Below are 55,492 nucleotides of genomic sequence, written 5' to 3' on the forward strand. Positions count from 1 at the left end.
GACGCGGAACACGGACCTGGTGAAGTCGATGTGCGGGTTGAGTTCGTCGGCGTGCAGCGACGGCGCGAGCTGGTTGTGCCGCAGCTGCAGCAGGACCTTGGTCAGTCCGGCGATGCCGGCGGCGCTCTCGGCGTGGCCGATGTTCGACTTCACCGACCCGATCGGCACCGACCCGGGCGCGGCCCCGCCGAAGACCCGGGCCAGGCCGGTGACCTCGATCGGGTCGCCGAGTGCCGTGCCGGTGCCGTGCGCTTCCACGTAGCCCACCGACAGGGGCTCCACGCCCGCCGCGGACCAGGCCCGGCGCACCACCGCGGTCTGTGCGGCGGGGTCCGGGACCGTGTAACCGTTCGTCTTCCCGCCGTGCCCGACGGCGGATGCCTTGATGACGCCCCAGATCTGGTCGCCGTCGGCGAGTGCCGCGGCGAGGGGCTTGAGCAGCACGGCGCCGACGCCCTCGGCGGGGACGAAGCCGTCGCCGCCGGCGCCGAAGCTGACGCAGCGGCCGCCGCTGGACAGGAAGTTCCCCTGCTCCAGCATCAGGTACTTGTTCGGGTGGATGCTGACGTTGACGCCGCCGGCCAGGGCCATGCTGGCCTCGCCGCGGCGCAGGCTCTCGCACGCGAGGTGGATCGCGGTCAGCGACGACGAACACATGGTGTCGACCGCGACGCTGGGGCCTTCGAAGCCGCACACGTACGAGACCCGGTTCGCGATCGACGCCGCGCTACCGGCCATCGCCACCCGCCGCCCGCGCACCTGTTCCTGGGCGCCGTACAGCTGGTATTCCTGGTACATCGCACCGACGAACACGCCGACCGGCCCGGTGTTCGCGGCTCGCGCGCGGGTGTAGCCGGCGTCCTCGAGGGTCTGGTAGGCGCACTGCAGGAACAGCCGCTCCTGCGGGTCGAGCAGCTCGGCGTCCGCCGGGGAGATGTTGAAGAACAGCGGGTCGAACTCGTCGACGCCGTCGAGGAAGCCGCCCCATCGGGGCGTGTCGCCGCCGAAGGCGCGGTGGTCCCAGCGTTCGGCCGGGATCTCGGTGACGCTGTCGCGCCCGTCGCGCAGGTTGCGCCAGAACTCGGTCAGGTCGTCCGCCTGCGGGTACTTGCCGGCGACGCCGATGATCGCGATGTCGCCGGACGTGTGCGCGGGCGAGCCAGAGTCGGCCGGCCGGGCTGCGGCAGTGGCGGGGGCGCGGGCCGCGGCGGGTTGGGTCGCCGCGAAGTGTTCGGCGAGGGAGTGCAGGTTGCGGTGTTCGAACAGCAGCGAGGTCGTGACGTCGTCGAACGTGTCGCGTAGGGCGGCGGCGAGTTGGACGACGACGATCGAGTCGATGCCGTAGGTCTCGAACGGCATCTGAGGGTCGATGTCGGCCGGTTCCAGGCGCAGCACCTCGGCGAACAGGTCGCGGAGCCGCGCTTCCAAGGGTTCGACCGGCGCCGCGGTGGTCGGCGGCGGCGTCGGCGCGGCGGGGGCCACCTGGCTGCTGCCTTCGGCCGGGGGTTTGGCTTCCAGCGCGACGATGCCGTCGCTTTCGGCGAGGATGATGTGCTGCTGCGGGTCGCGCGCCTCGTCGAGGGGGAACGCGATGCCGGTGAAGCCGACGTCGGTGAGGACGCGCCGCCACGCGGTGGTGCCGAGGGCGGGGCTGCCCGTCAGACGCAGCGCCGGGTCCTCCGACAGCCACCATCCGGGCAGCAGCCCGAACGTCACGTGCGCCCACAACTGGTTACGGGTCAACTCGTTCAGCAGCAGCAGCCCACCCGGGCGCAGCAACGCCTTCACATGCCGCATCGTGCGATGCATCCGCGACGTCGCATGCAACACATTCGCCGCCACCACCACATCGAACCCACCAACCGGCACGCCCTGCCCCACCGGCGACCGTTCAATGTCCAACAACCCCAGCCGCAGATACGGCGCCATCGCCGAGTACACCGTCTCCGCATGCGACAGGAACGCCGGCGACACATCCGTGTACCAGTACTCCGCGACCCGATCCCGCCATGGCACCAGGCGGTCGAAAATCATCGAGCTGGTGCCGCCGGTCCCGGCGCCGACTTCAAGGATCCGCAGGCCGCCTCCGGGCCGGGCGCGCACGAACTCTTCCAGCGCGTCGGCCAGGACGCCGTTGTAGAAGTCGGCGAGGGCGTTGCCCTGGTACAGGCCCTGAACGAGGTCCATCGACGAGTTCGGGAACATCACCTCGGTTGCCAGCCGGCGACCCGATAGCACGTCCGGCAACGCCCGCAGCACGGTGTCGACGAGGACGGTCTGTGCGCGCAGGTTCGGCTCGGCGCGCCAGGTTTCGCCGGCCGTCTCCCAGCGGGCCCACGCGCCGGCCGGGGGCGGCTCAAGCACTGTCCAGGTCGCGCCGTCGTGGCGGAGGTAGCCGTGTCCGGCGAGGGTGCGCAGGGTCTCGTCGAGCCAGGCGGGCAGGTGCTGGGGCAGGCGGGCGGTGATCGCCGCGGGGTCGATCGTGGGGCCGTCGAACCATCCGGTGGCCCGCAGTTGCGTCCACAGCAGCGCCGTCAGCAGTCCGTCGACGGTGTCGCCGGGGCCGCCGGTCAGGTCGACGATCTCGGCGACCGTGCTCGCGGCGAGGAGGGCGGCGGGTTCGACCGTGGCGGCGTGCCGGTCGTCGAGGAGGTTCCGCAGGCGTGTCGCGGCGGCCGCGTCCCAGCCGTATTCGTCGAGGTCGACGCCGGTCTCGATGGTGGCGGCGTCGACGCCGAGCACCTCGGCGACGAGCCCGCGCAGCGCGTCGGCATCGAGCCTGGACGCGCCGGGCATCGTCCAGTCGGCGGGCAGTGGGGCGTTGGCGTGGCGGGCGGTCACGAGGTCGCGGACGGGGGCCGCCGGGGTCGGTGCCGCGCCGAGGGCGATTTCGGGCAGCGGCACGACCGTCTCACCCGCCAGGTCCACCACGTCCCGCACCCGCAGATACCCCAGCCGGTCCACGGGCGCCGCGACCAATGCCTCCAGCGCCGCCATACCATCGGCGCCCTCGATGGAGCCGAGGCCGACGCGGCCCATCCGCTGCTGGAACCCCTCCCCAGCGACCGCACCGACGCTGCCCCACCAACCCCAATACATCACCTTCACCACACAGTCACGACCCACCGCCCATGACCGGGCGAACGCATCCTGGAACACACACCCAGCCACATAATTCGACTGACCCGGCGCCCGCAGGAACGCATTCAACGACGAGAACATCAACACCAGTTCCAGAGACGCCGCAGCCCCGAACACATCCAGCAGCCACACCGTCCCGGCAGCCTTCGCGTCATACGTCCGCCGGAACTCCCGCGCATCCATGCCCAGCAGGCCACGATCCGCCAACTCCAACGCCGAATGCACCACCCCATGCACCACGCCGAACGTTTCCATCACCTGCCGGTACGCCGCCTCCACAGCAGCACGGTCCGTCACATCCGCACGCACATACACCGGACGCGGACCAACCCGGCCCACCCGGTCCAGCAACCCCTCGATCTCCGCATCGAGGTTGCGGCGACCCAGCCACACGAGTCGCGCTCCGTACACGCGAGCGACGTACTCCGAGAACGCCACACCGACGCCACCGGCACCGCCGACGACCACGTACACGCCACCGCGCCGGAACCCACCACCGGTCGCTGCCGGGACCGCCGCCGGCAGCCAACGGCACCGATACCAGCCACCATCCCGGAACGCCCAACCCCGCCAACCCGCCGACACTCCAGCCAACACCACGTCGCTAGGCCACGCCGCCGTGTCCGTGGGCAGGTCCAGCAGGCGCACCTGCCAATGCGGGAACTCCTGCGCCAACGAACCCACCAGGCCATGGACGCCTGCATGGGCGGGCAACAGTTCCTCACCGAACACCGACACACAGCCGACGGTCACCACGGTCAAACCAACCGCCCGGTCGCCGACGCCACGGTCCAGCAGGTCCTTCACCACACCGAACAGACCCAGAACACCAGACTCCTGCGCCGCCACCACATCCGACGACGACGGCTGCGCAAGCCACACCACATGACCCACCGCACCATCCGGCACGCCCACGACCCCGCCGAACGCCGCCACCAGACGGTCCCGCAACGGACCCGCCTCACCAACCACCACCACCGGGCCGGACACCGGCTCGCCGGTCAGCTCGGCCGACGGCACCAGCTCCCAACTCGGTGCCACGAAGACGCCGTCGCCGGACGGGACCGGCGTGGCGGGTTCGTGCCTTGTGGGGGCGAGCCGGCGGCCGATCAGCCCGCGGAGGCGGGCGGCGACGGTGCCGTCCTCGTCGCACACGACCACGTCGAACGCGTTGGTGTCGCGGGACGTCACGCTGGTCCAGACCCACGGCCGGGCGGGGCAGGGCGTGAACGCCTCGACGGCGTCGACGGCGAACGGGACAAGCACACCTTCGTCGTTGCTGGTGCCGTGGGTCAGCGGCACCACGGACTGGAGGGCGGCGTCGAGGATGCTGGGGTGCAGCCAGGCGTCGCCGGCCGGTGCGCCGTCGGGGCGGCGCAGCCGGGCGAGGACCTGGCCGGTGCCCAGGTGGAGTTCCTGCAGCGCCCGCAGCCGTGGGCCGTGTTCGATGCCGGCGTCGCGGAGGGTGGTGTAGCAGTCTTCGGCCGGGATGGTGCGCGCACCGCATTCGCGGCGCAGCCGGTCCAGGTCGAGGGGCGCGGCCGGGGCGCTGGTGAGGATCTCCGCGTCGCCCTGGCAGTGCACGGCGGCGCGGTCGCCGAGCCGGGGCGGTCCACTGTGGATGGTGAACCGGACCCGGTCACCCTTGCCCGGGGCGAAGGTGACGTGCAGCTCCTGGGGGTTGCCGTCCCAGCGCAGCGGCTGCGGCCAGGCCACGTTGGTCAGCCGGATGGCGTGCTCGGGTGCATCCAGCGCGCGGCCGGCGGCGGCCCGGGCCAGTTCGAGGGTGACGACGCCGGGCAGGACGCTGACGCCGCCGACGACGTGGTCGGCGAGGAAGTACTCGGTGCCGGTGAGCGTGGTGGTGTACCGGTGGGTCCGCAGCGTCGACGTGTTGCGCTGCGCGAGGGGCTGCGGCGCGGGCGGGCGGCGGTCCGCCTGCGGCAGCAGCTGCGGTTGTTCGCCCACCCAGTAGCGGCGCCGGGCGAGGACGGAGGCGGGCAGCGGCACCCGGCGGAACGCGCCGGCGGTGAACAGCGGCGCGAAGTCGACGTCTTCGCCGTGGACGTACGCGGTGGCCAGGGGTACGCCGGCGCCGTTCGGCCGGCCGATGAACCCTGGTGCCCGCTCGCCGTCCAGCCAGCGGTTGAGCAGTTCGGCGAGTTCGGTGGCGTCCTGTGCGGTACAGGCGAGGCGGTGTCCACGGTGGTGCCGCCGCCCGACCGCGAGGGTGTGGCTGACGTCGGCGAACCGGACCTGCCCGGCCTGCGGGCTGACGCACCAGCCGGCGAGGCGCCGGACCTGCTCCACCAGCTGGTCGCGGGTCGGCGCCGACACGACGACCGGCCACACGCCACCCACCTCGGGCAGCGGCGCCGGCGCCGGCACCCCGTCGGTCACCACGACGTGGGCGTTGGTGCCGCTGAACCCGAACGCGCTGACCGCCGCCACCCGGCGACCGTTGACGCCGACCGGCCACGGGCGCACGTCGGTGTTCACGTAGAACGGGCTGCCGTCCAGCGCGATCCCCGGGTTCGGCCCCGCGAAGTGCAGCACCGGCGGGATCTGCCCGTGCCGCATCCCCCACAGCAGCTTCAGCAGCCCGGCGACGCCGGCCGCCGCGGCGGTGTGGCCCACGTTCGTCTTCACGGTGCCGAGCGCGCACCGGGCCGGCGCGTCCGAGTCGGCGCCGAAGACCCGCGACAGGGCGGCGAACTCGACCGGGTCGCCGAGGGCGGTGCCAGTGCCGTGCGCCTCCACGACCTGCACCTCGCTGGGGCGGACGCCGGATTCGGCGTACACGGACCGCAGCAGTGCCTCCTGCGCGCCGACGCTCGGGGCGGTGATGCCGTTGGACGCGCCGTCCTGGTTCAGTCCCGTGCCCTGGACGACTCCGTAGATCACGTCGCCGTCGGCGATCGCGTCGGACAGCCGCTTCAGCACGACGACGCCGACGCCCTCGCCCGGCACGAACCCGTCGGCGCCGGCCGAGAACGCCGCGCACCGTCCCTGTGGGGACAGCATGCCGGCGGCGCCCGCCGACAGGTAGAACTCCGGGGTGCTCAGCACGAAGACCCCGCCGGCGACGGCGACGTCGACCTCCCCGGAGCGCAGCGCCTGCACGCCCAGGTGCACACCCACCAGCGACGACGAGCACGCCGTGTCCACGGCGACCGCGGGCCCGCGCAGGTCCAGCAGGTAGGAGATCCGCGACGCCAGGATCGATCCGGCGCGCCCCGCCATGCCCTGCGGTGCCACCGCCCTGTCCTCCTGCAGCAGGTGGTAGTCGCCGCCGGTGCAGCCGACGAAGACCCCGGCCCGCGCACCCGCCACACCCGAACCCACCAGACCCGCCTGCTCCAGGGCTAGAAAACACTCCTCCAGAAACAACCGCTGCTGCGGATCCATCAGACCCGCCTCAAGCCCAGACACGTTGAAGAACAACGCATCGAACTCATCAAACCCCGGCACGAAACTCCCCCGCCGGCACTCCACCCCCGCCGGCAGATCCCAACGATCCACCGGACCCACGAGATCCTCACCCGCCACCAACCGCGACCAGAACTCGTCCACCGACCGCGACCCAGCAAACCGACCCGACACACCCACCACAGCCACCGGCTCACCAACACCCACCGGCACCGGGGCCACAACGGCCGCCACAACCGGCTCCACCACCGGCTCCGGCACGCTCAACGAACCACCGACCGCCACCAGGTGCGCCGCCAGCCGGTCGAGGGAACCGTGCTCGAACAGCACCGTCGTCGGCAGCTCGACACCGAACAGGTCACCGACCCGGCGCACGAACTCGATGCCGAGGATCGAGTCCAGGCCGTAGTCCCGCATCGCCATGGTGCCGTTCAACGAGTCCGGCGCGGTGCGCAGGACCCGCGCGAGCTCGTCCCGCAGCACGGCCCGCGCCCGGGCACGCAGGTCGGCGGGCGGCGCGGCCGGCACCGGCGCCGCAGGCCGCGCGGCCTGCACCAGCACCGCGGCTGCGGGTGCCGGGGTTGGTGCTGCGGCGAGGACGGCCGCGGGAGCCGGCGTGGCGGCGTTCTCCGCGACCACGATCTGGCCGCCGGCCCCGTGCAGGTGCTCGACCGGGAAGAACACCGAGCCGAACCCGGCCTCCTCCAGCAGCGACTGCCACGCCTCCGGGGCGAGGCCCGGGCTGCCCGGGATCCGCACCTCCGGGTCCTCGTGCAGCCACCACCCCTCGAGCAGGCCGAAGGCGATGTGCAGCGACAGCGCGTTGCCGGCGAGCTCGTTGAGCAGCACCAGGCCGCGCGGCCGCAGCAGCGACTTGACGTGCCGGATCGTGCGGCGCATCTGCCGGGTGGCGTGCAGGACGTTGGTGGCCAGGACGACGTCGTAGCGGCCCGCCGCGAAGCCCTGGCCGGCCGGTGGCTCCTCGATGTCGAGCAGCCGCGGCGCGAGGTACGGCACGGTCGGCCCGAACTCCTCCTCGGCGGCGAACAGGAACGCCTTGGACAGGTCGGTGAACGCGTACTCGTCGATCGAGTCCCGGTACGGCTCCAGCGCGCGGAAGGCGAGCCGGCTGGTCGACCCGGTGCCGGCGCCGACCTCGAGGAGACGGATGCGCGCCGACGGGTCCTCGGCGAGACGCTGCCGCACGTAGGCGGCGACCGCCTCGGCCATCACCTGGTTGAGCAGATCGGCCAGCGGGTTGCCCTGGTACACCGGCCGGACGAGGTCGTAGGAGCCGTTCGGGAACAGGACGTCGGTGGTGAGTTTCCGGCCGCCCAGCACCTCGGGCAGCGCCCGCATCATCTTCTCGGCGATGACCAGGCGGGGCCGCAGGCTGAGGTCCCGGAACAGGTCGTCCTTCGTGGCCTCCCACTCCCGCCACGCGTCCTGCGCCGGCTCGGGGGTGCCGAGCACGGTGCAGCGGCCGGTGGACCGCTCGAACCGGACCATGCCGAACCGGTCCAGGATGTCCAGCGACGCGTCCAGCCACCGTTCGACGTGCCGGGGCAGCCGCTGCTCGGCCTTCAGCGCGGTGACGTCGGTGGTGCCGGACTCGGCGAGCCAGCCGACCGAGCGCAGCTGGGCCCAGAGCAGGCGGGCGAGGAGGGAGTCCATGTATGTCATTCCGTTCCGTCGATCGAGCTGTTCCGGAACGCCGCGGCCAGGTGCTGCTGGACGGCGCCGAGGTACGAGGGGGCGGGCGCCGGCTCGGGCCGGGCGGCGCCGAGGTCGGCGAGGTGCTGCTGGACGGCACCCGCGTACGAGGGCGTGGCCGCCGCGGCGCCGGTGCCGGCCGGGACCCACTGCCGGTGCTGGGCGAACGGGTACGTCGGCAGGCTCATCCGGCTCGGCCGGGTGTCGCCGTACATGGCGGCCCAGTCGACGTCGAGCCCGCGGACCCACCACCGCAGCAGCTTGTCGCGGTCGCGGCGCTGCGCCCACCGCCGGGTGGCGGCGAGCAGGTCCTCGTCGCCGGCGATCAACGCGACCGCGTCCCGGTGCTGGTCGACCTCGGCGTGATACAGCCCGGGGACGTCGGTGCCGTCGCCGTCGAGGTACACCTCGAGCGCGCCGGACAGCCCACGCACCGTGGTGACGGCGACGGCCAGCCGGCAGTCCATGGCGTCGCGGCCAACCTGCAACGTGTAGGCGAGCGAGGCCAGGTCGGCGTCGGTGCACTCGCCGTCGCGGACGAACTCGAGGAGCTGCCGGGCCTGCTGGCGCAGGCGTTCCGGGGTCCGGGCGGACAGCACGACGAGCGCGGGCTCCCGGTCCGTCACCGGCGCCGGCGCGGGCCGCTCGGCCGGCACGTACTCCTCCAGGACCGCGTGCGCGTTCACGCCGCCGATCCCGAACGAGCTGACCCCGGCCCGGCGCGGCTGCGCGAGGCCGTCCGCGTCCAGCGGGGCCGGCCACGGGCGGGTCTCCTCGACCACGTAGAAGGGGCTGCCGTCGAGGTCGATGTACGGGTTCGGCGGCTGGGTGTGCAGGCTCGCCACGAGTGTGCGCCGGCGCAGCTGCATCAGCACCTTGATGACCCCGGCGACGCCGGCCGCCAGCTCCAGGTGGCCGATGGCGCTCTTGATGGAACCGAGCCCGCAGTGCGGCTGGGCCGCCGGCGCCCGCCCGGTGTCGGCGTACAGCTGCTCGAACGCCGACCGCAGGCCGTTGATCTCGATCGGGTCGCCGAGTTTGGTGCCGGTGCCGTGCGCCTCGATGTAGCCGACCGTGCTGGGGTCGACCCCGGCCCGGCGGTACGCGCGGACCAGCAGGTCGGCCTGTGCCCGGGGGTTCGGCGCGGTCAGTGACTGGGCGCGGCCGCCGTGGTTGACCGCGGTGCCCCGGATGAGGCCGTAGATCTGGTCCCCGTCGCGTTCGGCCCGGTCCAGGGGCTTGAGCACGAGCATGCCGGATCCCTCGCCGCGGACGAACCCGTCCGCCCTGGCCGAGAACGTGCGGCAGCGGCCCTCCGGCGACAGCAGCCCGGCCTTCGCCAGGCTGGTGTGCGTGGTCGGCTCGACGAGCACGTTGACGCCGCCGGCGATGGCCAGGTCGCACTCGCCCTGCTGCAGGGCGGCGACCGCCCGGTGGATGGCGACCAGCGAGCTGGAGCACGCGGTCTCCACCGGTTCGCTGGGGCCGTGCAGGTCGAGGTGGTAGCTGAACCGGTTGGGGCCCAGCGACGGGGTCCGGCCGATCGCGGTGTGCGCCTCGACGGTGTCGTCGCCGCCGCGGTATCCGTAGCCGCTGTCGAAGGTGGCCACGAACAGGCCGGTGTCGCTGCCCGCGAGGCTTGCCGGGGCGTAGCCGGCGTCCTCGAGGGCCTTCCAGGCGTAGGTCATCAGGAGCCGCTGCTGCGGGTCCATCTGCTGCGCCTCGTACGGGGAGATGCCGAAGAACGCGGCGTCGAACTCCTCGATGTCGTCGATGAGCCCGGCCCAGGGGAATTCGGTGGCCGCGCCGGCGCGGGCTCCCCAACGGGCGTCGAGGCCGGCGCCGACCGCGTCGGTGCCGGCGAGCAGGTTGGCCCACAGTGCCGCCACGTCGGGCGCCTTGGGGAACGTGCCGGACATGCCGATGACCGCGATGGGCTCGCCGGTGCCGGCCGGCTGCGCCGGGCGCGTCCGGGCGGGCGCACCCGCGACCGACACGGCCGACACCACCGACGTGGCCGACCGCACCGGCGCCACCGGCGCCACCGGCGCCACCGGCGCTACCGGCGCCACCGGCGCTACCGGCGCTTTTGGCGTTACCGGGGCGGCCGGCGCCCAGCGGGCCGCGAACACGTCGGCGTAGGTGTCGGTGAGGTACCCGCACAGCCGGCCGAGCGTGATGTGCTCGAAGAGGATCGGCGGGGTCAGGTCGAGGCCGTAAGTGTCGTTGAGCCGGTTGGTGAACGCGGTCAGCGTGATCGAGTCGAACCCGTGGACGTGCAGGTCGGCTTCGGGGTCCAGCTCGTCCGGGGAGACCCGCAGGAAGCGGGCGGCCAGCGCCGTGACCTCCCGGAGCAGCCGAGCGACCAGGTCGGCGGTGAGCACCGGGACGGCCGGGACCGGTTCGGCCGAGACCGGTTCGGCCGGCAGCGGCGTGGCGGATCCGGTGGGTGCGGTCGGTTCGGGGGCCGGCAGCAGGGTGCGGATGCGCGCGATGTCGCCGGACGCGGCCAGGATCTGCGTGGCGTCGCCGGCGACGGCGAGGTGCAGCGCGCGCAGGCCGGCCGCGGTCGCCATGGGCGTGAATCCGGTGGTGCGGCGCATCGCGGCCAGGGTCTCGTCGGCCACACGCATGCCGCCGCCGGCCCACACCGGCCAGTCGATGGCGACGCTGCGGCCGTGCCGCTCGCCGCGGGCGACGAGGGCCGCCCGGTGCTCGGCGAACCGGTCGAGGAACGCGTTGGCGGCGGCGTACCCGGCCCGGCCGAGGATGCCGAGCGGACCGGTGATCGAGCCGAACAGGACGAAGAAGTCCAGCGGCAGGTCGCGGGTTGCCTCGTCCAGGTGCACCGTCCCGGCGACCTTCGGCGCCAGCACCGCGCGCAGGTGCTCGTCGGTCGTGCCGGCAAGCAGGCCGTCGTGCACGACGCCGGCCGCGTGGACCACGCCGGTGAGCCGGCCGTGGGCGGCCAGCACGTCGCGGACCAGTGCCCGGACCGCCGCCGGGTCGGTGACGTCGGCCCGGCGGTACTCGACGCGGATGCCCGGGTGCGGGGCCGCCGGGTGCCCGTCCGGTTCGCCTTCCGCGGACCGCCCGGCGAGGACGACCGTGGCGGCGCCGAGGCGTTCGGCGATGTCGGCCAGGAGGACCCGGCCGAGCCCTCCGCCGCCGCCGGTGATCAGGTAGACGCCGTGTTCGCGCCAGATCGGGGGTGCCGCGGCGTCCGGCACCGGCTCCCAGCGTTCGGTCTGCAGGCCGTGCGCCGATGCCCGCACATGCGTGGCCGGCAGCAGCCGGGCGGCCTGCGCGAGCCACGCCGCCACGGTCCGCGCGTCGGCGCCGGCGTCGACCTCGACGAGTTGCGCGCGGATGCCGGGGTGTTCGTGCGCGGCGCTGAGCAGCAGCCCGAGCAGCCCGCCGAGGAGCCGTTCCGGGCCGTCGCCGGGGACGGCCAGCTGGACGAGCACGGGCGCGCCGCCGCGGGGCAGGTCGCGCAGCCGCGCGGCCATCCGGGTCGCGCCGTCCTCGACGGTGGCGACCGGCAGGTGCCCGCCGTCCAGGTCCGGGACCGACGGGGCGGCGAACACCAGCCGGGTGGCGGGCGGCTCGCTCGTGCCGGTGCCGGCCGGCGACCAGGTGGGCCGCAGCAGCACCGCGTCGGCGGCGACCTCGACGTCGGGTTCGGGGCCGGGTTCGACACCGGTGATCCAGTACCGTTCGCCCGCGAACGGGTACGTGGGCAGCGACACCCGCCGGTGGCCGGCCCCGGCGTGCAGCCCGGCCCAGTCGACGTCGCCGCCGTCCTGGTACCGCGCGGCGAGGGCATGCAGCTCCGCGGCGGGGGTGCCGTCGCCGGCCCGCGTCACCGGGCGGGTGCCGCGCAGCGCGTCGGCGAGCTCGGCCGCGGTGGTGGCCACGACCGCGGTCCGGTGCGCGAAGTGGGTGCGCCCGACCGCGAGGGTGTACGCGACGTCGGCGAGGGGCGCGTCGGGCCCGGCGGTCTCCAGCCAGGCGAGCAGGTCGGCCACCCGCCGCCGTAGCGCCTCCGGGTCGCGGGCCGACAGCGGGAACAGCTGGGGGTCGCCGGTGCCGGTCGCCGGCGGCCGCGGCGGGGCCTCCTCCAGCACCACGTGCGCGTTGGTGCCGCTGAACCCGAACGCGCTGACCCCGGCGCGCCGGGGGTGGCCGGCCGGGCGCGGCCAGTCCCGCAGCCGGGTGTTCACGTAGAACGGCGAGTCGTCGAGGTTCAGGTGCCGGTTGAGTTCCCGTACGTGTGGGGAGGCGGGCAGCTTGCCCTGCCGCATCGACAGCAGCGCCTTGAACACGCCGGCGATCCCGGCGGTCATGATGGTGTGCCCGAAGTTGCCCTTGTGGGAGCCGAGGGCGCAGTACCCGGTGCGGTCGGTGTACCGGCGGAACGCCTCGCGCAGCGCGTTGACCTCGATGGGGTCGCCGAGTTTGGTGCCGGTGCCGTGCGCCTCGAGGTACCCGACGGTGCCCGGGTCGACGTCGGCGTCCGCGTACGCCTCGTGCAGCAGGCCCTGCTGGGAGCGGGCGCTGGGCGCGGTGATGCCCTTGGTGCGGCCGTCCTGGTTGATCGCGGAGCCGCGGATCACCCCGTGGATGTGGTCGCCGTCGGCGAGGGCCGCGCGGAGGCTCTTCAGCACGACCGCGCCGACTCCTTCGCCGATGGCGATGCCGTTGGCGTCGTCGTCGAAGGTCTTGCAGGCGCCGTCGGGTGAGAGCATGTTCGTCTGCGACGTCAGCACGTAGAACTCGGGCGAGTCGAGGACGAACACGCCGCCGGCGAGGGCCACGTCCGACTCGCCGCGGCGGATGCTCTGCACCGCGAGGTGCATCGCCACCAGCGCGGATGAGCACGCCGTGTCGACGGTGAGGGTCGGGCCCTTGAGGTTGAGGAAGTACGAGATCCGGGCGCCGAGGATCGCCATGTCGGTGCCCAGGAACACCTGCGAGTTGAGCGCGCCGGCGCGGACCGCCTGATCCTTGTAGCCGGAGCCGCGGGCGCCGACGTAGACGCCGACCCGTTCGCCGCTGAGGCTGTCGGGGGCGTAGCCGGCGTCCTCGAACGCGCGGTACGACTCCTCCAGGAAGAGTCGCTGCTGCGGGTCGAGGTACTCGGCCTCGGCCGGGGAGATGCCGAAGAAGCGGGGGTCGAAGACGTCGACGTCGTCGAGCAGGCCGCCCCACTTGCTGATCGACCGGTCGGTGCGCCGGGGGTCGCGGTCGTAGTAGTCGGCCTCGTTCCAGCCGGGCCGCTGGATCTCGCGGACGCTGCTGGCGCCTTCCTCGAGCAGCTGCCAGAACCGGCCGAGGTCGGGTGCGCCCGCGAACCGGCCGGACATGCCGATGACGGCCACGTCCGCGTCCCGCACGGCGGCAACCGGCCCGGCTGCGACGGGCGCCGCGGCGACCGGCCCGGGCGCGGCGGGCGACGGCTCGTCGGCGCCGACGCGGTCGCCGTACTGCTCGCGGATGAGGGCGGCGAGCTCGGCGACGTCGAGGCAGTCGTACATCACCTCGACGCCGAGCGTCAGGTGCAGCTCCTCGTTGAGCAGCTCCACCACCGCCACCGAACCGAGCGAGTTCACGCCCAGGTCGATGAAGCCGGCGTCGAGGTCCGGCGCGGGGCCGGTCTCGGCGTCGCTACTGCGCAGGACGGTGGCCAGGACCCGCTTGATACGGCTTTCCAGATCCATCCGTGTCCCCGTTCTCCTGGTGCGTGGTGGTCTTCTCGCCCGACGCGAGGTACAGCTGCCGCAAAATCGAGTGGTTGGGGTCGGCCATCATGTCCCGCCAGCTCACCGAGATGCGGGCGAGCGCCTTGCTGGACAGGAAGCCGTCCCGGACGAGCTTGGTGGGGATGCCGACGCCCTCGGAGCCCAGGAAGATCTCGGTGCCGATGATGGCGCTGTGCGCGCTGAGCACCTCGAAGCCGACCCGGGACAGCCCGCCGGCGGCGAGCACCATCGGCAGTTCCCGGCCGATCCTGGGGTTGCCGCCCTCGGCGACGCGGGCGGCGCAGTACGCCTCGTAGAGCTCGCCGAGCGAGTCGACCGGGGGCGAGGTCATGATGTGCATCTCGAAGTCGTTGTCGACGAAGGCGGCCCGGGCGCCGGGCCGCAGGATCCGCGCGACCTCCCGGACCGCGACGACCGGGTCGGGCAGGTGCTCCAGCACCAGCCGGGTCAGCGCGAAGTCGAACGTGTCGGCCGGCAGTTCGGTGTCCTCGATGGAGCCGACCCGGAAGGAGATCCTGCCGTCGTACCGCTCGGCGAGGCGGTCCCGGGCCACGTCGAGCAGCAGCGGGTCGAGGTCGACCGCGGTGATCGTGATGCCCGGGTACGTCTCGAGCAGCTTGCCGGTGGTGAACCCGGGCCCGCAGCCGAGCTCGACGACGTTCATGCCGTCGCGCAGCCCGCTGCCGGCGTAGTGCCGGACCTCGCTGTCCCAGAACAGGTCGACCTGCGCCCGCAGCCGATCGATCTCCTTGTCGACGTTGGTGGCGATCGTCGTGACCTTGTAGGAAACCTGTGTCGTCATCCCTGCCCTCGCATCGTGGTCAGGGCGGGGCGGTCGCGGAGGAAGCCGAGGACCGCCGCGGCCACCTCCCGCCAGTCGGGCTCCAGCATCATCAGGTGGCTCATCCCGGCGAACATCACCGGCTCGGTGGCGTACGCCTTCGCGGTGGCCCGCACGGACGGCGGGGAGACGATCCGGTCGGTCTGCCCGCCCAGCACCAGCACCGGCACGCCGGGGACGGGGCGGGCCCGAACGACCCGGCCGGTGAGCGCGTAGCCGGCCTTGTCCGACTCGGGCTGCAGCCGGGCCGCGTAGGCGCCGCGCTCGGCCTCCGGGAGCCGGTTCGACAGGTACAGGCCGATCGGGAACGTGTCGGCCTTGCCGGTGTTGAAGTCGCGCATCCGCTCGACGTCGGCGGCGTGGCTGACCACCAGCCGGGTCGTGTCGGCGCCCAGGCCGGTCGGTGGCACCGCGGCGAGCAGCACCAGGGCCGCGATCGTCTCCGGGTGGTCACGCAGGATCAGCTGCCCGATGGCGCCGCCCATCGAGTGGCCGACGAGCACGGGCGGGGCGGGCAGCCGGGCCATGACGTCGCGGACGTCGGCGACGTAGTCGGCGAGCGTGAACGACGACAGCTGGTCGGCGCCGTCGCTGCCGCCGTGCCCGCGCAGGCTGAGCGCGTACGCCTCGTGGCCCTCGGCCGCGAAGTACGGCAGGAAGTGCTCCTGCCAGCACCAGGCCGCGAGGTTGGAGCCGTGCACGAACAGCAGCGGCGGCAGGTCGCCCGGTCCGGTGGCGGCGACGTGCAGCAGTTCGAGGTTCATCGCGCCACCAGCTGGGGCGGCGCCGCCGCGGCCGCGACGAGGCCGCCGGGGACCGAGGCGGTGGGGAACGGGGCGGTGGCGCCGAACCAGCCGGCGAAGCGCCGCTCGATCAGCTCGGCGGCGGCCTGCATCAGCCGCCGGCCCAGCTCGTCGGCGTGGCGGTGCCGCCAGTGCTCCAGCTCGGTCCCGCGCAGCCACTCGTTCAGGCCGCCCATCGCCGGTCCACAGTGGATCTGGTAGTCGATGCGCAGGTCCGGGTCGCCGTCGAGGGCGGCCATCGTGGAGCGGGCCAGGTACCAGCGGAAGATGAGCGACATCCGGTACTTCGGGTTGCGCTCGGCCCGTTCGATCTCGCGGGCCGGCTGGTATGCCTTGACGTCGGTCCACACGTCCTCGAGCGGGCGCCGGAAGTACTTCTCCGCCAGCATCGTGCGGGTCTTCGCGTCGATGTCGTCCAGGGCCTCGAAGTGCCGGTACAGCTGGTAGAGGCGGTTGGCCCGGCCGGGGAAGAACACGCCGCGCTGCAGCACCTGGACCTGGGCGCCGATCTCGAACATGTCGCCGGCCGGGGCGTAGGCGGTGTCGTGCACGCCGGCCTGCTCCAGCAGGTCTTTGACCGGGTCGCTGGTGCCGGCCTCGACGGTGCACTGGTTGATCGAGCCGGTGAGGACGAAGTCGGCGCCGAGCATGAACGCGACCGCGACCGCCGCCGGGGTGCCCAGGCCACCGGCCGCGCCGACCCGGACCCGGTGCCGGTAGCCGTGCTCGGCGGCGAGCCGGTCGCGCAGGTCGATGATGGCCGGCAGCAGCACCGCCAGGACGCCGCGGTCGGTGTGGCCGCCGGAGTCGGCCTCGACGCACAGGTCCTCGGCGAGCGGGATCTCGCGGACCAGCGCGGCCTCGTCGGCGGTGATGGCACCGGCGGCGGCGAGCCGCGCGACGATCTCCGCGGGGGCCGGGCTCAGGAACGGCCGGGCGACCTCGGGCCGCGAGAGCTTCGCGATGATCCGGTTGGTGGCGGTGACGGTGCCGCCGGGGCCGCGGCGCAGCCCCTTCGCCCGGTAGCGAACGAGGGCCGCGGTGATGCTCATGAACGCGGACGCCTCGATGACCCGGACACCGCGGGCCAGGCAGACGTCGACGACGGCTTCCTCGGCGCCGGGGTCGGCCGGGCTGTGCACCAGGTTCACGCCGTACGGTGCGCCGGCCGGCAGTCCCTGCTGGATCTTCCGGACGGCCTCGTCGACGTCGGCGCGGCCGAGCATCGCGGTGCCGAAGAACGCCAGCAGGCCGGCGCGGCCCATGCGGATGACGAGGTCGGTCGAGGAGATGCCGCGGTACATGCCGCCGGCCACGTACGCGTGGCTGAGGTTGTAGTCCCGCCGGAAGTCCGCGCTGCCGAGGCTCTGCGCGGTGAGGCTGGCGCGCATCTTGGCGCTCCCGCCGTTGGCGGGCTCCGACCGGAACTGCGCGGGCACGGACACGGGCGCAGACACGGGCACCGGCACGGGCACGGACGCCGCGGTCACAGGCGGAGTCCGCTGCGCCGGGATCCGCGGTACGGCCACCGGGGCTGGCGCGGAAACGAGGGCCGGGGCGGGTTCCGGGTCGAGCACCAGCGGCTCGGCCTCGGCCCGGATCTTGGCCACCAGCCCGGCGAGCACCTTGCCCGGGCCGACCTCGGTGAACTCGGTGACGCCGACGGCGAGCAGGTAGCGGATCGTGTCGTTCCAGCGGACCTGCCCGGTGACCTGCTCCTCGAGCGTGGCCGCGGTCTCGCCGGGCCGGCCGGGCCGCGCGGTGACGTTGGCGATGACCGGGATCTGCGGCGGCCGGAACTCGGCCCGGCGCAGGTCCGCGGCGAACTCCTGCCGCGTCGGGCGCATGAGCCGGGAATGGAAGGCGCCGCTGACGTTGAGCGGGATGTAGTGCTTGGCCCCGGCGGCCTCGAACACCTTCTGCGCCGCGCGGACGACCTCGCGTGGCCCGGCCACGACCACCTGCCGGGGCGAGTTGTGGTTGGCCACGTCGAGGTCCGTGAGCCCCTCGCGGGTCAGCACGTCCCGGACCTCCTCGACGGTGAGGCCGATGACGCCGGCCATCCCGCCCTCGGCGGCCCGGCTCATCAGCAGGCCGCGCCGCTGGACCAGGCGCAGCCCGGTCTCGAAGTCGAAGGTGCCGGCGGCGAAGTGGGCGTTGTACTCGCCGAGGCTGTGCCCGGCCACGTAGTCGGGCCGCACGCCGGTGTCGCGGACGCGGGCCAGGTAGGTCAGCGCGTTGACGACGAAGAGGGCCGGCTGCGTGAACTCGGTGCGGGTCAGCCGCCGGTCAGGATCCGTGAGGCACAGCTCGCGGATCGAGTAGCCGAGGACCCGGTCGGCGGTCGCCACCAGCTCCGGGAAGTCGTCGAACAGGGCAGCGCCCATGCCTTTGTGCTGGGATCCCTGTCCAGGGAAGAGAAAGGCGTGCATGTCACCTCTATCGTCAGCCGCGGCCGGGGTCGCCCGCCGCGGGCGGAGGGCCGCCACCTCGGTCAGGAGGTGGCGGTCCCGCTGGAACGCGGAAAGGATCGGGTAGCAGCGCGCGCCCGGGCCGAGCACGCGGCTGGTGAAGCCGGCGAGCGTGCCGCCCGGCCCGACGTCGACGAACGCGAGGTCCTCCGCGCCGGCCCGCGCCACGAGCTGCCGCACGGCGCCGGGGAACTGGATCGGCCGGCGCACGACGTCCCAGAAGTACTGCGCGTCGAACCGCTCCCGGAAGCCCGGGTGCACAGCCGAGACGAACGGGACCCGCGGGGCCTGGAAGTCCAGCCCCCGGTAGATGTCGATGAACCCGGCCGCGAAGCCGTCCAGGTGCGAGGAGTGGAAGGCGTGCGGCACCGGGAGGAACTCTGCGGCGACGCCGGCCGACTGCACGTCGCGCCGGATGCGTTCCAGGGCCTCGGTGGCGCCGGCCACCACGAAGTGGGCGTCGTAGCTGACCGCGGCCAGTTCGCTGCCCGCCCACCGCTGCGGGTCGGCACCGAACATGGCCGGGTCGCCCAGCACGGCCAGCATCCGGCCGGGCGGGCAGTGCGCCTCGGCGAGCCGGGCCTGCGCGACGACGCTGCGCAGCAGCTCCTCGGCCGGCAGGACGCCGGCCACGGCGGCCGCGGCGAACTCGCCGAGGCTGGCGCCGAGCACGTAGTCCGGTTCGATGCCGCGGTCGGCGAGCAGCCGGCAGACCGCGAGCTCAATCATGAAGATCGCCGGGTGGCTGTGCCGCAGCCGGTCGAACGGGTCGGCGATGCTCCGGCCGTCGTCGTACATCCGCGCGATCACCGACTCGCCGGTCAGGTCCAGCACGACGGCGTCGAGGTCGCGCAGTGCCCGCGCGAACACCGGCTCGTGCTCGAACAGCTCCCGGCCCATCTGGTGGTACTGGGAACCCTGCCCGGAGAACAGGAAGACCGTAGTCGTCATGCCCGGACCCGATCGATGTGCGCGGCGAGGTCGGCGACGGTGGACATCCCGTACAGCAGGTACAGGTCCATGTCGATCGAGTAGCGGCGGCGGACCTCGGCGGCCAGCTCGACGCCGAGCAGCGAGTGCCCGCCCAGCTCGAAGAAGCTGTCGTCGGCGCCGACCGTGGACACGCCCAGCATCTGCGTGAACAGTTCGGCGACGTCGTGCTCCAGCGGGTTGCGCGGCGTGACGAACGGCGTGTCGAGCTGCGGGCGCGGATGCGCCGCCGGCGGTTCGACCGGCCCGGTGGCGCGCAACGCCGTCGACTCGACCCACTTCTGGTAGCGGCGGGCGAGGTCGGTCGCGGAGATCTCCACCTCGACCTCACCGGCGACGGCGAACGCGCGCTCGAAGCAGCGCACGCCCTCCTCGCTGGTCAGCACCGACGGTTCGACCCGGCTGAACAGCGACGGCGGCAGGAACCGGCTGATGCCGACCCATTCCACGGTCCAGGAGTCCCAGCACTGCACCGACCACGTCGGGCCGCCGCGGCGCGCCCGCATCGCCGTGTACGCCTTCGCGAACCCGCCCACGGTGGCGATGTGGAAGAACCCGTCGCCGCCGAGCACCGACCCGAGCGAGTTGGTCATGATGCGGAAGTCCAGCGGCCGGTCGCCGAACATCCGGTCGAGCAGCACCAGGGTGTGCCCGACGGCGTCGAAGTTGAGCCACCAGTCGTCGACGCTGACGGCGCGCATCGTGCTGATGCGCTTGGCGTTGGAGGCGCCCGGGGCGTGCACGACCCCGGCCACCGGACCGGCCGCGGCCTCCGCGTCGGCCAGCAGCCGGGCGTTGGCGTCGTGGTCGGTGCCGAGCGCCCCGACGAACACGGCCCCTTCGGCGACGAGCGCCTCGGCGGCCCGGATCCGGACGCTGACCGGGTCGTCGTCGCCCTGCTCGGCCAGCCACTGCGGCCACTGCGCCGGCTCCGGGAAGCCCGGCTCCTCCACGATCAGCAGCCGGCCGCCGGCACCGCGGACGATGTGCTCGGAGATCTGGTGGCCGATGCCCTCCAGCGCGCCGAGCACCAGGTACACCCGGTCCTTCACCAGCTCCGCGGCCCGGGGCGCGGCCGCCTCGACCCGCACCGGCGTGTACGAGCGGACGTACCGGCGCCCGCCGCGGTAGGCGCACAGCATCTCCGTTGCCGACCCGTCGAGCTCGGCCAGGACCCGGCCGGCCTGCGCGGCAACGTCCTCGCCGGCCCGGCCGAGGTCGACGCTGCGGGCCGAGACCGCGCCGTAGGACTGCTGGAACACCAGGCAGGCGCCGGCGGTGGTGCTGGCGTCGACCGCGTGCGGCTCGCCGCCGGTCACGTCCCACACGCCGGCGGTGACGGCGGTCAGGCGCACCGGATGGTCGGCGGCGTGCTCGGTCAGCGCCTCCGCGATCCACAGGATCGGGAACAGCGCCCGGCTCTGGGCGGCCTCGAACGCGTCGCGGTCGAAGCCGTCGCCCTGCCCGGCGGCGGCGTCCAGCGGCCAGCAGAACAGGATGTCGGCGGGTGCCTCGCCGGTCTCCAGCAGCGCCTGGAACAGGTCGTGGTAGCCCTCGCCGTCGGCGGGGTCGACGGTGAACGTCGCGTCGTCGACCCGCTCGTAGCCGGCCCCGGCGGTGACCACGACGACCCGCTCGCCGCGCGCCCGCAGCAGGTCGGCCACGGCCGCGCCGAGCCCGGTGTCGTCGGCCAGGATCAGGCGCCGGCGGTCGGTGCGGACGGCGGCGTCGAACGGCAGCGGCGCGGGTTTCCACACCGGCAGCGAGAACCAGTCGGCCATGTCCGGCAGCTTGCTGAAGTAGCCGTCGTCGGTTTTGGCGTCGTACCAGTACCGCTGCCGCTCGAAGGGGTAGGTCGGCAACGCGACCCGGGTGTGCCCGCTCTTGCCCCAGATCGCCGCCCAGTCCGGGTGTTCGCCGCCCAGCCAGCGGGTCAGCTCCGTGGCGCCGTGGGTGTCCTCGGCCGGTGCGGACGCGCCCGGGGCCAGCAGCCCGTCCGGGTCGCGGTCGCGCAGGATGCGGGCGGCGTCCGCGGTGTTCGCGGCGACCACGGCGTGGCGGTGCGGGAAGTGCCGGCGGCCGCACTGCAGCGTGTAGGCGACGTCGGCGAGGTCCAGGTCCGGGTGGGCGGCGAGGTGGTCGGCGAGCCGCTCGGTGGCGGCGGCGAGGGCGGTGGCCGTGCGCGCCGACAGCGGCAGCACGTGCCGCGGCGCGGCGGCGGTCTCCGGCTCCCGGGACGGCGCCGGCGGCTCCTCGATGACGACGTGGCAGTTCGTGCCGCCGATGCCCATCGAGCTGACCCCGGCCCGGCGCGGGCGCCCGTCGCCGGCCCAGTCCGCGAGCTGCGTCTGCACCCGGAACGGGCTCGCCGCGAAGTCGATGCGCGGGTTGGGCGTGTCGTGGTTGAGGCTGGCCGGGATCCGGCCGTGCCGCACGGCGAGCACCGCCTTCATGAACCCGGCGATGCCGGCGGCGGCGTTGAGGTGCCCGATGTTCGTCTTCACCGAGCCGATCGCGCAGTAGCCGGTCCGGTCGGTGCCGCTGCGGAACGCCTGCGTCAGCGCCGTGATCTCGACCGGGTCGCCGAGCGACGTGCCGGTGCCGTGCGCCTCCACGTAGCCGATCTCGTCCGGTGACACGCCGGCCTCGGCGAGCGCCTCGACGATCACCCGGCTCTGGCCGTCGACGCCGGGCGCGGTGTAGCCGACCTTCTGGGCACCGTCGTTGTTGACCGCCGAACCCTTGACCGTGGCCAGGATCCGGTCGCCGTCGGCGATGGCGGTGCTGAGCCGCTTGAGCACGACCACGCCGGCGCCGTCGCCCCACACGGTGCCGCGGGCCTCGGCGTCGAACGCGCGGCAGTGGCCGTCCGGGGACTGGATGCCGTCCTTCATGTAGCGGTACCCACGGCCGTTGGGCAGGATGATCGAGACGCCGCCGACGAGTGCCATGTCGCTCTCGCCGAGCAGCAGGCTCTGCCGGGCCAGGTGGATGGCGACCAGCGACGTCGAGCAGGCGGTGTTGACGTTGATGCTCGGGCCGGTCAGGTTCAGCTTGTACGACACCCGCGACGGCAGGAAGTCCTTGTCGTTGCCGATCATCATCTGCTCGACGCTGGTGGTCTGCCAGAAGGCGGCGTTGCGGGCGAGGACCTCCAGCAGGTAGGTGTTCATCCCGCCGCCGGCGAACACGCCGATGTCACCGTCGAAGGCGCCCGGGTCGTAGCCCGCGTCCTCCAGCGCCGACCAGCAGACCTCGAGGAACAGCCGGTGCTGCGGGTCGGTGGCCCGGGCCTCGTTCGGGTTGATGCCGAAGAACTCCGCGTCGAACGACTCGACGTCATCGAGGGTGGACGCGGCCTTCACGTAGTCCGGGTCGCGCAGCGTCTCCGGCGGCACGCCCCGCGCCAGCAGCTCCTCGTCGCTGAGCGGGCGCACGGACTCCACGCCGTCGCACAGGTTCGCCCAGAACTGTTCGGGCGTGCCGGCGCCGGGGAAGGCGCAGGCCATCCCGATGACGGCGACGTCCAGATCGGTGGCGTTATCGGTGGTGGTCTGACCGGTCACGTCGGACACTTCCTCACTGCGCATCAGGCCGGCACCGCCATCCGCGCGAGCGCCGCCCGCCGGGCCAGGCCCTTGCGCCGGCTCCGTTCGTACGAGGGGCCGGTGCTCGCCGGGCTCAGGTGGCGGACCAACGCGTCGATGGTCGGGTTCTGGAACAGCTCAACGCTCTGCACGTCGCGGCCCAGGGCGGCCCGCAGCTTCAGGGTCAGGTTCACCAGCAGCACGGAGTGGCCGCCGAGGTCGAAGAAGTTGTCGGCGGGGTCGATGTCGTCCACGCCGAGCGCCTCCTGGAACGCGGCGGTGACCACGGCCCTGACGTCCGCCTCGGTCGCCGCCGGTGCCGGTTCGAGTGACGGTGACGGTGACGGTGCTGCCTGCGGCACCGGGCCCAGCACGACGGTGGCGTCGTCGCACGCGGCGGCGAGGCGGTCGGCGTAGCGGCCGGCGAAGCCGTCGACCGTCGCCGGGTCGAACAGCTCCGGGTTGTACAGCAGCAGCATCGTGTACGCCTCGCCGGTGCGCACCAGCTCCAGGGTCAGGTCGAACATGCCCTGCTGGTGCAGCCCCAGGATCGGCTCCAGCGGCAGCAGGTCGGCGTCGGCCACGTCGCCGTCCGGGCGCAGCGCCCGCCGCGGGTCCTCGAGCCAGTTCTGGAAGACGAACGTGACCCGCACGTCCGCGGCCGCGCCGAGGCCGAGCTCCGACACGGGGTATTCGCCGTGGTCAAACGCCTCGTACACCGCCGTGCGCACGTCCGCGGTCAGCGCCGCGAAGGTCTGCCCGGCGCCCGCCCGGACCCGGATCGGCACCTGGTTCATGAAGTAGCCGATCAGCCCCTCGAAACGGCGCTCCGGCCGCCCCTGCAACGGCGTGCCGATGAGTAGCTCGTCCTGCCCGGACCAGTGCCGCAGCTCCGCGGCGAACGCGCCGAGCATGACCACGAACGGGGACGCGCCGGTGGCCAGGGCCAGGTCCGCGATCCGGCCGGTGAGCTCGGCCGGCAGCTGCCGTTCGAGCACGGCGCCGGAGAACCGGGTTGCCTCGCCCCGCGGCCGGTCGGTCGGCAGCCGCAGCGCCGGCGGCGGATCGGCCAGCCGGTCCCGCCAGTAGCCGGCGTCGCGCCCGCCGCGCTCCCCGGCCAGGTAGCCGCGTTCCCACGCGACGAAGTCGGCGTACGACGCCTCCAGCGCGGGCAGCGGCAGCTCCCGGCCCGACCGGGCGGCGAGGTACAGGACGGTCAGCTCACGCATGAACACCATCAGCGACGTGCCGTCGAAGACGAGGTGGTGGGTGACGGTCAGCAGGATGTGGTCGTCGTCGGCGCGGGTCAGCAGGTGCGCGCGCAGCAGCGGCCCGCGCTCCAGGTCGAACGGCGCGTCGGTGCGGTCCCGCAGCATCGCCGCGATCTGGCCGTTGCCGCGGTACCGCGCGTCGAGCAGCTCCAAGGCCGGCGGTGCGCCGTCTGCGCGCTGGACCGGTTCGGCGCCCTCGACGGTGAACGTGGCCCGCAGCGCGGGATGCCGGTCGGCGAGGCGCAGCAGCGCGGTCCGCAACGCCTCGGGGTCGACGGGCCCGCGGATGCGGAACGCGTGCGGCAGGTGGTAGGCGGTGCTGTGCGGAGCCAGCTGCTGGACCGCCCACAGCACGCCCTGCCCGGCGGAGAGCGGGCCGGCCTGCGCCGGGTCGGCCGCCGCGGGGACGGCCGGCACGGCCGGGGTCGCGCCCGCGTCGATCATCCCGGTGACGAGGCCGATCACGGCGCGCAGCGTGCCGCCCTCGAAGATGTCTCGGGCGGAGAGGTCGGCGCCGTACACGTCGCGGACGTGCCGGCTCAGCGCCACCGCGTTGATGGAGTCGAAGCCGTGGGCGAGCAGCGGCGCGTCCGGGTCGATGCGGTCGGCCGGCAGCGCGAGGAGCCCGGCGACCGAGGCGGTCAGCGCGCCCGGCACGTCGTCCACGTCGCCCACCGGCGCGTCGACCACGACTGCGGCCGCGACCGGCGCGGCCGGAAGTTCGGGTGTGCCGGGGCCGGGTGCCCAGTACCGTTCGCGGGCGAACGGGTACGTGGGCAGCGGGACCCGGCGGTACCGGTCACCGGCGAACAGCCCGGCGTAGTCCAGCTCGTACCCCTGGACGAACAGCTCACCGACGGCTTGCAGATGCTCGGCCAGCTCGCTGCCCTCACGGTCCCGGCTGTCGCGGACGCACTGCTCACCGAAGCGGCGCAGCATCGCCCGCTCGGGCTCGTCGGCGGCCACGTGCCCGGTCAGCACGCCGGCCGGCCGCTCGCCCCGCACGTAGCCGCGCAGCGCCCCGGCCAGCTCGGCCGGGTCGCCGGCGACGCAGGCCAGCCGGTGCCGCAGCCGGCGACGCCCAGTGAGCAGCGTGAACGCCGCGTCGCCGAGGTCGAGGCCGGGCTGGTCGGCGCAGTGCGCGGCGAGCCGCTCGGCCTGCTCCCGCAGCTGCTCCGGGCTGCGGGCGCTGAGCACGATCAGGTGCGCGGACCGGGGCCGGTGCCGGTCGGTGACCGGGGGCGCCTCCTCGATCACCAGGTGGGCGTTGGTGCCGCTGAGCCCGAACGAGCTGACCGCGCCGCGGCGGGGCGCGCCGCCGTCGGGCGCCGGCCAGTCCACCGTCTTGGTGTTGAGGTAGAACGGGCTCTGCGTGAAGTCGATCTGCGGGTTGGGCCGGTCGAAGTTCAGCGACGGCGGGATCTGGTGGTGGCGCAGCGCCAGCAGCACCCGCAGCGCCCCGGCGACGCCGGCGGCGGACGTGGTGTGCCCGACGTTGGTCTTGATCGAGCCAAGCGCACAGTAGCCGCGGGCGTCGGTGTGCGCGGCGAACGCGCGCGACAGCGCCTGGAACTCGATGGGGTCGCCCAGCGGCGTGGCGCTGCCGTGGGCCTCGACCATTCCGATGCCGGCCGGGTCGATGCCGAACCTGTCGTACACGTGCCGTTCGAGCCGCTCCTGGGACCGGGCGCTCGGGGCGGTGATGCCGTTGGTCGCGCCGTCCTGGTTGGTGCCCCAGCCGCGGATCACCCCGTGGATGTGGTCGCCGTCGGCGAGCGCGTCGGCGAGGCGCTTGAGGACCAGGACCCCGACGCCCTCGCCGGGCACGAACCCGTTGGCGCGGCTGTCGAACGAGTAGCAGGTCCCGTCCGGTGACAGCATGCCCGCCTGGCTGGCACCCAGCATGAACCCGGGGGTGGAGCTGACGTACACGCCGCCGGCGAGGGCCAGGTCCAGTTCGCCGATGGTGAGGCCCTGGCAGGCGAGCTGGATCGCGACCAGGGAGCTGGAGCACGCGGTGTCGATGGTCAGCGCCGGGCCCTGCAGGTCCAGGAAGTAGGCGATGCGGGCGGACAGCACCGAGGCGGCGTTGCCCCACATCGCCTGCGCCGGCGGGTTGACGCCGCACAGGTGGTGGTAGTCGCTGCCGTTGTAGCCGGCGAACACCCCGCAGGCCAGCCCGGCGGCGCCGGCGCCGACGTGCCCGGCGTCCTCCAGCGCGGCCCAGCTCTGCTCCAGGAACAGCCGCTGCTGCGGGTCCATGTACGTGGCCTCGAGCCCCGAGATGCCGAAGAACTGGGGGTCGAACAGGTCGACGCCGTCGAGCAGGCTCGCGCGCCGGCAGTACCCGTGCTCGGAGGCGGGGAACCGGGCGTAGAACGCGTCGAGGTCCCAGCGGGTGACCTCGTCGACGAGGCTGTCGCCGTCGCGCAGATGCGCCCACAGCTGGTCGAGGTTCTCGGAGTGCGCGAACTGGCCGCTCATCCCGATGACCGCCACCCCGTCGGCCGCGGTGGGCGTCCGGGGCGCGGGGGCGCTGACGACAACCGGCGCGGGGGCGGGGGTCGGTGTCCGCGCGGGCGTGACCGCCGGCGGTGCGGGCGCGGCGACGAGGCCTTCGGCCAGGATGTGCGCGGCGAGCCGGTCGGCGGAGCTGTAGTCGAAGATGACGGTCGACTCGAGCCGCGTGCCCAGGGCCTCGTTGAGGCTGTGCAGGAAACGCACCCCGCTGACGGAGTTGAGCCCGAAGTCGGCGAACGACACGTCCGGCTCGACCTGCCCGGCCGCCAGCCCCAGGGCGTCCGCCAGGGTGTCGATGACCGTCTGCCGGACGATCCGGCCGTGTTCGCCGGTGGGTGCCGGGGTACGAACCGCGCCGGCCGCACCCGCGGTGCGGGCCGGGGCGCCGGTGTCCGGTGCGTCGCGGCGGACCAGGCCGTCGCTGCGGCCGACCAGCACCCGCGTGGCGCCGTGGCCGAGGACCTCGACGTCAGTGAACCCCTCGGTGGACAGCACCGCACCGCCGGGCTCCGAACCCGCCGCGGCGTCGCGCAGGACCAGCAGCGCGTCGCGGGCCAGCGCCGCCTTCACGGTGCGCACCGCCCGCCGGTACTCCCCCGCCGCCCCGAACCCGTCGGGGACGATCAGCAGGTCGTAGGAGCCGGGCGCGACCCCCTGCCCGTCCAGCGGTTGCCGCGGGTCGAGCCGGTCCAGCCGCAGGTATCCCGGGTCGGTGACGGCGGCGCGCAACCCTCGCAGCGCGGCGTCGTCGACGTCGGTGCACCGGTACTCCTCGACCGGCACCGCCAGGGCGCCGAGCCGGTCGAGCAGCGCCGCGGTCCGGCCGGCCGCGCCCGCGCCGATCTGCAGCACGCGCACGGCCGGGGCGCCCGGCTCGGCGGCGAGCGCGCGGAGCTCGTCGAGCACGACGTCGGTCAGCGGGTCGGCAGGAGGGGTCATCGTTCCTCACAGACGTAGAGGGGTGTGCTGTGCGGCGTACGGCGGGGAGCCCGCCGCACGCCGCACCGTGCGATGGGTCAGGCCGCTGCGGGGTCCATGTGGCGCAGCTCGAAGAAGTTGCCTTCGGTGTCGCGGCAGTACGCGACCCAGCCGACGCCGGGGATGGTGACCTTCGGGGACAGGATCGAGCCGCCGTTGCCGGTCACCGCCTGGATGTCGGCGTCGATCGCGGTGGACTGGATGCCGACCATGAAGCCGTTGAGCAGCGGGGACTGCACCGGGCCGGGCCGCTTCATCAGCGTGCCCGCCAGGCCCGGCTGGTCCGCGGTGCCCGTGTTGATGAGCCAGTACTCGTCGGTGCCGGCCCAGGTGCCGCCCCACTTCTCGATCTCCCAGCCGAACGTCTTGCTGTAGAAGGCGGCGGCCCGCTCGATGTCGTCGGCCTGGATGGTGAAGTAGACGATGCCTGCCATGCTCAACTCCTTGGGTGGTGACGGTGGGTGGGGTGGGTCCGCACCGTGGTGCGGGTCAACGGATGGCCCGGTTCCGGAAGGACCGGATGCCGAGGGTGAAGAACAGCGCGCAGAAACCGACGAGACCGGCCAGGGCCCAGCCGATCGGCAGCGTCTGCACCGCCTGGCCGTCGGACAGGTGCGGGATCATGGCGTACCGCAGCCCCTCCGCGGAGTACGTGAGCGGGTTGAACAGCGTGACGACCTGGAAGCCGCGCAGCACGTGCAGGTCGTGCCAGGCGTACTGCAGGCAGCCGGTGAACAGCATCGGCGTGAAGAGCACCGCGAAGGCCAGCGCGATCTGCTCGGCCGGCACCACGGTGCCCATGACCAGGCCGAGGCTCGCGCCGACGATCGCGGTCAGCACGACCAGCCCGATGAGCAGCGGGATCGCGTCGGTGCGGACCTGGTACTCGTCGCCGAGGATCAGGTATGCCAGCGGGAAGATGATCACCGCGCTGATGAGCCCACGCAGGGTGGCGAACAGGATCTTCTCCACCACGATCGCCCACACCGGCGCCGGCGACAGCAGCCGGTCGTCGATCTCGCGGGTGAAGCCGAGGTCGAGCGAGAGCGGCAGCATGACGCCCTGGACGGCGGCCAGGAACACGGTGAGCGTCACCACGCCGGGCAGGAGCACGGCGCCGTAGCCCGCCGACGCGATGCCGACCTTCGGCAGCACGACGCCGAAGATGAACAGGTAGAACAGCGGCTGCATGAAGGCCTGGAGGATGAACGCGACGAACTCGCGCCCGGTGACGAGCAGGTCCCGGCGCAGGATGGCCAGGAACGCGCCGGTGGCCAGGGCCGTGGTGCCTCGCCGCGGCGCTGGTGGCGTGATGGTCTGCGAGGCGGTCACGCGCGCAGGTTCCTTCCGGTCATGTGGATGAAGACGGTTTCCAGGCTCGGCGAGCTGACCCGCAGGTCGCGCACGGTCGCCCCGTGCTCGGCCACCGCGCGGATGATGTCCGGGACCAGGTCGACGGCGTTCTGGGAGTACACCCGGAACACCGACCGGTCCTTGTCCTCCTCGGCGGCCTCGGCCCGGTCGACCTGCTCGACGCCGGGCAGCGCCCGCAGCCGGTCGGCGACGGCCTCCCCGGCCCCGCCGTCGGCGACGTCGACCTCGATCAGGTTCCCGCCGGGGACCTGCTTCTTCAGGGCCTCCGGGGTGTCCACGACCAGCACCTTGCCGTGATCGACGATCGCGACCCGGTCGCACAGCGACTCGGCCTCGTTCATGTCGTGCGTGGTCAGCACGATCGTGATGCCCTGCTGGTGCAGCGTGCGGATCCGCTCCCACAGGAAGTGCCGGGTCTGCGGGTCGAGGTTGTTCGTGGGTTCGTCCAGGAACAGCACGTCCGGGTCGTGCATGAGCGCCCGGGCGAGCATCAGCCGCTGCGCCATGCCGCCGGAGTAGCGCGGCACCTTCTCCTTCGCCCGATCGGCCAGCCCGAGCTCCTCCAGCAGCCTGTCGGCCCGCGCCTCCCGCTCGGCGCGCGGGACGCCGTGGTACGCGGCGTGGAAGGTCAGCACCTCACGGGCCCGCAGGCTCCGGTCGAGGTTGTTGATCTGCGGCAGGACGGCGATGCGCGGCTTGACCCGCTGGACGTCACGCACGTCGATGCCGGCGATCCGGGCGATCCCGCCGGTCGGCGCGACCGCCGTGGTGAGGATGCCCAGCAGCGTGGTCTTGCCGGCGCCGTTCGGGCCGAGCAGCCCGAAGATCTCGCCGCGGCGGACCGTGAGCGACACCCCGTCGACCGCGTTCGTCTCCGCCTTCGGGTACCGCTTGACGACGTCGACGACCTCGACCGCGGCATCGGCGTCGGGCGCGGCGGTCACGCCCTGGGTGTTCTGCAGCGACTGGGTCACGTCACGTTCTCCGATCCGTCGGTCACCACGAAGACCTCGTCCGCGTGCCGGCGGATGTATCCGGCCACGCCGTCGAGCGACGCGGCGTCGGCCCGGCGGTAGTCCTCGTCGAGCTGCCGCATGGTCTGCGGGTCGAGCAGCAGGAGCATGGCGGCGGTGCGCTCCCAGTCCCACTCGCGCGTGCCGGTCCCCGTCTCGGCAGCGGCGAGCGCGGCCTGCGCCCGTTCGATCTCGGCCCGGAAGCGCCGGGTGATCGCGAGCATCTCCTGGTCGTCCAGCTCGCTGAGGCTGCGGTCCAGCAGCGTCCAGAAGTCCGGATCGACGGTGCGGTGCGGCAGCTCGGCGCAGAACCCGGTCAGCGCGTGCCGGCCGTGGATGAACAGGATCCAGTAGCCGAACAGGGCGCTGCGCACGGTGTCGAGCCGGCGCACCACCTCCTTGCGCCCATCGAGGCTGACCACGCCCATCATCCGAACGGTCGGTGAGGTGGCGCGGGCGAGCAGTTCGCCTGCGGTGAGTCCGGCCAGTTGCGCCCGCGGGATCGTGGGCAGACCGTCACCGCCGGGCGTGGTCGCGGGCTCCGAGGGTTGGAGCATGAGGCTCCGGTCCTTTCTGTGTCTGGTACGGGGATTTCGGTGCAGCTGGGGGCATGCACCCCGGCCGGCTGGGTCAGGTGCCCATGCCGGCCGCCGTCGGTCGGTGTGCGTCGGCACCGGCGAGCTGGTGCTCGCCGGCGATCCGGTCGGCGAGCCGACGCAGGGTCGTCGCCTCCCGGAAGATCGGTGGGGGCAGCGGCACGTGGAAGCCGTCCTGCAGCACCCGGGCCAGCTCGTGCAGCGCCTGCCGGTCGAAGCCGGACTCGGCGAGGTCCATGTCGACGTCCACTGTGGACGGGTCGATGCCCAGCACGTCCGCCGCCGCGCGGACGACCTCGGCCTGCACGCTCCGGCCGGGCGCCGGTTCGACGTGCGCGGGCGCGTGCCCGGCGGCGATGCCGCGGCCCGCTCGCGGCGCCCGGCGGGCCCGGCGCGACGGCAGCACCACGCTGTCGCCGTCGGGCCACCGGTGCGCGGTGCGCAGCATGACCAGCTCGTCGACCGGCCCGGTGAGCAGCTGCTCCAGGACCCGCATGGCCTCGGCCGGTGCGATGACGCCCTGGCCCATGCGGCGCATCGTCTGCTGGGTGGTCGCGTCGGCGCCGACGCCGATCGTGCCCCAGTAGCCCCAGTGCACGACCTTCACCGGGTATCCGGCGGTGCGGCGCAGGTGGTGCGCCACTGCGTCCTCGACGGCGCTGCCGGCGGTGTAGCCGGCGGCGCCGGGCAGCCGCACGAAGGACGCGAACGACGAGAAGAACAGCAGGAAGTCCAGCTCGTCGCGGCCGAAGACCTCGCCGATGCGGACGCTGACGTCGGCCTTCGCCCGCAGGGCGACGCCGAGCTCCGCCTCCTCCAGCAGGGCCACCGTGCGGTCCGCGGTGGCGGCCGCGCTGTGCACGACGCCGTGGACGGCGCCGTGGCGCTCCAGCACCTCCTGGCGGACCCGCTCCAGCTGGGCCCGGTCGGCGGCGTCGGCGCTGATGTAGTCGGGGCGCGGGCCGGACCGGGCGAGGCGGTCCTGCTCGGCGCGGATCGTGTCGTCCGCGGGGCGGCGCCCGACCCAGACGACCTGCGCGCCGGCGGTGCGCTGCACGTGCTCGGTCCACACCCGGCCGATGCCGCCGGCGCCGCCGACGACGATGTAGACGCCGCCCGGGCGGTACGCCGGGCCCTCGGCGGCCAGGCCGGTCACGGGCAGCAGGCGGGGCCGCAGCCACTGCCCGCCGCGCCGGGCGACGCTGCCGCCCTGCGGGTCCGCGGGCACCGCCAGCAGTTCCGCGAGGTCCGGCCCTGGATCCGTCCCGGAATCCGTCCCGGGGTCAAGGTCGAGCAGGCGGACCCGCCAGGCGGGGTGTTCCTTGGCCAGCACGCCGACGAACCCGTGGATGCCGGCCGCGCCGGGCCGGGCGGGCTGCGCGGCGGTGGTCGGCTGGGCGCCGCGGGTCAGCACGATCAGGTCCAGGGGCCGGTCGCCGTAGCCGTTGCGGCGCAGCGCCTTGACGAGCCGGAAAGTCAGGTGGACGCCGTCCCGGGCGGCGGTGAGGGTCTGCTCGTCGAGGGCCGGGTCGGCCGGGCCGGCGGGCGGGCACCAGATCAGCCGCCCGATCGGGTCCGGTCCGTCCAGCCGGGCCGCGATGTCGTCCACCGGGTCGCCCGGGGCGAGATCGAGCGTGCCGAGGTCGGCGATGGCCGCGCGCAGGGCGTCGCGCTGGGCGGGTGTCCCGCCGGCGAGCACGGTCCGGCCGGCGGGGGCCTGCGGGGGCGTCACCGGGGCCAGTGGCTCCCACACGGTGTGCAGCAGCAGCGTCCGCTCGCCGTCGCCCTGGCCCGGTTCGGGGCGGTCCGCCGCGGGCACCGGGGCGGGCTCGGCGCGGTCCGTAGCGGGGGCCGGGTCCGCGGGCGCGGGGCGGGGGCTGACCCAGTAGCGGTCGGTGGCGAACGGGTAGGTCGGCAGGCGCAGCCGGGCCGGGCGGGTGCCTTCGTGCAGCGCGTCCCAGTCGACCCGCAGGCCCTTCACCCACAGCGGCAGCAGCGCGTCGTACCGCTCCTCCGCGAGCCAGGCGCGGGACTGCCCGCCGTCGCGGTCGCCCTCGCTGTGCCGGGCGAGCTCGGCCCGGTCCCGGCGGGCGTGGCCGGTGTGCACGCCGTCGCGGCGCCCGGCGGTCCAGTCCCGCAGCCGGGCGGCCAGGTCGGCCGTGTCGCGCACGGTGAAGGCCAGCCGGCAGTCCATCGCGTCCCGTCCGGCCTGCAGGGTGTAGGCGAGGTCGGGCAGGTCGGCGTCGGTGTGCTCACCCGCGTCCAGGGCCGCGGACAGCTGGCGGACCCGCTCGTCGAGACGCTGCTCGGTGCGCGCCGACAGCACGATCGGGTACACCGGGCGGGCCGGCGTGCGCCGCGCGGGCGTTACGTATTCCTCCAGCACCACGTGGGCGTTGACGCCGCCGATGCCGAACGAGCTCACCCCGGCCCGGCGGGGCAGTTCCCGGCCCTGCTCGTCGCGCGGCGCCACCCACTCGCTGGTGGAGCGCTGCAGGTGCAGCGGGCTGCCGTCGAGCCGCACATACGGGTTGACCTCGTCGCAGTGCAGCGACCGGACCAGGGTCCGGTGCCGCATTTGCAGCAGGACCTTGATGACCCCGGCGACCCCGGCGGCGAGTTCCAGGTGCCCGATGTTGCTCTTGACGGAGCCGATCGCGCAGTGCGCGGGACCGGGCTCGGCGCCGCGGTCGCGGTACAGCTCCCGGAACGCCGACTTGAGCGCGTCGACCTCGATGGGATCGCCGAGCGCGGTGCCGGTGCCGTGCGCCTCGATGTAGCCGACGGTGCGCGGGTCGACCCCGGCCCGGCGGTACGCGGCGGTCAGCAGATCGGCCTGCGCGCGCAGGTTCGGCGCGACCAGCGACTGGGCGCGGCCGCCGTGGTTCTCCGCGGTGCCGCGGATCACGCCGTAGATGTGGTCGCCGTCGCGTTCGGCGTCGCTCAGCCGGCGCAGGTACAGCATGCCGACGCCCTCGCCGCGGACGTACCCGTCGGCGCCGGCCCCGAAGGAGCGGCAGCGGCCGTTCGGGCTGAGCATGCCCTGCTTGGCGAAGCCGACGTGCATGATCGGCTCGACGATGGTGTTGACGCCGCCGACGACCGCGGCCGAGCAGTGGCCGAGGGTGATCGCGCACACCGCGCGGTGCAGCGCGACGAGGGAGCTCGAGCACGTCGTCTCGACCGGTTCGCTGGGCCCGTGGATGTTGAGGAAGTAGCTCATCCGGTTCGGACCCATGGACGCGGCGAGACCGGCCGAGGAGTACCCCTCCCCGGCCCGCCCGGCGTTGGCGACGAGCTGCCCGTAGCTGCTGGTGGCGGTGCCGATGAACAGGCCGAGGTCGCTGCCTTCGAGGCCGGCGGCGCTGTGCCCGGCGTCCTCGATGGCCCGCCACACGTGCATCATCAGCAGCCGCTGCTGCGGGTCCATCAGCTCGGCCTCGCGCGGTGAGATGCCGAAGAACAGCGGGTCGAACTGGTCCAGCGAGTCGAGGATGCCGGCCCAGCGGGCGCCGCCGCTGCCGCCGGGCTCGTCATCGCCGGCGTACTGGCGCCAGTCCCAGCGGGTGGCCGGGATCTCCTCGATGCAGTCGCGGCCGTCGAGCAGGTTGCGCCACAGCGCGTCGATGTCCTCGGCCATCGGGAACGCGCCGCTCATGCCGACGATGGCGATCGGTTCGGCGGCGCCGGGCCCAGCGGCGGCCGTGGAGGCCGCGGCCGGTGCGGCCGTCTGGCGCAGGCGTGACCGCCGGGGCACGGCCGGGGCCTGGGTCACGGCCGGGGGTTCCGCGGCCGGGTGGGTGTCGGCGGCGGCGCCGTAGTGGCCGGCGAGCTCGTCGCCGTACTCCTGGGTCAGGTGCGCGGTGAGGCTGCGCAGGGTGGGGTACTCGAAGAAGACCGTGGGGGTCAGCTCGAGGCCGAACGCCCGGTTGACGAGCGTGGAGAACCTGGTGAAGACGATCGAGTCGAAGCCGTACTCGTGCAGGCCGGTGTCGCCGTCGAGCTCGTCGGCGGACACCTTGAGCAGCTCCGCGGCCATCCGGGTCAGGTCCGCCTCGAACCGTTCGGCCGGCGCGCCTTCCTGCTCCGGCGTGGCCAGGGCGGTGCCGTGCGCGGGTGCCGGGGCGGGGCGAGGGGCCGGGCGGGGCGGCGGAGTGGCGTGACCGGGTTGGCGGGCCAGGACGAGCACCCGCGGCGCGCCGGAGGCGAGGGCCCGGTGCAGGGCCGCCATGCCGGCGTCAGTCGGCAGCCCCACCAGGCCCATCCGCCGGTTGAGCTCCGCCACCGCGGCCTCGTCCGGCTGCATCCCGCCGTCGGTCCACAGTGGCCAGGCAATGGTGACGGTGCGGCCGTGCCGCCGGCCTTCGGCGACGAGGCCGGCGCGGTGCTCGGCGAACCGGTCGAGGAACCCGTTGGCCGCCGCGTAGTCGGCCTGCCCGACGTTGCCGGCGACCCCGGCGAGGGACCCGAACACCAGGAACAAATCCAGCGGGAGCGTGGCGGTGGCGGCGTCGAGGTTGACGGCGCCGGACACCTTGGCCGCGAGGACCTCGGTGAGCTGGTCGGTGGTCTTGTCGCGCAGCAGGCCGTCGCGGCGCACCCCGGCCGCGTGCACGACGCCGTCGAGCCGGCCGTGCGCGCCCAGGATCGCCTCGACCAGCCCGCGGGTGGCGGCCGGGTCGGCGACGTCGGCGGACCGGTACTCGGCCCGCACCCCGGCGCCGTGCAGGCGGCCGAGCGCCCGGCGCTGGGCGTCGCCCTCCGGTGAGCGCCCGGTCAGCACGATCGTGGCGCCGGGCGCCCGCGCGGCGAACTCCTCGGCGACGAGGGGGCCGAGACCGCCGGCGCCGCCGGTGATCAGGTAGACGCCGTCGGGTCGCAGCGGCACGGTGTCGCCGGCCGGATGGTCGGGCAGCGGCTGCCAGTCGACGGTCTCGCGGCGGCCGCCGCTGTGCCGCACGTGCGGGTCCGAGCGCGTAGCGCGTTCGGCGGTGAGCAGGTCGGCGAGGGCGTCGTCGCCGGCGGTGGCGGCGTCCACCTCGACCAGCTGGCCGCGCAGCCACGGGTGCTCCAGGTTCGCGGCCAGCAGCAGGCTCAGCAGCCCGCCGAGGAGGCGCTGTTCGCCGTCGGCCGGCACCACCAGCTGGACCAGCGCCGAACCGGCGGGCCGGTCGCGCAGCAGCCCCTGGACGGTGCCGAGCAGGCCGGCGGCGGCGCGGCCGAACCTGGCGTCCAGCGCCCCGTCGAGCCCGTCGAGCCCGTCGAGCGCCTGGCATCCGGCGCCGAGCCGCGTGCGGAGCCGGTCGGTGACGGCCCGGTCCAGGGCGGACAGCACCAGCACCGCGGCGTCCCCCGCCGCAGACTCGGCCGCTTGAGTGGCCGGTGCCGGGCGCCACACCGGGACCCGCACGTCGATCTCCGGCGCGGCGCTCGCGGGCGGCCCGCTCAGCTTCCGCACGTGCAGCCCGCGCCAGGTGACGCACACCGCGCCGTCCTCGTCGCACACGTCGATGTCGTTGCGCTGGACCGCGCCGCCGGCCGCCGCGCCGGGCGACGGGCGCAGCCACGCCCAGGCGCGGGCCGGCACCGGCGCGAAGATCTCCACCTCGTCGACCGCGAACGGCACGGCCACGCCGTCGCCGTCCACGAGCCCGATGCACGCCTGGAGCGCACCGTCCAGCAGCGACGGGTGCAGGGTGTACCCGTCGAGTGTCGCCGCGGCGGGCAGCTCCAGCTGGGCGAGGACCTGCCGGTCGCCGGTCCGCAGCGCGGTCAGGGCGCGCATCGCCGGGCCGTAGCGCATGTCCAGGGCGGCGAACCCGTCGTAGCAGTCGGCGCCGGACACCTCCGCGGCCGTGCACGCGGCCCGGATCGCCGCCACGTCCAGGCGCGGCCGGTCGGCGGTGCGGGGCCGCACGGACGCGACCGCACGGCTGTAGAGGTCGGCGTCGTCGTCGGGGTCGGCGCCGCCGAGCTCCCGGATCTCGACGTCGAGCCGGTCGTCGTCGCGCGGCAGCAGCTCCACCGCGATCGCGGCGGGCGCATCGCCGACGATCACCGGCCGGGCCCACACGACCTGCGACAGGCGCAGCGTGTGAGCGTCGTACCCGCCGTCGGGGTCGGCGGCGGCCATCACCGCGGCCTGCGCCAGCTCGACCAGCGCCACGGCGGGCAGCACGCGGGCACCCCGGATGCGGTGGTCGGCGAGGAAGAACTCGTCGCCGGTGAGCTCGGCGCGGTAGCGCTGGGCCCACAGCGTGGACTCGTTGCGGTGCAGCAGCGGGCCGAGCGCGGCGGTGGCCGGGCCGGGCCGGGTGCCGTGCAGCGCCTCGTCGGGCAGCCAGCACCGGACCCGGGCGAACGGGTACGTGGGGGCGCTGACCCGCTCCGGCGACCGTCCGGTGTGCAGCGCCGTCCAGTCGACGTCGGCGCCGCGCACCCATGCCTGGGCGACGCGGTCCAGGCGGCCCTTGCGACTCCACGCGGCGAGGAGGGCGCGGACGTCCTCGTCGTCGCCGAACAGGGCCGGCACGTCGCCGCCGGGGCGGACCCGGCCCGTGGCGGTGTCCGCGCCAGGGTTGCCGCCCGCGTAGGCGTCGAGCCGGTCGGCGAGTTCCGCCGCGGACCCGGCGACGATCGCGAGGCGGCTGGCCATCGCGTCCCGGCCGACCTGCAGCGTGTACGCCACGTCGGCCAGCGGCACGGCGGCCTGCTCGGGGCGGCGCAGCCAACCGGCGAGGCGGGTGGCCTGCTCGCGCAGCCGGTCGTCGTCGCGGGCGGAGAGCACGGTGAGGGCCGGGGCGTCCGGCTGGGCGGTGCGGGCCGCCGGCCGGTACTCCTGCACCACCAGGTGCGCGTTGGTCCCGCTGAGCCCGAACGAGCTGATCGCGGCGCGGCGCGGGCCGACGGTTCCGGCCGGCCACGGCTCGACGGCGGTGACCACGCGGAACGGCGACGTGGCGAAGTCGAAGTGCTCGTTGGGCTTCTGGAAGTGCAGGGTGGGCACCAGGCGCTGGTGGCGCAGGCTCAGCAGCACCTTGTGCAGCCCGGCGACGCCGGCGGCGGCCGAGGTGTGGCCGATGTTGCTCTTCACCGAGCCGATGCCGCAGAACCCGGTGTCCGCGGTGCGCTCGCGGTACACCTTGGACAGCGCCTCCAGCTCGATCGGGTCGCCGAGTTTCGTGCCGGTGCCGTGCATCTCGACGTACGAGACCGTGCGCGGGTCGATGCCGGCGCGCGCGTACACCTCGCGTTCGAGCTCGATCTGGCTGGACACGCTCGGCGCGGTGATGCCGTTGGTCCGGCCGTCCTGGTTGATGCCGGACCCGACGATCACGGCGTGGATGCGGTCGCCGTCGCGTTCGGCGTCGGCAAGCCGCTTGAGCACGACCGCGCCGACGCCCTCGCCCGGGATGAAGCCGTCGGCGGAGTCGTCGAAGGGCTTGCTGCGCCCGTCGTGGGACAGCATGCCGGCCGCGCACATGCCGGCGTAGGTCTCCGGGGTCAGGTACAGGCTGACCCCGCCGGCGAGGGCCAGGTCGACCTCCCGCCGCGCGAGTGCCTGGATCGCGAGGTGCGTGGCGACCAGCGAGGACGAGCAGGCGGTGTCGACCGCGATGGCCGGGCCCTTGAGGTTCAGGTGGTACGCCAGCCGCGCCGCGGCGATCGACCCGCTGTTGCCGGTGATGTTGATCGCCGGCACCTGGTGGCGCTGCAGCAGCAGGCTGTACTCGTTGCTCATCAACCCGAGGTAGACGCCGCAGCGGCGGTCGCTGAGCGACTGCGGCGCGTACCCGGCGTCCTCGAACGCACGGTACGCCTCCTGCAGGAAGATCCGGTGCTGCGGGTCGATGCCTTCGGCCTCGGCCGGGGAGATGCCGAAGAACAGCGGGTCGAAGTACTCGGCGTCGTCGAGGTAGCCCAGCGCTCGGGTGTACAGGGCGCCGCCCTCGTCGGCGGAGCTCCAGCGCGACGGCGGGATCTCGCGGACGGCGTCGCGGCCCTCGACCAGGCCGTCCCAGTAGGCGTCGAGGTCCCCCGCGCCCGGGTACCGGCCGGACATCCCGACGATCGCGATGGGCTCCGGGCCCGAAACCGCCGGGCGAACGGCATCCGGCGCCGGCGTGGCAGCGGGCGCCGGTTCGGCGAGTGCGCGCCGGGCGTCCTCGAGGCGCAGCCGCCCCGACTGGAGGCCCTGGAGGATGTCGCGTGCCGCGGTCATGACGCGCTCCCGTTCGGGTTCAGCTGGGCGAGCAGCAGCTCGGCCGTGTCGAGGTCCAGCGTCTGCTCCTGCACGCGCCGCAACAGCTCCTCCAGGGACAGCCCGGCGGGTCCGGGCGCAGTGGTCGGGACGGGCGGGGCGGGCGGCGGCGCCGCGGCGGCGAGCTCGGCCGCGACGTGGCCGGCCAGGGCCTGCACGGTCGGGTGGTCGAACATCCGGGCCGCGGTGAGGGGCACGCCGTAGCGCTGTTCGATCTGTTTCGCCCACTGCACCGCGAAGATCGAGTCCAGGCCGAGGTCGGCGAACGGCTTGTCGAGCTCCACCGCGCCGGCCGGCAGTTCCAGGATCTCGGCGAGGCTGGCGGCGAGCTCTCCGGCCAGCGCGCGGTGCCCGGCCGCCGGCCGCGGCGGCATCGCAACGGGGACCGGCGCGGGGACGGGGACGGGCGCCGGGCGGGCCGCCGGCACGGCCGCGGCGGTGACGCTCTCCGCGGTGATGGTGTGCTGGTCGCCGTCGGCACCCGGGTCGGGGATGAGGGCGACCCGGCCGAAGCCGGCCTCCTCCAGGACCTCCTGCCACCGCCGGGCCGACAGCACCGGGCTGCCCGGCAGCCGCAGGTCGCCGTCGACCGCCAGCCACCAGCCCTCCAGCAGCCCGAACGTGACGTGCAACCACGGCTGCTTGCCGGTGAGCTCGTTCACCACGAGCAGGCCGCCGTGGCGCAGCAGCGTGTGGGCGTGCCGGACGGTGGCCCGGATGTCGCTGGTGGCGTGCAGGACGTTGGAGGCGATCACCACGTCGTAGGCGCCCGCGGTGTAGCCCTGGTCGGCCGGGAGCCGCTCGACGTCCAGCACGCCGTATTCCAGGTACGGGTGGTCGGGGCCGAAGGTGCGGCGGGCGTGCTGCAGGAACGTCGGCGACAGGTCGGTGTAGTGGTACGCCGCGACCGCGTCACGGTGCTGGTGCAGCGCGGTCAGGACGGGCCGGCTGGTCCCGCCGGTGCCCGCGCCGATCTCCAGCAGCCGCACCCGCGTCCCGGACCCGGCCGCGGCCCGGACCCGCGCGACGACCTGCTCGGTCAGGGTCCGGTTGATGCCCTCGTTGCCCTCGTACAGTGCCTGCAGGATCGACATCGACGAGTCGGGGAACAGCACCTCGGTCGGCAGGCGGCGGCCGGCGAGCAGGTCCGGCAGGCCGCGCAGCGCCGCCTCGACGAGCACGGTGCGGGCCTGGGCCCCGGCGGACGGCGGTGCCTGGTCGGCCGCGGCCGACCAGTCCGCCCAGGCGGTGGGCGGCGGCGGGAGCAGCACGGTGCAGCGGGTGCCGTCGAAGCTGACGTATCCGTGCTCGGCGAGCAGCCGCAGGGTCTCGTCCAGCCACCGGCGCAGGTGCGCGGGCAGCCGGCGGACGGCGTCGTGCCCGGCCACGTCGGTCACCGGCGCGGTGAACCAGCCGGTCGCGGCGACCTGGTGCCAGAGGACGGCGGCGAGGGGCTGGTCCGGCCCGGGCGCCGGCGCCCGGCGCGGCGCGGCGGCGGCCCGCAGCATCAGGCCGCGGATCCGCACGGCGACCACGCCGTCGTCGCCGCACACGTCGATGTCGACGGTCCGGCCGCCGGCCGCCGCGCCGTCACGGTCGCGGACCAGCGCCCACGCCGTCTCCGGCAGCGGCCCGAGGACATCGGCCGAGTCGAGCGCGAAGGGCAGCATCGCCACCGGCCCAGCCCCGTTCCCGGTGCCGTTCGCGGCGCCGTTGGAGGTGCCGTTCGCGGCGCCGTTCCCGGTGCCGTTGGAGGTGCCGTTCGCAGCGCCGTTCGCGGTGTGCTGTGGGGCGGGGAGCGCGGCGACGGCCTGGAGCGCGGCGTCCAGGAGCGCGGGGTGCAGCACGAGACCGGCGTCGCGCTGCCGGCCCTGGGGCGCCGGGAGCCGCAGCCGGGCCAGCACCGCCCCGTCGCCGGTCCACACCTCGGCCAGGGCGCGCATCGCCGGTCCGTAGCCGATGCCGTGCGCGGCGAGGGTGTCGTAGTGCCGGTCCGCCGGCAGCGGACCCGCAGGGCAGGCGGCCCGCCAGGCGTCGAGGTCCACGGTCCCTGCGCCGTCCGACCCATCGCCGCCCGGGGGGTCGAGCTGGACGCGGCCGCGGCAGTACACCGGCGGGTCGGCCGGGTCGGCGCCGCGGAGCTCGAACCCGATCGCCGGTCGGGCCGGGTCGACGGTGAGCGCGAGCCGCACCGGCGGCGGGACGTCGACCGCGACGAACGGCCGGGGCCACGCCACGTCGAGCAGCCGGACCGGCGCGTCCGGGCGACCAGCCGCGAGGGTGACCGCGGCCCGCGCCATCTCCAGTTGGGCGGCGGCGGGCAGGACCGGCCGGCCCTGCACCATGTGGTCGGCGAGGAACCATTCGCCGCCGGTCCACGCCGACTCGAACAGCGGCCCGGCCAGCGCCGGGATGGTGCGGTCCAGCAGCGGGTGCGGGCCCGCGGGGCGCGGGTCGGCCGGCAGCCAGAACTGGTCCCGGGCGAACGGGTAGGTCGGCAGCGACAGGCGGCGCCGGCCACCGGTGTGCAGCCGCGCCCACGGCACCGCCCGGCCGGCGGTCCAGGCGGCGAGGAGCCGGTCGGCGTCGCCGGTGGCGAGCCACTCCCGCAGCTCGTGCTCCGCGACCGGCGACGCGTCCGCGCCGCGGGTACCGTCGCGGTGCCAGTCGCCGGTCCGGCCGGCGGCGAAGTCTTCCAGGCGCTGCCGCAGCTGCGCCGGGGTGGCGGCGGCGAAGGCGAGACGCTCCTCCCGGGCCGCGCGGCCCACCTGGAGGGTGTAGGCGAGGTCGGCGAGGTCGTCCGGCCCGCACGAGCCCGCCGCGACGAACGCGGCCAGGCGGCGGGCGTACTGCACCAGCCGCTCCTCGTCCCGCGCGGACAGCACGATCAGGTGCGACGCGGACCCCGCCGGCGCGCCCGGCGACGCCGCGGGTGGCTCCTCGACCACGACGTGCGCGTTGGCGCCGCCGGCGCCGAAGGAGGAGATGCCGGCCCGGCGGGGGAACTCGACCGTCCCGCCACCGTCGCGGACCACGGGCCGCGGCCACGGCGCGGACTCCCGCTGCAACCGAAACGGCGTGCCGGTCAGGTCGATGTGCGGGTTCACGGCCTCGGCGTGCAGGGACGGCACCAGCCGGCGGTGCCGCAGCTGCAGCAGCACCTTGGTGAGGCCGGCGATGCCCGACGCGCTCTCGGCGTGGCCGAAGTTGGACTTGACCGAGCCGACCGCGCACGACGCCGGGTCGCCGCCCGCCTGCCCGAACGCCTTGCGCAGCCCGGCGACCTCGATCGGGTCGCCCAGTTCGGTGCCGGTGCCGTGCGCCTCGAGGTAGCTGATGGAGCGGGCCGGGACGCCGGAGCGGCGCAGCGCGTCGGCGATGACCGCGGCCTGGCCGGCCGGCCCGGGGACGGTGTAGCCGGCGGTGCGGCCGTTGGCGTTCACGCTGCTGCCGAGGATCACCCCGTGGATGTGGTCGCCGTCGGCGAGGGCCCGTGACAGCGGCTTGAGCACGACCGCGCCGACCCCCTCGGCGTCCACGAATCCGTCCGCGCCGGCGCCGAACGGCCGGCTGGTGCCGGTCGGCGACAGCATCGTCATCTCGCACAGGTGGATGAAGTGGTCCGGGTGGACGATGAGGTTGATCCCGCCGGCGACGGCGACGTCGCTGGTGCCGCTGCGCAGGCTCTCCACCGCAAGGTGCACCGCGGTGAGCGACGACGAGCAGGCGCTGTCCACGGCCATGCTCGGGCCGCGCAGGTCCAGCATCGACGACACCCGGTTCGCGATCGACCAGAAGCGGGTGCCGGTCGGGTAGTTGCCGTTCATCACGCCCACGAACACGCCGACCCGGCGGTCGGGGCTGAGGTCGGCGGGCAGGTAGCCGGCCTCCTCGATCGCGGCGTGCGCGGTCTCCAGGAACACCCGCTCCTGCGGGTCGGTGTGCCGCGCCTCGACCGGCGAGATGCCGAAGTACGCGGCGTCGAACGCGTCGGCGTCGGCGATGAACCCGCCGGACCGGGCGTACATCCGGCCCCGGACGCCCTTCTCCGGGTCGAAATAGCGGCGCCAGTCCCAGCGGCCGGCGGGGATCTCGCCGACGCTGTCGCGCCCGGCGGCCAGGTTGTCCCAGAGGGCGTCGAGGTCGGCGGCGCCGGGGTAGCGCCCGGCCAGGCCGATCACGGCAATCGGCTCGGCACCGGTCGGCGAGGGTACCCCTGCCGCCGCCGCTGCGTCCGATGTGGACGGTGGTGCGGGTGCTGGGGTGCCGACCAGCTCGGCCAGGGCGGCCGGTTGGGTCGCCAGGAGGTGGTCGGCGACGTCGTCGATCGTCGGGTGCTCGAAGAAGAACGTGCTGTCGATGTCCTGGAGCTGTCCGCGCAGGTGTTCGGCCAGTTCGAGGAACAGCACCGAGTCCAGTCCGTAGTCGCGCAGCGGCCGGCTCGGGTCGACCCGGTCGGCGGCGAGCTTGACGGTGTCGCCGACGAGCCCGCGCAGGTGCGTCACCGCGCGGGCGCGCAGGTCCGGCCCGGCCACGGTCCCGGCGGGCCGCTCCGGCCCGGTCGTGGCGCCGGCCGTGGCGGTCTTCATGAACGCCAGCTGGTCCTCGGCACCGGTGAGCAGCTGGTCGACCACGTCCATCGCCTCCTCGGGTTCGATCGAGCCCTGGCCCAGGCGGGCCATCCGCTGCCGGTACCGCTCGTCGGCGACGATGCCGACGCTGCCCCAGTAGCCCCAGTTGACGACCTTCACCGGGCAGTCGAGGCGCTGCCGCAGCCAGTCGGCGTAGCTGTCCTCGAACGTGCTGCCCGCCGCATAGTTGCCCTGCCCGGGTGGCCGGGACCAGCCGGTCAGCGAGGAGAAGAACAGCACGAAGTCCAGCGGCTGGGCGCCGAAGACGTCGCCGACGCTGGTGCTGGCCGCGGCCTTCGCGGCGAGCACCGCGAGGAGGTCGGCCTCGCTCATGCCGGCCAGCAGCTGGTCGCGCAGCACGATCGCGGAGTGCACGACACCGTGCACGGGGCCGTGCCGTTCGACGATCCGCCGGTACGCCGCACCGAGCGCCGCCGGGTCGGCCGCGTCCGCCGCGACGTACGCGGGCCGGGGCCCGTGCGCGCCCAGCCGGTCGAGCGCCGCCTCGATGCCGGCGTCGGCCGGGCGGCGCCCGATCCACACCACCTGGGCCGCGTGCCGGCGGATCACGTGCTCGGTCCACGCGGCGCCGATGCCGCCGGCGCCGCCGATCACGACGTACACGCCGCCTCGGCGGTAGGCGACGCCGGTGGGTGGGGTCATCGGGACCGGTCGCAGGCGGCGGACGTACCAGCGCCCGTTGCGGTGGGCGACCGTGCCGCCGCCGCTCTCGGGGTCGGCGGGCGCGGCGAGCACGGCCTCGACCGGCCACGGCGCGCCGGCGGCCAGGTCGAGCACCCGGACCTGCCAGCTCGAGTGTTCCTTCGCCATCGCGCCGGCCAGGCCGTGCAGCCCGGCGGCGGACGGGTGCACGGGCTCGGCCGGATCCACCTGCTGGGCCTGGTGGGTGACCAGCGTCCAGGCCAGTGCCCGGCGGCCGAGGCCGGCGTCCAGCAGCGCCTTGACCAGCCGGAAGCACGGGAGCACCCCGTGTTCCTGGCCGCCCGGCGCTGGCGGCGCGATCCAGTAGATCTGCTCCGGCGCGTCCTCGCCACGCAGGGGCGGCAGTTCGTCGTCGGCAACGGCCAGGACCCGCGCGCCCGGGTGGGCGGCGCGCAGCAGGTCCTGTTGCGAAGCGGTCCCGCCGACGATCAGCACGGTGGCGGCGCCGGAGGGCTCGGGTGCGGCGGGCGCCGGGATCTCCTCCCACACCGGCCGCAGCAGGTGCCGGTCCCGCGCCTGCGCCGCCTCGTCCACAGTGGATGGCGCAGCGTGCCCGGCGTGACCGGCCGGCGCGGCTGAGGAGCGGGCGCTGAGGCCGGTGACGCGGACGCAGACCGCGCCGGTGTCGTCGCAGACGTCGATGTCGAGGACGGCGGTGCCGGGGCGGCGGCGGATGTGCGCCCAAGCGGTGTCCGGGATCGGTGCGAGCACGTCGACCCGTTCGACGGCGTCGGGCAGGACCGCGGCGCCGGGCGCCTCGTCGCCGGTCGCCAGGGCGATCGCCGCGTGCAGGGCCGCGTCCATCAGCGCCGCCGGCAGCGCGGAGCCGTGCTCGGCGACCGGGTCCACGGCCTCCGCCGGGCGGGACAGCCGCGCGAGCACCTGGTCCGGGCCGGCGGTGAGACCGGCGATCGAGCGCATGCCCGGGCCGTACGCCATCCCCCACGACCGGTACACCGCATAGCCGCGCTCGACCGGCACCATCCGCGGGCAGGCGGCCCGGGCGGCGGCGAGGTCGAGCATTGGCCGCGGCCCGGCCTCGTCGAGGTGGGCGGTGCCGGAGCCGCGGACCCGCCCGCCCTCCTGGATCGTGTACGCCACGCCGCCGTCGCGCAGTTCCAGAACGATCTCGACCGGCACCGGGTCGGCGCCGACGACGAGCGGGCTGTGCCACACGACGTCGGTGAGCCGCACCGTGCGGCCGGCGGCGCGCGGGCCCATCGCCAGGGTGACCGCGGCGCGGGCCATCTCCAGCTGGACGGCGCCGGGCAGGATGCGGCGGCCGCCGATCACGTGGTCGGCGAGGAAGTACTCCCGGCCGGTGAGCGTGGTGGCGAACCGGTGCGTGAACAGGTCCGAGACGTTGCGGTGCACGACCGGATGCAGCACCGGCGCCGGCCCGCGATCCGTGGTGCCCGGCGCCACGGCGTCAGGCCGGGAGGTCGGCGCCCAGTGTCGTTCGCGGGCGAACGGGTACGTGGGCAGGCTGATGCGCCGGGGCCGCACCGGCCCGTACAGCCCGGTCCAGTCGACGTCCTCCCCCGCCAGCCACCGGTCGGTGAGCTGCCCGACGACGCCCGCCGCGGTCGCGTGCAGCGGCCGGCCGTCGAGCCAGGCCCGCAGCCCCGCGCGCAGCTCGGCCAGGTCCGACACGGGCAGCGCCAGCCGCTCCCGCATCGCCTCCCGGCCCACCTGCAGCGTGTACGCGACGTCGGGCAGGTCGGCGTCGGTCAGCCCGCGCCGGTCGATGGCGGCCAGCAGCGCGCCGGCCTGCTCGCGGAGGCGCTCACCGTCCCGCGCCGACAGCACCACGACCACCGGCCCGGCAACGGCCGCCGACCGCACCGCGGCGGGTCCTTCCTCCAGGACGACGTGGACGTTCATGCCGCCGGCCCCGAACGAGGACAGCCCGGCGCGGCGGGGCGACTCCCCTGCCGGCCACGCGGCGGTCTCGCGCTGCACGGTGAAGGGTGTGGCCGCGAAGTCGATGTGCGGGTTGAGCCGTTCCGCGTGCAGGGACGGCACGAGCGTGGCGTGCCGGAACTGCAGCAGGATCTTGGTGATCGCGGCGATGCCGGAGGCGCTCTCGGCGTGGCCGATGTTGGACTTGACCGAGCCGATCGCGCAGAACCCGACGTCGGCGGTGCCCTGGGCGTACGCGCCGGTGAGCCCGGCGATCTCGATCGGGTCGCCGAGCTCGGTGCCGGTGCCGTGCGCCTCGACGTAGCCGATGCTGCGCGGTGGCACGCCGGCCTGCGCGATCGCCCGGCGGATGACGTCGGCCTGGGCCGCCGGGTTGGGCACGGTGTAGCCGGTTGCCCGGCCGCCGTGGTTGACGGCGGTGCCCTTGATGACGCCGTAGATCTGGTCGCCGTCGGCGAGCGCCCGCGCGAGGGGCTTCAGCAGCGCGGCGCCGACGCCCTCGGCGGGCACGTAGCCGTCGGCGTCGGCGCCGAAGCTGGCGCAGCGGCCGGCGGCGGAGGCGAACCGGCCCTGCGACAGCATGAGGAACTTGTTCGGGTGGACGCTGACGTTGACGCCGCCGATCAGCGCCGCCGCGCAGTCACCGCGCTGGATCGACTGGATGGCCAGGTGCAGCGCGGTCAGCGACGACGAGCACATGGTGTCGAGGGCGACGCTCGGGCCGTGGAAGTCGAAGAAGTAGGACACCCGGTTCGCGATCGACGACGGGTTGCCGCCCACCGCGAACCGCCGGCCGCGCAGCTGCTCCTGCGCCGCGTGCAGCTGATACTCCGAATACATCACCCCGACGAACACGCCGACGTCGCGGGTCATCGACTGCCGCGTGTACCCGGCGTCCTCGAGGGTGGCGTACGCGCACTGCAGGAACAGCCGCTCCTGCGGGTCGAGCAGCTCGGCCTCGCGCGGCGAGATGTTGAAGAACAGGGGGTCGAAGTCGGCGACGCCGTCGATGAAGCCGCCGCGGGCGAGGTAGGTCGCGCCGGGCGTGCCGCGGTCCGGGTGGAGGTAGCCGCTGTGGTCCCACCGGTCGGTGGGGACCTCGGTCACGGTGTCGCGGCCGGCCTTCAGGTTCGCCCAGAACTCTTCGACGTCGCGGGCGCCGGGGTACCGGCCGCTGAGCCCGACGACCGCGATGTCGGCTGAGTCGCCGGCGGGTGGTGGCGCGGAGACCTCAGTGACCACTGTGGACGGCACAGTCACGGGCGGTTCTGGGATGCGCGGTGCGAGCCGGGCTCCGCGCAGGCTGAGGCGACCTCCGGCCGCGGCGGGCGTCGGGGCTGCCGGCGGTACCGACGCCGCCGCGGAAATCGGAGACGTCATGGGTGCCGCGGGTGGCTGCGACGGTCCGTCGAGGACGGTGTCGAGGCGCGCGGCGGCGGTCGCGACGAGGTGGTCGGTGAGCGCGCCGAGCGTGGGGTGTTCGAACAGCAGCGTCCGTGGCAGCGGGCCGAGGTCGCGTTCGAGCCGTTCGGTCACCGTGATCACCTTGAGCGAGTCAGTGCCGTACTCGGCCAGCGGCAGGTCGCGGTGCAGCCGTTCCGCGGGCATCTGCAGCACCGCGGCGAGGTGTGCCCGGACGTAGGCCAGCGCCCGCTCGTAGCGTTCCTGGTCAGCCATCTGCACGGCCGCCGCCCTCGGTCGCGCCGATCAGCGCCGGGTCGGCGCCGGCCAGCCGCCGGGACAGCCCGGCCAGGGTCGGGTGTTGCAGCAGCAGCGCCGGGTCCAGGCCGAGTCCGTGTGTCACGTTGAGCCGTTCCGTGAGTTCCGCGAACATGATCGGTTCGAAGCCGTATTCGGCGAGGTCGGTGTCCGGGTCGAGGTCGGCGGGTTCGACGCCCAGGATCCCGGCGGCGGCGGCGATCAGGAGCCGTTCCAGCCGCGCCGATGGCCGGCCCGGTTCCGGTGCGTGGGTGGGAGGTGCTGGCAGGGCGGCCGCGCGCAGCCGGGCCGGGTCGCCGTACAGCACCATCACCTGCGGCACGCCCGCGGCCAGTGCCCGGTCCAGGGCTCGCATGCCCTCGGCGGGTGGCAGCGGGGCGAAGCCGGTGCGGTCCGCGAGCCCGGGCAGCCGACCGGCGTCGACGGTCATGCCGCCGTCGGTCCACAGTGGCCAGTCGACGCACAGCGTGTGCCCGGAGCGCTCGCCGCGCGCGACCAGGCCGGCGCGGTATTCGGCGAAACGGTCCAGGAAGGCGTTGCCGGCCGCGTAGTCGGCCTGGCCCGGGTTGCCGGCGACGCCGGTGATCGAGCCGAACAGCACGAACCAGTCCAGGGGCAGGCCAGCCGTTGCCTCGTCGAGGTGCCGCGCGCCGGACACCTTCGCCGCGAGCACGGCCGCGATCTGTCCGGGGGTCTTGTGCGGCAGGAGCGCGTCGCGCAGCACCCCGGCGGCGTGCACGACACCGTCGAGCCGGCCGTACCGCGCGACGACGGCCGCGACCAGTTCGGTCATGGCACCTCGGTCGGCCACGTCGGCCTGCCGGTGGTCGACCCGGACGCCGTCACCGTCGATGAGGTCGCCGGTTTCGGGGGTGCCGCGGCCGACGAGGACGACGGTGGCGGTGGCGACCCGGCGCCGGATCTCGGCGAGCAGCAGCCGGCCGAGGCCGCCACGGCCGCCGGTGATGAGGTACACGCCGCCGTCGCGCCACGTCATGGCCGGCGGTGTGCCGGGGGGCAGTTCGCGCCAGCCGGCGACGCGCGGCCCGTCGGGGTCGACGCGGACCCGGGCGCCGGACGGCAGGTGCCGGAACTCCTCCAGGAGGCGCCCGACGGTGCGCGCGTCGGCGGTCGCCGGCACCTCGAGCAGCTGGCACCAGACGCGGGGGTCTTCCTGCTGCGCGGTGAGGAGGATGCCGTGCAGGCCGCCGAGGAGCCCGTCGGCGGGTTCGTCGGTGACGACGAGCTGGATCACCGGCGTGGTCCCGGCCGGCAGCTGCTGGATGAGCGCGACCGCGGTGGCCGCCCCGTCGTCGTACCCGGTGAGCCGGGCGTGGCGGGCGTCCGGCAGCGCGCCGGTCAGGTCGGGGACCCGTTCGCTGGCGAGCACCAGCCGGGTGCGGGCGGGTTCGGCCGGCGCGACCGTGCCGGTCACGGGTGACCAGGCGGGGGTCAGCAGCAGCGTGGCGGCCGTGGGCGTGAGCTGGCGCAGTTCGAGGCCGCGCAGCCGGGCGCACACCCGGCCGTCGTCGGCGGCGACGTCGATGTCGAGCAGCCGGCCGGCCGCGGTGGCCCGGGCGCGGACCCAGACCCAGCCGTGCTCGGGCAGCGGGGCGTGCACGGCGAGCTCCTCCAGCCCGAACGGCACCGCCGGCGTGAGGGCCGCGCCGGGGTCGGCGGCTGTGGCCGGGGCGAGGGCGACGGCGGCTTGGAGCGCGGCGTCGAGCAGCGCCGGGTGCAGCACGAAACGGTCGTCGGGGCGGCCGGCGGGCAGTTCGATCCGGGCGACCGCCTCGCCGTCGCCGGCGTGCAGCTCCCGCAGGGCGCGCATGGTGGGTCCGTGCACGATCCCGGCGGCCCGCAGCCGGGCGTAGCCGTCGTCGGCGGGCAGCGGCCGGGTGCACCGGGCCAGCAGCCCGGCCGGGTCCAGCGGCGGCACGGTCTCGACGGCCCGCAGGTGCGCGGTCGCCCGCAGGTACGCCGGTTCGTCGGCGGCGTCCATCGCCCGCAGCGCGACCGTGAGCGTGTCGTCGTCGTGGGGGTCGACGTCGACCTGGACGGTCAGCGCCGCGGTGCCCTCGGGCACGGTCAGGGGCCGCTGCCACATCAGGTCGGTGAGCCGCACCTGCGTGCCGGCCGGTGGGGCGAGCGCGGCGGTGACGGCGACGTATGCCATCTCGGCCGCGGCGGCGGCGGGCAGGACCGGCCGGTCGTGGACGCGGTGGTCGGCGAGGACGAATTCGGCGCCGGTGAGCGTGGTCTCGAACCGCTGCTGCCAGATCGTGGAGACGTTGCGGTGCACGAGCGGGTGCAGGGTGCCGGCGGCCGGCTGGGGCAGCGCGACCCAGTACCGGTCGCGGGCGAAGGGGTAGGCGGGCAGGCTGACGTGCCGCGGGGTGCCGGCCGGGTAGAGCAGGCTCCAGTCGATGCCGAGGCCGTGCACCCAGGCCTGCAGGAGCTGGTCGTGGCGGCCCTGTTCGATCCACCGGCCGACCATGGCCTGGGCGTCCTCGCCGGCGAGGAGGCTGCCGAGGCCGCCGGCTCCGGGGCGGGCGGCGGCGCGGTGCCACGGTCCCTGCGCACCGTCCAGGTAGGACCGCAGCTGCCGGCGCAGGTCGGCGGAGTCCGTCGCCCGCAGCGCGAGCCGTTCGGTCATCGCCTCCCGGCCGGTCTGCAGCGTGTACGCCACCCGGTGCACGTCCACGTCGTCGGTCGCGAACGTGGCGAGTCGTTGCGCGGCCTCACGCAGCCGGTCCTCGTCGGCGGCGGACAGCACCACCAGCGCCGGGCCGGCCGGGCGCCACCCGTCGGCTTCGGTCGCCGCCGGGGGTTCTTCGATCACGAGGTGGGCGTTGGCGCCGCCGGCCCCGAACGAGGACACCCCGGCCCGCCGCGGCTTGCCGGGCACGCGCGGCCACGCCGCGAGGTCCCGCTGGACGCGGAACGGCGAGTCGGTGAAGTCGATGTGCGGGTTGAGCACCTCGGCGTGCAGCGACGGCGCGAGATGTGCGTGCCGCAGCTGCAGCAGTACCTTGGTCAGCCCGGCGATGCCGGCGGCGCTCTCGGAGTGGCCGATGTTCGACTTCACCGACCCGACGGGGACCGAGCCCGGTGCGAGCCCACCGAACACGTGGGCCAGCCCGGCGAGCTCGATCGGGTCGCCGAGTGCCGTGCCGGTGCCGTGCGCCTCCACGTAGCCGACGGACCCGGGGTCGACGCCGGCCGCGGACCAGGCCCGGCGCACCACGTCCGCCTGGGCGGTCGGGTCCGGCACCGTGTACCCGTTCGTCCGTCCGCCGTGGCCGACCGCGGACGCCTTGATGACGCCCCAGATCTGGTCGCCGTCGGCGAGTGCCGCGTCGAGGGGTTTGAGCAGTACCGCGCCGACGCCTTCGCCGGGCACGTAGCCGTCGCCGCCGTCGCCGAAGCTGGCGCAGCGGCCGTCGGTCGACAGGAACCCGCCCTGCCCGAGGGTCGCGAACTTGTTCGGGTGCACCGACAGGTTGACCCCGCCGGCCAGCGCCATGCTCGCCTCGCCGCGGCGCAGGCTCTCGCAGGCGAGGTGGATCGCGGTCAGCGACGACGAGCACATCGTGTCGACCGCGACGCTGGGGCCTTCGAAGCCGCAGAAGTACGACACCCGGTTCGCGATCGACGCCGAGCTGCCTCCAACGGCCTGGTCGGCGCTGCTGAGCAGCTGGTATTCCTGGTACATCACGCCGACGAACACGCCGACCGGGCCTGACGCGGCGGCGTGTGCCCGGGTGTAGCCGGCGTCCTGCAGCGTCTCGTACGCGCATTGCAGGAACAGCCGCTCCTGCGGGTCGAGCAGTTCCGCGTCGGCGGGTGCGATGTTGAAGAACAGCGGGTCGAACTCGTCGACGCCGTCGAGGAAGCCGCCGCGGACGCCGGCTGTTCCGGCGAAGCCTGTGCGGTCCGCCGGGACCGCGGTCACGAGGTCCCGGCCGCCGCGCAGCGCCGCCCAGAACTCCTCGATGGTGCCCGCCTGCGGGTACCGGCCGGCGAGCCCGACGATCGCCACGTCGCCGGTCCGTGCCCGGCGGGGTGCGCGCACCGCCCGCCGGACGGTGGGGCGTCTGGCGTCGGCCACGGCGACCGCCGTGGGTTCGCCGATGACCGCTCCGAGACGGTCACCGTGATGCCGCACAAAGTACGCCGCCAACCCCGACACCGACCGGTGCTCGAACAACAACGTCTTCGGCAACACCCCGAACACCGGCTCCAACCGCCGCACCACCTCCAACGCCACAATCGAATCCACACCAAACACGTCGAGGGGCTCATCCACCCCCAACCGCTCCACCGGCACCCGAATCACCGACGCCAACAACCCCGCCACATACCGCACCACCTGACCCGACACATCCCCCTGCGCCGGCACTGCCGCGGTGGGTGTGGGGGCCGCCGGCTGGATCGTGGCGGTCAGGCGTGCGGCGTCGCCGTGCAGGACCGCCACCTGGGGCCGGCCGCTGTTGAGTGCCTGGTACAGGGCCTGCAGCCCGGCGCGGGTCGGCAGCGGCACGAGGCCGGTGGTCTCGCCGAGGGTCCGGACGGTCTCGGCGGCCAGGCCCATGCCGCCGTCGGCCCACAGCGGCCAGCCGACGCAGAGGGTGCAGCCGGCGCGGGCGCCGCCGGCGACGAGGCCGGCGCGGTGTTCGGCGAACCGGTCCAGGTAGGCGTTGGCCGCGGCGTAGTCGGCCTGGCCGGGGTTGCCTGCGGCGCCGGCGAGCGAACCGAAGATCAGGAACAGGTCGAGCGGCAGGTCCGCGGTCGCCTCGTCGAGGTGCCGTACCCCGGCGACCTTCGGCGCCAGCACGGCGGCGACCTGTTCGGGTGTCTTGCCCGTCAGGAGGCTGTCGCGCAAGACCCCGGCGGCGTGCACGACGCCGTCGAGGCGGCCGTGGGTGGCGACCACGTCGGCGATGAGCGCCGTGACGGCGTCGCGGTCGGCGACGTCCGCCTGCCGGTACTCGGCGCGGCCGAGGTCGCCGCCCGCGGGGTTGGGCGCGGAGCGGCTGACGAGGATCACGGTCGCGGCGGGCGCCACCGTGGAGATCTCGCGCAGCAGCAGGCGGGCGAGGCCGCCGCTGCCGCCGGTGATCAGGTAGACGCCGCCGTCGCGCCACGGCGCCGCCGGTGACTGCGGCGGCAGTTCGGTCCAGCCGGCGGTCTCCAGGCCGCCGTCGGTCACCCGCAGGTGGTCCGTGCCGGTCTGGGTGCCGGTCCGGGCGGCGGCGTCGTCGAGCCAGGCGGCCGCGGCCGGGGCGTCGGTGCCGGCGGGGATCTCGAGGAGCTGGCCGCGCAGCCGCGGGTCTTCCTGGGTGGCGCTGCCGAGCATCGCGGCGAGGCCGCCGTGCAGCCGGTCGATCGGGTCGGCGGTGACGAGGAGCTGGAACAGGGTGGGTGCGGTGGCCCGTTGCAGGCGCCGCAGGACCTGGACGGCGGCGGTCTCGTAGTCGTCGAGCCGGATGATCTCCGTGCCGCCGAGCCGCCCGGTGAGGTCGGGGGTGAGCGGGCCGGCGAGGACGACGCGGGTGCCGGTGAACTGCTGCGCGGGTCCGGCGGTGAGGCTCGTCCAGGACCGTTCCAGCAGCAGTGTGCGGGCGGCGGGGGCGGCGATCGGCCGCACGACGAGGCCGGTCAGCCGGGCCCAGATCCGGCCCTGGCTGTCGCAGAGGTCGATGTCGAAGGTGTCGGCGTCGTCGCGGGCGCGCAGGTGTACCCAGATGTCGTCGGGCCGGGCGCCGTGGATGGTGAGCCCGCCGAGGGAGAAGGGGACGGCCGAGTCGGCTCCGGCTCCGGCTCCGGTTCCGGTCAGGGCGAGGGCGATCCCGGACTGCAGGGCGGCGTCCAGGAGGCTCGGGTGCAGGACGAACGGGTCGGCGCCTGCGGCCTCGATGGGCACGGTGACGCGGGCGATCACCTGCCGGTCGCCGGCCCACACCTCGGTGAGGCCGCGCATCCGCGGGCCGTCGGCGATGCCGCGGGCGGTGAGTTCCGCGTAGCAGGACGCGACGGGGACCGGTGCTGCGCCGGCGCGGGCCGCGGCGAGGTCGACCGGGGCGGGCGCGGGCCCGGTGTCGTCGAGGTGGGCGGCGCCGTGTGCGTGGGTGACGGGTTCGCCGTCGCCGCCGTCGCGGGTGATCTGGAATGCGACGCGGTCGCCGGTGTCGTCGAGGGTGAGTTCGATGTGGAGTTCGACCGGGGCGCCGTCGACGATGAGCGGGCTGACCCAGGTGACGTCGGCGAGGCGGAACTCGTCGTGGCCGAGTGCCTGTTCGACGGCGGCGCGCGCCATTTCCAGGGACGCGGCCGCGGGGAGCACGGGCCGGTTGTGGATGCGGTGGTCGGCGAGGAAGAACTCGGTGCCGGTGAGCCGGGTGGTGTACCGCTGCCCGGCGAAGTCGGACGTGTTGCGGTGGACGAGGGGGTGGAGGGTGGCGCTCACCGGCCCGGTCGGGGTGATCCAGTGCCGGTCGCGGGCGAAGGGGTACGCGGGCAGGCCGACGTGTTGCGGGGTGCCGGCCCGGTACAGGGTGTGCCAGTCGACGGTCAGGCCGTGTGCCCAGGCCTGCAGGAGCTGGTCGTGGCGGCCCTGTTCGATCCACCGGGCGACCATGGACTGGGCGTCCTCGCCGGCGAGGAGGCTGCCGAGGCCGCCGGCGGCGGGCCGGCTGCTGCCGCGGTGCCAGGGTCCCTGCGCACCGTCCAGGTAGGACTGCAACTGGGTGCGCAGGTCGGCGGTGTCGGTGGCCCGCAGCGCCAGCCGCTCGGCGAGGGCCTCCCTGCCCGTCTGCAGCGTGTACGCCACCCGGTGCACGTCCACGTCGTCGGCCGCGAACGCCACCAGGCGTTGCGCGGTTTCCCGCAGCCGGTCCTCGGCGGCGGCGGACAGCACGACCAGCGCGGGGCCGGCCGGGCGCCACCCGTCGGCTTCGGTCGCCGCCGGGGGTTCTTCGATCACGAGGTGGGCGTTGGCGCCGCCGGCCCCGAACGAGGACAGCCCGGCCCGCCGTGGTGTTCCGGTCGCGCGCGGCCAGTCCGCGAGTTCCCGTTGCACCCGGAACACGGAGTCGGTGAAGTCGATGTGCGGGTTGAGTTCCTCGGCGTGCAGCGACGGCGCCAGTTTCCCGTGCCGCAGTTGCAGCAGGATCTTCGTCAGTCCGGCGATGCCGGCGGCGCTCTCGGCGTGCCCGATGTTCGACTTCACCGACCCGATCGGCACCGATCCCGGTGCGAGACCGCCGAACACCCTGGCGAGTCCGGAGACCTCGATCGGGTCGCCGAGTGCCGTGCCGGTGCCGTGCGCCTCCACGTAGCCGACGGAGCCGGGTTCCACCCCGGCCGCCGACCATGCCCGGGCCACCACTCCGGCCTGTGCCACCGGGTCCGGCACGGTGTAGCCGTTCGTCCGTCCGCCGTGCCCGACCGCGGATGCCTTGATGACGCCCCAGATCCGGTCGCCGTCGGCGAGGGCCGCGTCGAGGGGTTTGAGCAGTACCGCGCCGACGCCTTCGCCGGGCACGTAGCCGTCGCCGCCGTCGCCGAAGGGCGCGCAGCGGCCGTTCGAGGACAGGAACCCACCCTGGGTCAGGGTGGCGAACTTGTTCGGGTGCACCGACAGGTTGACGCCGCCGGCCAGCGCCATGCTCGCCTCGCCGCGGCGCAGGCTCTCGCAGGCGAGGTGGATCGCGGTCAGCGACGACGAGCACATCGTGTCGACCGC

14 protein-coding genes are annotated in these 55,492 nt (G+C 74.6%); all 14 read right to left on the bottom strand.

The window, feature by feature from the left end; all coding sequences use genetic code 11:
• Nucleotides 1–8,244: SDR family NAD(P)-dependent oxidoreductase (locus AB0K00_RS50150; RefSeq protein WP_363537677.1), on the bottom strand; the 8,244-nt coding region annotated here is incomplete at its 3' end.
• 5 nt (nucleotides 8,245–8,249) lie between these two features.
• Nucleotides 8,250–14,003 (bottom strand): SDR family NAD(P)-dependent oxidoreductase, encoded by a 5,754-nt coding sequence (locus tag AB0K00_RS50155; RefSeq protein ID WP_363537679.1) that lies wholly within the window; start codon nucleotides 14,001–14,003, stop codon nucleotides 8,250–8,252.
• Nucleotides 13,951–14,847: a class I SAM-dependent methyltransferase gene (locus AB0K00_RS50160; protein ID WP_363537681.1), complete on the bottom strand. Its 897-nt coding sequence runs from the start codon at nucleotides 14,845–14,847 to the stop codon at nucleotides 13,951–13,953. Before AB0K00_RS50160 ends, AB0K00_RS50155 begins: the two co-directional genes overlap by 53 nt.
• Nucleotides 14,844–15,650, bottom strand: coding sequence for an alpha/beta fold hydrolase (locus AB0K00_RS50165; protein WP_363537683.1), 807 nt, complete (start codon nucleotides 15,648–15,650; stop codon nucleotides 14,844–14,846). Before AB0K00_RS50165 ends, AB0K00_RS50160 begins: the two co-directional genes overlap by 4 nt.
• Nucleotides 15,647–19,111: an ACP S-malonyltransferase gene (gene fabD, locus AB0K00_RS50170; RefSeq protein WP_363537685.1), complete on the bottom strand. Its 3,465-nt coding sequence runs from the start codon at nucleotides 19,109–19,111 to the stop codon at nucleotides 15,647–15,649. The genes AB0K00_RS50165 and fabD overlap by 4 nt, the downstream gene beginning before the upstream one ends.
• A complete protein-coding gene (locus AB0K00_RS50175; protein WP_363537687.1) occupies nucleotides 19,108–22,740 on the bottom strand; it encodes a beta-ketoacyl synthase N-terminal-like domain-containing protein in 3,633 nt (1,210 codons plus the stop codon). The genes fabD and AB0K00_RS50175 overlap by 4 nt, the downstream gene beginning before the upstream one ends.
• Nucleotides 22,740–27,467, bottom strand: a complete 4,728-nt coding sequence (locus AB0K00_RS50180) for a condensation domain-containing protein (RefSeq protein ID WP_363537689.1) — start codon at nucleotides 27,465–27,467, stop codon at nucleotides 22,740–22,742. The genes AB0K00_RS50175 and AB0K00_RS50180 overlap by 1 nt, the downstream gene beginning before the upstream one ends.
• Before the next feature lie 77 nt (nucleotides 27,468–27,544).
• A complete protein-coding gene (locus AB0K00_RS50185) occupies nucleotides 27,545–27,940 on the bottom strand; it encodes a VOC family protein (protein WP_363537691.1) in 396 nt (131 codons plus the stop codon).
• Nucleotides 27,941–27,995: 55 nt separating this feature from the next.
• Complete coding sequence (locus AB0K00_RS50190; protein ID WP_363537693.1) at nucleotides 27,996–28,838, bottom strand: ABC transporter permease; 843 nt, start codon at nucleotides 28,836–28,838, stop codon at nucleotides 27,996–27,998.
• The gene (locus tag AB0K00_RS50195) at nucleotides 28,835–29,854 is read right to left on the bottom strand and encodes an ABC transporter ATP-binding protein (RefSeq protein WP_363537695.1); all 1,020 of its coding nucleotides are present in this window, start codon (nucleotides 29,852–29,854) and stop codon (nucleotides 28,835–28,837) included. Before AB0K00_RS50195 ends, AB0K00_RS50190 begins: the two co-directional genes overlap by 4 nt.
• Nucleotides 29,851–30,450 carry a hypothetical protein gene (locus AB0K00_RS50200; RefSeq protein ID WP_363537697.1) on the bottom strand — a complete coding sequence of 200 codons (600 nt, stop codon included), beginning with the start codon at nucleotides 30,448–30,450 and terminating at the stop codon, nucleotides 29,851–29,853. The genes AB0K00_RS50195 and AB0K00_RS50200 overlap by 4 nt, the downstream gene beginning before the upstream one ends.
• A gap of 73 nt (nucleotides 30,451–30,523) precedes the next feature.
• Nucleotides 30,524–38,710, bottom strand: a complete 8,187-nt coding sequence (locus AB0K00_RS50205) for an SDR family NAD(P)-dependent oxidoreductase (RefSeq protein ID WP_363537699.1) — start codon at nucleotides 38,708–38,710, stop codon at nucleotides 30,524–30,526.
• The gene (locus tag AB0K00_RS50210) at nucleotides 38,707–47,703 is read right to left on the bottom strand and encodes an SDR family NAD(P)-dependent oxidoreductase (protein ID WP_363537703.1); all 8,997 of its coding nucleotides are present in this window, start codon (nucleotides 47,701–47,703) and stop codon (nucleotides 38,707–38,709) included. Before AB0K00_RS50210 ends, AB0K00_RS50205 begins: the two co-directional genes overlap by 4 nt.
• The gene (locus tag AB0K00_RS50215; RefSeq protein WP_363537701.1) at nucleotides 47,696–55,480 is read right to left on the bottom strand and encodes an SDR family NAD(P)-dependent oxidoreductase; all 7,785 of its coding nucleotides are present in this window, start codon (nucleotides 55,478–55,480) and stop codon (nucleotides 47,696–47,698) included. Before AB0K00_RS50215 ends, AB0K00_RS50210 begins: the two co-directional genes overlap by 8 nt.
• Between the last annotated feature and the right edge of the window lie 12 nt (nucleotides 55,481–55,492).

It is taken from the genome of Dactylosporangium sp. NPDC049525 (genome assembly GCF_040676755.1).
Classification (GTDB): Bacteria; Actinomycetota; Actinomycetes; order Mycobacteriales; family Micromonosporaceae; genus Dactylosporangium.

Bases quoted from the DNA above. Each gene is read 5' to 3' on its own strand.
- AB0K00_RS50215 (WP_363537701.1), bottom strand. From the start codon at position 55,480: ATGTGCTCGTCGTCGCTGACCGCGATCCACCTCGCCTGCGAGAGCCTG.
- AB0K00_RS50205 (WP_363537699.1), bottom strand. From the start codon at position 38,710: ATGACCGCGGCACGCGACATCCTCCAGGGCCTCCAGTCGGGGCGGCTG.
- fabD (WP_363537685.1), bottom strand. From the start codon at position 19,111: ATGACGACTACGGTCTTCCTGTTCTCCGGGCAGGGTTCCCAGTACCAC.
- AB0K00_RS50160 (WP_363537681.1), bottom strand. From the start codon at position 14,847: ATGACGACACAGGTTTCCTACAAGGTCACGACGATCGCCACCAACGTC.
- AB0K00_RS50165 (WP_363537683.1), bottom strand. From the start codon at position 15,650: ATGAACCTCGAACTGCTGCACGTCGCCGCCACCGGACCGGGCGACCTG.
- AB0K00_RS50155 (WP_363537679.1), bottom strand. From the start codon at position 14,003: ATGGATCTGGAAAGCCGTATCAAGCGGGTCCTGGCCACCGTCCTGCGC.
- AB0K00_RS50200 (WP_363537697.1), bottom strand. From the start codon at position 30,450: ATGCTCCAACCCTCGGAGCCCGCGACCACGCCCGGCGGTGACGGTCTG.
- AB0K00_RS50185 (WP_363537691.1), bottom strand. From the start codon at position 27,940: ATGGCAGGCATCGTCTACTTCACCATCCAGGCCGACGACATCGAGCGG.
- AB0K00_RS50175 (WP_363537687.1), bottom strand. From the start codon at position 22,740: ATGCGCAGTGAGGAAGTGTCCGACGTGACCGGTCAGACCACCACCGAT.
- AB0K00_RS50180 (WP_363537689.1), bottom strand. From the start codon at position 27,467: ATGACCCCTCCTGCCGACCCGCTGACCGACGTCGTGCTCGACGAGCTC.
- AB0K00_RS50210 (WP_363537703.1), bottom strand. From the start codon at position 47,703: ATGGCTGACCAGGAACGCTACGAGCGGGCGCTGGCCTACGTCCGGGCA.